Origin of the sequence: Pseudomonas sp. S30_BP2TU TE3576, from assembly GCF_050436025.1 — a bacterium.
In the GTDB taxonomy this organism is placed as follows: domain Bacteria; phylum Pseudomonadota; class Gammaproteobacteria; order Pseudomonadales; family Pseudomonadaceae; genus Aquipseudomonas.
In genome coordinates, this window is record NZ_JBNDLK010000001.1 from 3790338 (window position 1) to 3848008 (window position 57671).

Annotated in this window: 49 protein-coding genes and 1 tRNA gene (2 of these 50 cut by a window edge); 20 read left to right on the plus strand and 30 right to left on the minus strand. The window is 59.4% G+C overall.

The features are described from left to right. From bioC to ABIA48_RS17230, 7 genes are all read left to right on the plus strand, one after another. On the plus strand, positions 1-419 hold the 3' portion of the coding sequence (gene bioC, locus ABIA48_RS17200) for a malonyl-ACP O-methyltransferase BioC (RefSeq protein ID WP_429490179.1). The gene continues 394 nt to the left of window position 1, outside the view; the window shows 419 of its 813 coding nt (coding positions 395-813); its start codon lies beyond the left edge, outside the window; it ends in the stop codon at positions 417-419. After that, entirely contained in the window at positions 416-1096 is a 681-nt protein-coding gene (gene bioD / locus ABIA48_RS17205) for a dethiobiotin synthase (protein WP_008000737.1), read from the plus strand. The genes bioC and bioD overlap by 4 nt, the downstream gene beginning before the upstream one ends. Before the next feature lie 122 nt (positions 1097-1218). Continuing rightward, positions 1219-1515, plus strand: coding sequence for a pyrroloquinoline quinone biosynthesis protein PqqE (locus tag ABIA48_RS17210; RefSeq protein WP_310056390.1), 297 nt, complete (start codon positions 1219-1221; stop codon positions 1513-1515). Between the two features lie 277 nt (positions 1516-1792). Continuing rightward, positions 1793-3598, plus strand: coding sequence for a phenylacyl-CoA dehydrogenase (locus tag ABIA48_RS17215; RefSeq protein ID WP_429490181.1), 1806 nt, complete (start codon positions 1793-1795; stop codon positions 3596-3598). Positions 3599-3795: 197 nt separating this feature from the next. After that, a complete protein-coding gene (locus ABIA48_RS17220) occupies positions 3796-5088 on the plus strand; it encodes a GGDEF domain-containing protein (RefSeq protein ID WP_429490183.1) in 1293 nt (430 codons plus the stop codon). Positions 5089-5173: 85 nt separating this feature from the next. After that, positions 5174-6970, plus strand: coding sequence for an acyl-CoA dehydrogenase C-terminal domain-containing protein (locus tag ABIA48_RS17225; protein ID WP_429490185.1), 1797 nt, complete (start codon positions 5174-5176; stop codon positions 6968-6970). Between the two features lie 175 nt (positions 6971-7145). After that, positions 7146-8924 (plus strand): acyl-CoA dehydrogenase C-terminal domain-containing protein, encoded by a 1779-nt coding sequence (locus ABIA48_RS17230; protein WP_429490187.1) that lies wholly within the window; start codon positions 7146-7148, stop codon positions 8922-8924. A gap of 228 nt (positions 8925-9152) precedes the next feature. Here the strand turns inward: ABIA48_RS17230 and ABIA48_RS17235 are convergent, their stop codons facing one another. Then, the gene (locus tag ABIA48_RS17235; protein WP_429490189.1) at positions 9153-10082 is read right to left on the minus strand and encodes a LysR family transcriptional regulator; all 930 of its coding nucleotides are present in this window, start codon (positions 10080-10082) and stop codon (positions 9153-9155) included. 169 nt (positions 10083-10251) lie between these two features. On the opposite strand from ABIA48_RS17235, the gene ABIA48_RS17240 reads away from it, so the two are divergent. Next, positions 10252-11535, plus strand: coding sequence for an aspartate aminotransferase family protein (locus tag ABIA48_RS17240; protein ID WP_429490190.1), 1284 nt, complete (start codon positions 10252-10254; stop codon positions 11533-11535). A 205-nt stretch (positions 11536-11740) separates the two neighbouring features. Further along, positions 11741-11899, plus strand: a complete 159-nt coding sequence (locus tag ABIA48_RS17245) for a YqaE/Pmp3 family membrane protein (RefSeq protein ID WP_003228885.1) — start codon at positions 11741-11743, stop codon at positions 11897-11899. A gap of 141 nt (positions 11900-12040) precedes the next feature. Here ABIA48_RS17245 and ABIA48_RS17250 read toward each other — a convergent pair whose 3' ends face one another. The 10 genes from ABIA48_RS17250 to ABIA48_RS17295 all read right to left on the minus strand — a co-directional run bounded on the left by ABIA48_RS17250 (position 12041) and on the right by ABIA48_RS17295 (position 23014). Further along, on the minus strand, positions 12041-13867 hold the full coding sequence (locus tag ABIA48_RS17250; protein WP_429490192.1) for a S9 family peptidase: 1827 nt from the start codon (positions 13865-13867) through the stop codon (positions 12041-12043). Continuing rightward, positions 13833-15005 (minus strand): pyrroloquinoline quinone biosynthesis protein PqqE, encoded by a 1173-nt coding sequence (gene pqqE / locus ABIA48_RS17255; protein WP_429490193.1) that lies wholly within the window; start codon positions 15003-15005, stop codon positions 13833-13835. The genes ABIA48_RS17250 and pqqE overlap by 35 nt, the downstream gene beginning before the upstream one ends. After that, the gene (gene pqqD, locus ABIA48_RS17260) at positions 14977-15252 is read right to left on the minus strand and encodes a pyrroloquinoline quinone biosynthesis peptide chaperone PqqD (RefSeq protein WP_008051583.1); all 276 of its coding nucleotides are present in this window, start codon (positions 15250-15252) and stop codon (positions 14977-14979) included. The genes pqqE and pqqD overlap by 29 nt, the downstream gene beginning before the upstream one ends. After that, positions 15249-16001 (minus strand): pyrroloquinoline-quinone synthase PqqC, encoded by a 753-nt coding sequence (gene pqqC, locus ABIA48_RS17265; RefSeq protein WP_429488640.1) that lies wholly within the window; start codon positions 15999-16001, stop codon positions 15249-15251. The genes pqqD and pqqC overlap by 4 nt, the downstream gene beginning before the upstream one ends. A 136-nt stretch (positions 16002-16137) precedes the next feature. Next, on the minus strand, positions 16138-17049 hold the full coding sequence (gene pqqB, locus ABIA48_RS17270; protein ID WP_429490195.1) for a pyrroloquinoline quinone biosynthesis protein PqqB: 912 nt from the start codon (positions 17047-17049) through the stop codon (positions 16138-16140). Between the two features lie 81 nt (positions 17050-17130). Then, complete coding sequence (gene pqqA, locus ABIA48_RS17275; RefSeq protein ID WP_003444522.1) at positions 17131-17205, minus strand: pyrroloquinoline quinone precursor peptide PqqA; 75 nt, start codon at positions 17203-17205, stop codon at positions 17131-17133. 158 nt (positions 17206-17363) lie between these two features. Continuing rightward, on the minus strand, positions 17364-19793 hold the full coding sequence (gene pqqF / locus ABIA48_RS17280) for a pyrroloquinoline quinone biosynthesis protein PqqF (RefSeq protein ID WP_429490197.1): 2430 nt from the start codon (positions 19791-19793) through the stop codon (positions 17364-17366). A 38-nt stretch (positions 19794-19831) separates the two neighbouring features. After that, the gene (locus tag ABIA48_RS17285) at positions 19832-20626 is read right to left on the minus strand and encodes a carbon-nitrogen hydrolase family protein (protein ID WP_429490199.1); all 795 of its coding nucleotides are present in this window, start codon (positions 20624-20626) and stop codon (positions 19832-19834) included. 12 nt (positions 20627-20638) lie between these two features. Beyond that, positions 20639-22321 (minus strand): flavin monoamine oxidase family protein, encoded by a 1683-nt coding sequence (locus tag ABIA48_RS17290; RefSeq protein ID WP_429490201.1) that lies wholly within the window; start codon positions 22319-22321, stop codon positions 20639-20641. 231 nt (positions 22322-22552) lie between these two features. After that, positions 22553-23014: an Lrp/AsnC family transcriptional regulator gene (locus ABIA48_RS17295; RefSeq protein ID WP_007980298.1), complete on the minus strand. Its 462-nt coding sequence runs from the start codon at positions 23012-23014 to the stop codon at positions 22553-22555. Positions 23015-23187: 173 nt separating this feature from the next. Here ABIA48_RS17295 and ABIA48_RS17300 point away from each other — a divergent pair, with 173 nt between their 5' ends. Beyond that, a complete protein-coding gene (locus tag ABIA48_RS17300) occupies positions 23188-23868 on the plus strand; it encodes a peptidase M41 (RefSeq protein WP_429490203.1) in 681 nt (226 codons plus the stop codon). Positions 23869-23957: 89 nt separating this feature from the next. Here the strand turns inward: ABIA48_RS17300 and ABIA48_RS17305 are convergent, their stop codons facing one another. Then, a complete protein-coding gene (locus ABIA48_RS17305; protein WP_429490204.1) occupies positions 23958-24278 on the minus strand; it encodes a DUF3077 domain-containing protein in 321 nt (106 codons plus the stop codon). 527 nt (positions 24279-24805) lie between these two features. Between ABIA48_RS17305 and ABIA48_RS17310 the strand changes: the two genes are divergently transcribed. From ABIA48_RS17310 to ABIA48_RS17320, 3 genes are read left to right on the plus strand one after another with little or no spacing between them, the layout of a single operon-like run. Next, positions 24806-25600 (plus strand): MarR family transcriptional regulator, encoded by a 795-nt coding sequence (locus tag ABIA48_RS17310; protein WP_429492880.1) that lies wholly within the window; start codon positions 24806-24808, stop codon positions 25598-25600. A 1-nt stretch (position 25601) separates the two neighbouring features. Continuing rightward, the gene (locus ABIA48_RS17315) at positions 25602-26303 is read left to right on the plus strand and encodes a hypothetical protein (protein WP_429490206.1); all 702 of its coding nucleotides are present in this window, start codon (positions 25602-25604) and stop codon (positions 26301-26303) included. After that, on the plus strand, positions 26300-26971 hold the full coding sequence (locus ABIA48_RS17320) for a serine/threonine protein phosphatase (protein ID WP_429490208.1): 672 nt from the start codon (positions 26300-26302) through the stop codon (positions 26969-26971). Before ABIA48_RS17315 ends, ABIA48_RS17320 begins: the two co-directional genes overlap by 4 nt. Positions 26972-27131: 160 nt before the next feature. Here the strand turns inward: ABIA48_RS17320 and ABIA48_RS17325 are convergent. The 5 genes from ABIA48_RS17325 to rpsU form a co-directional block, all read right to left on the minus strand. Beyond that, positions 27132-27208 (minus strand) — tRNA-Ile (locus ABIA48_RS17325). Positions 27209-27223: 15 nt separating this feature from the next. Beyond that, the gene (locus tag ABIA48_RS17330) at positions 27224-30970 is read right to left on the minus strand and encodes a bifunctional diguanylate cyclase/phosphodiesterase (protein WP_429490210.1); all 3747 of its coding nucleotides are present in this window, start codon (positions 30968-30970) and stop codon (positions 27224-27226) included. A gap of 124 nt (positions 30971-31094) precedes the next feature. Next, entirely contained in the window at positions 31095-32942 is a 1848-nt protein-coding gene (gene rpoD, locus ABIA48_RS17335) for an RNA polymerase sigma factor RpoD (RefSeq protein ID WP_007982638.1), read from the minus strand. A gap of 67 nt (positions 32943-33009) precedes the next feature. After that, on the minus strand, positions 33010-34977 hold the full coding sequence (dnaG, locus tag ABIA48_RS17340; RefSeq protein WP_103396766.1) for a DNA primase: 1968 nt from the start codon (positions 34975-34977) through the stop codon (positions 33010-33012). A gap of 480 nt (positions 34978-35457) precedes the next feature. Beyond that, on the minus strand, positions 35458-35673 hold the full coding sequence (gene rpsU / locus ABIA48_RS17345; RefSeq protein WP_002551877.1) for a 30S ribosomal protein S21: 216 nt from the start codon (positions 35671-35673) through the stop codon (positions 35458-35460). 199 nt (positions 35674-35872) lie between these two features. On the opposite strand from rpsU, the gene tsaD reads away from it, so the two are divergent. Further along, positions 35873-36898 carry a tRNA (adenosine(37)-N6)-threonylcarbamoyltransferase complex transferase subunit TsaD gene (tsaD, locus tag ABIA48_RS17350; protein ID WP_429490213.1) on the plus strand — a complete coding sequence of 342 codons (1026 nt, stop codon included), beginning with the start codon at positions 35873-35875 and terminating at the stop codon, positions 36896-36898. Between the two features lie 23 nt (positions 36899-36921). Here the strand turns inward: tsaD and plsY are convergent, their stop codons facing one another. Then, on the minus strand, positions 36922-37491 hold the full coding sequence (plsY, locus tag ABIA48_RS17355; RefSeq protein ID WP_223548388.1) for a glycerol-3-phosphate 1-O-acyltransferase PlsY: 570 nt from the start codon (positions 37489-37491) through the stop codon (positions 36922-36924). Between the two features lie 74 nt (positions 37492-37565). Between plsY and folB the strand changes: the two genes are divergently transcribed. Both folB and folK read left to right on the plus strand, forming a co-directional pair. Next, positions 37566-37922, plus strand: coding sequence for a dihydroneopterin aldolase (folB, locus tag ABIA48_RS17360; protein WP_008017405.1), 357 nt, complete (start codon positions 37566-37568; stop codon positions 37920-37922). Then, complete coding sequence (gene folK, locus ABIA48_RS17365) at positions 37913-38431, plus strand: 2-amino-4-hydroxy-6-hydroxymethyldihydropteridine diphosphokinase (protein ID WP_429490214.1); 519 nt, start codon at positions 37913-37915, stop codon at positions 38429-38431. The genes folB and folK overlap by 10 nt, the downstream gene beginning before the upstream one ends. An 81-nt stretch (positions 38432-38512) precedes the next feature. Here the strand turns inward: folK and ABIA48_RS17370 are convergent, their stop codons facing one another. The 11 genes from ABIA48_RS17370 to ABIA48_RS17420 all read right to left on the minus strand — a co-directional run bounded on the left by ABIA48_RS17370 (position 38513) and on the right by ABIA48_RS17420 (position 52715). Continuing rightward, complete coding sequence (locus tag ABIA48_RS17370; RefSeq protein ID WP_429490216.1) at positions 38513-39742, minus strand: multifunctional CCA addition/repair protein; 1230 nt, start codon at positions 39740-39742, stop codon at positions 38513-38515. Between the two features lie 63 nt (positions 39743-39805). Then, on the minus strand, positions 39806-41368 hold the full coding sequence (locus ABIA48_RS17375) for a SpoVR family protein (RefSeq protein ID WP_007982651.1): 1563 nt from the start codon (positions 41366-41368) through the stop codon (positions 39806-39808). Continuing rightward, on the minus strand, positions 41365-42636 hold the full coding sequence (locus ABIA48_RS17380) for a YeaH/YhbH family protein (protein WP_429490218.1): 1272 nt from the start codon (positions 42634-42636) through the stop codon (positions 41365-41367). The genes ABIA48_RS17375 and ABIA48_RS17380 overlap by 4 nt, the downstream gene beginning before the upstream one ends. Positions 42637-42840: 204 nt before the next feature. Then, a complete protein-coding gene (locus tag ABIA48_RS17385; RefSeq protein WP_007982655.1) occupies positions 42841-44763 on the minus strand; it encodes a PrkA family serine protein kinase in 1923 nt (640 codons plus the stop codon). Between the two features lie 297 nt (positions 44764-45060). Then, the gene (glpE, locus tag ABIA48_RS17390) at positions 45061-45390 is read right to left on the minus strand and encodes a thiosulfate sulfurtransferase GlpE (protein WP_007982657.1); all 330 of its coding nucleotides are present in this window, start codon (positions 45388-45390) and stop codon (positions 45061-45063) included. Positions 45391-45423: 33 nt separating this feature from the next. After that, positions 45424-46308: a symmetrical bis(5'-nucleosyl)-tetraphosphatase gene (locus ABIA48_RS17395; protein ID WP_429490220.1), complete on the minus strand. Its 885-nt coding sequence runs from the start codon at positions 46306-46308 to the stop codon at positions 45424-45426. Next, positions 46308-46688, minus strand: a complete 381-nt coding sequence (gene apaG / locus ABIA48_RS17400) for a Co2+/Mg2+ efflux protein ApaG (protein WP_429490222.1) — start codon at positions 46686-46688, stop codon at positions 46308-46310. The genes ABIA48_RS17395 and apaG overlap by 1 nt, the downstream gene beginning before the upstream one ends. Positions 46689-46803: 115 nt before the next feature. Continuing rightward, positions 46804-47622, minus strand: coding sequence for a 16S rRNA (adenine(1518)-N(6)/adenine(1519)-N(6))-dimethyltransferase RsmA (gene rsmA / locus ABIA48_RS17405; protein ID WP_204934635.1), 819 nt, complete (start codon positions 47620-47622; stop codon positions 46804-46806). Further along, positions 47619-48608, minus strand: coding sequence for a 4-hydroxythreonine-4-phosphate dehydrogenase PdxA (pdxA, locus tag ABIA48_RS17410; protein ID WP_204934634.1), 990 nt, complete (start codon positions 48606-48608; stop codon positions 47619-47621). The genes rsmA and pdxA overlap by 4 nt, the downstream gene beginning before the upstream one ends. Beyond that, the gene (gene surA / locus ABIA48_RS17415) at positions 48605-49921 is read right to left on the minus strand and encodes a peptidylprolyl isomerase SurA (RefSeq protein WP_429490224.1); all 1317 of its coding nucleotides are present in this window, start codon (positions 49919-49921) and stop codon (positions 48605-48607) included. Before surA ends, pdxA begins: the two co-directional genes overlap by 4 nt. Next, positions 49902-52715, minus strand: a complete 2814-nt coding sequence (locus ABIA48_RS17420; protein ID WP_429490226.1) for an LPS-assembly protein LptD — start codon at positions 52713-52715, stop codon at positions 49902-49904. Before ABIA48_RS17420 ends, surA begins: the two co-directional genes overlap by 20 nt. Positions 52716-52845: 130 nt before the next feature. On the opposite strand from ABIA48_RS17420, the gene ABIA48_RS17425 reads away from it, so the two are divergent. Genes ABIA48_RS17425 through ABIA48_RS17435 form a run of 3 tightly spaced genes read left to right on the plus strand, consistent with a single transcriptional unit; the run spans position 52846 to position 55302 of the window. After that, the gene (locus ABIA48_RS17425) at positions 52846-53865 is read left to right on the plus strand and encodes an aminoglycoside phosphotransferase family protein (protein ID WP_429490228.1); all 1020 of its coding nucleotides are present in this window, start codon (positions 52846-52848) and stop codon (positions 53863-53865) included. After that, complete coding sequence (murU, locus tag ABIA48_RS17430; RefSeq protein WP_429490230.1) at positions 53862-54533, plus strand: N-acetylmuramate alpha-1-phosphate uridylyltransferase MurU; 672 nt, start codon at positions 53862-53864, stop codon at positions 54531-54533. Before ABIA48_RS17425 ends, murU begins: the two co-directional genes overlap by 4 nt. Position 54534: 1 nt before the next feature. Continuing rightward, positions 54535-55302, plus strand: coding sequence for a TerB family tellurite resistance protein (locus ABIA48_RS17435; protein ID WP_429490231.1), 768 nt, complete (start codon positions 54535-54537; stop codon positions 55300-55302). Positions 55303-55440: 138 nt separating this feature from the next. On the opposite strand, the gene ABIA48_RS17440 is transcribed toward ABIA48_RS17435, so the two are convergent. Then, positions 55441-56430, minus strand: coding sequence for an alpha/beta hydrolase family protein (locus ABIA48_RS17440; protein WP_429490233.1), 990 nt, complete (start codon positions 56428-56430; stop codon positions 55441-55443). A gap of 73 nt (positions 56431-56503) precedes the next feature. Here ABIA48_RS17440 and ABIA48_RS17445 point away from each other — a divergent pair, with 73 nt between their 5' ends. Beyond that, a protein-coding gene (locus tag ABIA48_RS17445) for a PAS domain-containing sensor histidine kinase (protein ID WP_429490235.1) crosses the window boundary here: on the plus strand, positions 56504-57671 show its 5' end (the start). 1229 nt of this gene lie beyond the right edge of the window; only the first 1168 of its 2397 coding nucleotides appear in the window; its start codon is at positions 56504-56506; its stop codon lies beyond the right edge, outside the window.

Here is a 57671-nt window from a genome sequence, read left to right on the forward strand (position 1 = left end):
TCGACTCGGTGCTCAGTGAAGCCTGTCGAGTACTGAAACCGGGTGGCATTTTTGCGTTTGCTAGTCTTTGTGCTGGGACGTTGTTTGAATTGCGCGACAGCTGGCGGCAGGTCGATGGCATGGTGCACGTCAACCGCTTCCGGGAGTTTGGTGTTTATCAGCAGTTGTGTGCGGCCAGCGGCTTGAGGATGGTCAGTCTGCAAAACCAGCCGCATGTGCTGCATTACCCGGATGTGCGCAGCCTGACCCATGAACTCAAGGCGTTGGGTGCGCACAATCTCAATCCCGGGCGGCCGGGTGGCTTGACCGGCCGGGCACGGATTCTGGGGCTGATCGAGGCTTATGAGCAGTTTCGTCAGGCCCAGGGACTGCCGGCGACTTATCAAGTGGTGTACGCCGTTTTGGAGAAGCCCTTATGAGCGCAGCCTATTTCATCGCCGGCACGGATACCGATGTCGGTAAAACCACAGTCGCCGCGGGGCTGTTGCATGCGGCGCGTTCGGCGGGTTTGAGCACGGCGGCGGGCAAGCCGGTCGCTTCCGGTTGCGATGTGACGCCCAAGGGCCTGCGCAACGCCGATGCGCTGGCGTTGCTGGCGGAGTGTTCGCTGCCGCTGACGTATGCTCAGGTCAACCCGGTGGCCTTCGAACCGGCCATTGCTCCGCATCTGGCGGCGCGAGAGGCTGGCGTGGCGCTGACGGTGCAATCGTTACTGGCGCCGATGCGGCAGATTCTGGGCCTGCAGGCGGACTTCACCCTGATCGAAGGCGCCGGCGGCTGGCGTGTACCGCTGGCGGACCAGGACAATCTCTCGGACCTCGCCATTGCGTTGCAGTTACCGGTGATCCTGGTGGTCGGCGTGCGGCTGGGGTGTATCAGCCATGCCTTGTTGACCGCCGAAGCGATTGCCCGGGATGGTTTGCAACTGGCGGGATGGGTGGCCAACATCATCGACCCGAAAACATCGCGGCTGGAAGAAAACCTCGCCACCCTTGCCGAGCGCCTCCCGGCGCCGTGCCTGGGGCGCGTGCCTAAACTCAAGGCCGTTACGGCCGAAGCAGTGGCAGAGCACTTGCAACTGGACCTGTTGGACTGACATTTTCGCAATGCGGGTTTTGCCTATGATAAGGCACTGTGCCATTAGTGTTTTTGTCGGGTGTTTTGCCGGCCACTCTGCTTCAATGGCCGCTGTCGATCCATTGAAAGGACGGGTTTCCCTTGGAAATCTCAGGAAACACCGCTTTTTATGCCGGTCTGAGCACTCTTCAGGCAGGGCAGAACCGCGTCGATCTAGCCGCCGGGCAGATCGCCAACACGACGATCGAACGTTCGGTCACCAGCCAGTCCTCCGAGGTGCAAGTCGATCGTCTGCGGTCGGTTGATCGCAGCCAGCAATCGGACCTGGCCAGCAACGTGGTCGAAATGGCCCAAGGCAAGATTCAGGCAGAACTGGGCGTGAAAGTCGCCAAGGCAGCCGATGAAGTGCTCGGAACATTGATCGATACCTACGCTTGATTCCTCGCTGATACCGCACCCTCAACGCCGCGCCTGTTCGCGGCGTCTTTCTGCGTAAGTCTTTCTTCCTCAACTAATCTTTTCTGTGCGGCGGGCTGCCTTGAAAGCGCAGCTGCGTTGTCGTGTGCCTGTGTGTCCGATCCTGCGATGACGAACGGCAAAAGATCGACGCTTGACAAGATTTCGGCGTAAACGTATGTTTCAAACAACTGTTTGATCGCAACAACAAATCAACGCGGTCGTTCATTCCCGGTTACATCAGCAGAGGTTTATCGCTATGCCTGACTACAAGGCCCCCTTGCGTGATATTCGCTTCGTTCGTGACGAACTGCTTGGCTACGAAGCGCACTATCAGAGCCTGCCGGCGTGTGCCGACGCAACTCCGGACATGGTTGACGCCATTCTTGAGGAAGGCGCCAAGTTTTGTGAGCAGGTGCTGGCTCCGCTGAACCGCGTGGGCGACATCGAGGGTTGCACCTGGAGCGAGTCCGGCGTCAAGACCCCGACTGGCTTCAAGGAAGCCTACAAGCAATTCGTCGAAGGCGGCTGGCCAAGCCTGGCCCACGACGTAGAGCACGGCGGTCAGGGCCTGCCGGAGTCTTTGGGGCTGGCGATCAGCGAAATGGTCGGTGAATCCAACTGGTCGTGGGGCATGTACCCAGGCCTGTCGCACGGTGCGATGAACACCATCTCCGAGCACGGTACCCCTGAGCAGCAAGAGGCTTACCTGACCAAGCTGGTTTCCGGCGAATGGACCGGCACCATGTGCCTGACCGAACCGCACTGCGGCACCGATCTGGGCATGTTGCGCACCAAGGCCGAGCCTCAGGCCGACGGCTCCTACAAGGTTTCTGGCACCAAGATCTTCATCTCGGCCGGTGAACACGACATGGCCGACAACATCGTCCACATCGTACTGGCCCGCCTGCCGGATGCACCGGCTGGCACCAAAGGCATCTCCCTGTTCATCGTGCCGAAGTTCCTGCCGAACGCCGATGGCTCGGTTGGCGCACGTAACGCCGTGTCCTGTGGTTCCCTGGAACACAAGATGGGCATCCACGGCAACGCCACCTGCGTGATGAACTTCGACGGCGCTACCGGTTTCCTGATCGGCCCGGCGAACAAAGGCCTGAACTGCATGTTCACCTTCATGAACACCGCACGTCTGGGTACCGCTCTGCAAGGTCTGGCCCACGCCGAAGTCGGTTTCCAGGGCGGCCTGAAATACGCTCGCGACCGTCTGCAAATGCGCTCGCTGACTGGCCCGAAAGCACCAGACAAAGCCGCTGACCCGATCATCGTGCACCCTGACGTGCGTCGCATGCTGTTGACCATGAAGGCCTTCGCCGAAGGCAACCGTGCGATGGTTTACTTCACTGCCAAGCAAGTCGACATCGTCAAGTACGGTGTGGACTCCGAGGCGAAGAAGAAAGCCGACGCATTGCTGGCTTTCATGACGCCAATCGCCAAGGCGTTCATGACCGAAGTCGGTTTTGAAGCGGCCAACCACGGCGTGCAGATCTACGGTGGTCACGGCTTCATCGCCGAGTGGGGCATGGAGCAGAACGTTCGCGACAGCCGTATTTCGATGCTGTACGAAGGCACCACCGGTATCCAGGCACTCGACCTGCTGGGGCGTAAAGTGCTGATGACCCAAGGCGAGGCTCTGAAAGGCTTCACCAAGATCGTCCACAAGTTCTGCCAGACCAACGAAGGCAACGAAGCGGTTCAAGAGTTCGTCGCTCCGCTGGCTGCACTGAACAAGGAATGGGGCGAACTGACCATGAAGGTCGGTATGGCCGCCATGAAAGATCGCGAAGAAGTCGGTGCGGCCTCCGTGGACTACCTGATGTACTCCGGTTATGCCTGCCTGGCCTACTTCTGGGCTGACATGGCGCGTCTGGCTGCCGAGAAACTGGCTGCCGGCACGTCCGAAGAGGCCTTCTACACCGCCAAGCTGCAGACTGCGCGCTTCTACTTCCAGCGCATCCTGCCGCGTACCCGCACTCACGTTGCAACCATGCTGTCGGGCGCCAACAACCTGATGGACATGAAAGAAGAGAACTTCGACCTGGGCTACTAAGCCTCAACGAAGTGCTTGAAAAAGCCGCTGTTCCTTCGGGACCAGCGGCTTTTTTGCTTTAAGGGTTGCCCGTGGAATTAATGTTTGTAACGCCCTTTGAAAAATACCTCAGTAATTCACTCAGCAACTCGGGCTTTCTGCCGTTACAGTAGTGGGCACATTGCCATCTATTGATCTGACGGGTCGGAGCTTTACCCTTGCCGCGCTCATCTGCTGTACGTTTCAGTCATTTCCTGCCGTCATTACTGCTGTTGCTGGCGGGGCTTGCGGCTGCGTACATCAAGGATCTGAACGTCTTCTTCACGTCACTGTTCAACGTGCTGCCCACCCTGGTGTTGTTGCTCGGCGGTGCCTATTGCGCGGTGTACCGACGCCAGCGTGAACTGTTTCTGATGGTCACGGTGTACATCGCCTACTTCCTGCTCGACACCCAGACCGACTATTACCGCGACAACGGCAAGGTGCGTGACGATGCCGCCGTGGTCTTTCATCTGTGTTGCCTGCTGCTGCCGCTGCTGTTTGGAGTGTTTGCGGCGTGGCAGGAACGCACCCATCTGTTCCAGGACATGGTGGCGCGTTTCGCCGTATTGCTGGCGGTCGGCAGCGTGGCACTGGGGCTTGAGCAAAGTTATCCACACGCGCTGCTCATCTGGCTGTCGGAGATTCGCTGGCCTGCCTTGCATGGCGCCTGGATGAGTCTGATCCAGTTGTCCTATCCGGTGTTCATTGCCGCGTTTGTGCTGCTGGCCTGGCAATACTGGCGCAACCCGCGACCGTTGCATGCCGCGCAATTGGTGGGGCTGCTCGGCCTGTTCTGGATGTTGCCAAAAACCTTCATCCTGCCCTTCACCCTCAACATCATGTGCAGCCAGGTGATGCTGATGATCGCCGCGGCCGTCGCCCACGAGGCTTATCAAATGGCCTTCCGCGACGAACTGACCGGGCTGCCGGGCCGTCGTGCGCTGAATGAACGCATGCAACGGCTGGGGCGCAATTACGTGTTGGCCATGAGCGACGTCGACCATTTCAAGAAATTCAACGATACCCACGGCCACGACGTCGGCGACCAGGTGTTGCGGTTGGTGGCCAGCAAACTGTCGAAAATCGGCGGTGGCGGTAAGGCGTATCGCTATGGCGGCGAGGAATTTGCCCTGGTGTTTGCAGGCAAGACCCTCGAAGAGTGCATGCCGCACCTGGAAGTCATCCGCGAGTCCATCGCCACTTACAACATTCAACTGCGTAATCAGGAAAACCGCCCGCAGGACGACAATCAGGGGCGCCAGCGGCGTGCCGGTTCCGGTGCGTCGAGTGTATCGGTGACGGTCAGTATCGGCGTTGCCGAACGGATCGATCAGCGTGCCCCCGAAGAGGTGCTCAAGTCCGCTGACCAGGCGCTTTATAGCGCCAAGGGCGCCGGGCGCAACTGTGTGATCGCGTTCGGGCAGAATCGCCGTGGTGCCGTGCGCATGGACGCCGCTACGGTTGAGTGATGATGGCGCATTCAGCGAGCGGAAAGTGATTGTGAGGTAGGGGCGACGGCAGTAGGTTGGAGAAATCTGCCGACGGAGAATGACCATGCCCGAGTACAAAGCTCCCTTGCGCGACATGCGCTTTCTGATCGATCACGTCTTCGACTTTCACAGTAGCTACGCCGCGTTGGGAGCCACGGATGCCAGCCCGGACATGGTCAATGCGATCCTCGAAGAAGGCGCGAAATTCTGCGAAAACGTGCTGTCGCCGCTCAACCGCAGCGGCGATGAAGAGGGTTGCCATTTCGACAATGGCGTGGTCACCACGCCGGCGGGCTTCAAGCAGGCATTCGCACAATATGTCGAGGGTGGCTGGCATGGCCTGGCGGCGGATCCGGTTTACGGCGGTCAAGGGCTGCCGAGCTCTCTGGGCCTGGTCATCGGCGAGATGGTGGGTTCCAGCAACACCTCGTGGGGCATGTACCCCGGCCTGACCCACGGTGCGATGTCGGCGATCCACGCCCATGGCACCGAGGAGCAAAAGCAGACCTATTTGAAGAAGCTCACCGCTGGCCAATGGACCGGCACCATGTGCCTGACCGAAGCCCATTGCGGCACTGACCTGGGCATCATCAAGACCCGCGCCGTGCCTGCGGCCGATGGCAGCTATGCGATCTCCGGCAGCAAGATCTTCATCTCGGCCGGCGAACACGACATGAGCGCCAACATCATTCATCTGGTGCTGGCGAAATTGCCGGACGCACCGGCCGGGACCAAGGGCATTTCGTTATTTATCGTGCCCAAGTTCCTGCCCGACGCGACGGGCGAAGCGGGTGAGCGCAATGGCGTGTCCTGCGGCTCGATCGAACACAAGATGGGCATCAAGGCCTCGGCCACCTGCGTGCTTAACTTCGACGCGGCCAAGGGTTTCTTGATCGGCGAGCCGAACAAGGGCCTGAACTGCATGTTCACCATGATGAACCACGCGCGGTTGGGCACCGGCATGCAGGGTCTGTGTCTGGGCGAGGCGAGCTTCCAGGGCGCGATCAAATACGCCAACGACCGTTTGCAGATGCGCGCGCTGACCGGCCCGAAAGCGCCGGAGAAAGCCGCCGACCCGATCATCGTGCACCCCGATGTGCGGCGAATGTTGCTGACCATGAAAGCCTTCAACGAGGGCAACCGCGCGCTGACCTACTTCACCGCGCAGTTACTGGACGTGGCGCACCTGAGTCCGGATGAAACGGCGCGTCAGGACGCCGAAGACTTGCTGGCGTTCCTCACGCCGATCTGCAAAGCCTTCATGACCGATACCGGCCTGGAAGTGACCAACCACGGCATGCAGGTATTTGGCGGCCACGGGTTCATTCGCGAATGGGGTATGGAGCAACTGGTGCGTGACTGCCGGATCGCGCCGATCTATGAGGGCACCAACGGCATTCAGGCGCTGGACTTGCTTGGGCGCAAGGTACTCGGCAGTCAGGGCAAGTTGCTGCGCGGCTTCACCAGAATCGTCCACAAGTTCTGCGTGGCGAACGCCGAGCATCCACAATTGGCCGGGTACGTGGCACAGCTCAATCAACTGAATCAGCAGTGGGGTGAGTTGACCGTCAAGGTCGGGATGGCGGCGATGAAAAACCCGGACGAAGTCGGTGCCGCGTCGGTGGATTACCTGATGTACAGCGGTTACATCATCCTCGGCTACCTGTGGCTGCGCATGGCGCTCGTGGCTCAGGCGCAGCTTGATGCCGGCAATGGCGATGGCGACTTCTGTCGGGGCAAACTGGCGACCAACGAGTTTTACTTCAAGCGCCTGTTGCCACGCACTGCCGCTCATCGGGCGGCCATCGAAGCGGGGAGCGATTGTCTGATGCAACTGCCGGCGGAGCTGTTCGCGCTTTAGTCATGTAAATCCGCTACAAAGAAGCTCGCCTTGTGCGGGCTTTTTTGTTGATGACTAAAAATTACAAAACGGTCATGAGCTGACCCTATGTGTCACAAAAGTTGTTGGGGTACACTCCGACCCAACGAAAACACTCTTCCTGTGAATCACCTGTATAGATCTTGCGAGGTTTGCCATGGCTGACTACAAAGCGCCCCTGCGCGATATGCGCTTCGTCCTCAATGAAGTTTTCGAGGTCGCCAAACTCTGGGCCGAACTGCCTGCACTGGCTGAAACCGTCGATGCAGAAACGGTCGAAGCCATCCTGGAAGAAGCCGGCAAAGTCACCAGCAAAAGCATCGCACCACTGAGCCGTGCCGCGGACGAAGAAGGTTGCCATTGGGCGGACGGTGCCGTCACCACGCCGGCAGGTTTCCCACAGGCCTATCAGACCTACGCTGAAGGCGGTTGGGTCGGTGTCGGCGGTGATCCTGCCTACGGCGGCATGGGCATGCCCAAAGCCGTTTCGGCCCAGGTCGAAGAAATGGTCAACTCCGCCAGCCTGTCGTTCGGTCTGTACCCGATGCTGACCGCCGGCGCTTGCCTGTCGATCAACGCCCACGCCAGCGAAGAGCTGAAAGCGGCGTACCTGCCGAACATGTACGCCGGTATCTGGGCCGGTTCCATGTGCCTGACCGAGCCACACGCCGGTACCGACCTGGGGATCATTCGGACCAAGGCCGAGCCTCAGGCCGACGGTTCCTACAAGGTCAGCGGCACCAAGATCTTCATCACCGGTGGCGAACACGACCTCACCGAAAACATCATCCACCTGGTGCTGGCCAAGCTGCCGGATGCACCGGCGGGGCCGAAAGGCATTTCGTTGTTCCTGGTACCCAAGTTCATGGTCAATGCCGATGGCAGCCTGGGTGCGCGCAACCCGGCCAACTGTGGTTCGATCGAACACAAAATGGGTATCCAGGCGTCCGCGACCTGTGTGATGAACTTCGATGAAGCCGTGGGTTACCTGGTCGGCGAGCCGAACAAAGGCCTGGCGGCCATGTTCACCATGATGAACTACGAGCGACTGGGCGTCGGTATTCAGGGCCTGGCCACTGGCGAGCGCTCGTACCAGAACGCCGTGGAATACGCCCGTGACCGTCTGCAAAGCCGTTCGCCGACTGGCGCGCAGAACAAGGACAAAGTGGCTGACCCAATCATCGTCCACCCGGACGTGCGTCGCATGCTGCTGACCATGAAAGCCTCGAACGAAGGGGGCCGTGCGTTTTCCACCTACGTGGCCATGCAACTGGACACCGCCAAGTTCAGCGAAGACGCCGCCACCCGCAAGCGTGCGGAAGATCTGGTGGCGTTGTTGACCCCGGTGGCCAAGGCGTTCCTGACCGACCTGGGCCTGGAAACCACCGTTCACGGCCAGCAGGTCTTCGGCGGCCACGGTTACATCCGTGAGTGGGGCCAGGAGCAATTGGTACGCGACGTACGCATCACCCAGATCTACGAAGGCACCAACGGCATTCAGGCGCTGGACCTGGTCGGGCGCAAGATCGTGGGTAGCGGCGGGGCGTTCTACAATCTCTTCGCTGACGAGATTCGTCACTTCACGGCCACAGCCAGTGCAGACCTCGCAGAGTTCACCAAGCCACTGAACGATGCAGTGACCACTCTGGATGAACTGACCGCGTGGTTGCTTGACCGAGCGAAGACCAATCCGAACGAAATCGGCGCGGCGTCGGTCGAGTATCTGCAGGTGTTCGGTTACACGGCTTACGCCTACATGTGGGCTCTGATGGCCAAGGCAGCTTTTGGCAAGGAAGCGCAAGACGATTTCTACGCCAGCAAACTGGGTACGGCACGGTTCTATTTTGCCCGTCTGTTGCCGCGCATTCACTCGTTGAGCGCGTCGGTGAAGGCCGGTAGCGAATCGTTGTTCCTGCTGGACGCAGGACAATTCTGAGGAAGTAATGTCTTGTAAGCATTCTCTTACATAACGTGCTGCTGTTCTCCCATAGATGCAAATTGGATCCACAGCTAATCTACTTCACATGGACGTAGCGCAGGAAGCGCAAAGCAACAACAGGGACACGTAGGATTCTGCCAGGACGGCGGAGTGAAATGGATGTCAGGGAAACAGTCTGCAAAAACCCCGCTTCGGCGGGGTTTTCTTTTGCCCGAAGAAAAGTTTTCAGCTCGGTCCATCCAGGGCCTGTGCACTGTTCAGGCGATCATCCGGGCCAGTCATCACTTCTTCCAGCAAGGTCCGCAGCAATGCCAGCGAAGCCTGCTGCCGTTGCACATCCCGACATACCAAACCGACTTTCAGCGGCACTCGTGGTTCGCTCAGGGGCTTCCATAGCAACTCGTAATTGCCATGAGTCTTTTGCGAGCGTCCGGGCAACACCGTCGCCAGGCGCGTGTGCGGCAGGCTGTCGAGAATCCCGGCCATGTTGTTCAGTTCGGCTTGCACCTGCGGGCGTCGTCCGAGGTTTGCCAGTTGTGCCTGCAAGATCTGCCTTATTTGAAATTCCTCGCCCAACAGCAACATCGGCAACTCGGCAGCCTGACTCATGGACACTTTCTTGAATTCACGCAGCGGATGTTTCGCCGGGATGACCAGGGTCAGTTCATCTTCGTACAGCATCACGCCATGCAAGCCAGGCTGACGAGGTGGCAGGTAGCTGATGCCAATATCCAGAGAGCCGTTGAGCAGTCGCCGCTCGATTTCCAGGCCGGTCAGTTCATAAATCTGCACCACCAGATGCGGCTGCGCCTTGCGCACCCGCTCGAGCATTTGCGGAACGAGGCTGGTATGCACGGTCTGCAACACACCAATGGCCAAGGTGCGCAACGCCTGACCCTTGAAGTTGCCGAGCGCTTCCCGCGCTCGTTGCAGACCATCGAGCAAAGGCTGGGCGTGGTTGTACAGCGTGTGGGCCGCGAGGGTCGGCAACAGGCGTTTGCTACTGCGTTCGAACAGGCTCACATCGAGGTTTTGCTCGAGGTGGCGGATTTGCTGGGACAGCGCCGGCTGAGAGATGGACAGGCGCTCGGCGGCCCGGCCCACGTGGCCTTCTTCATAGACCGCGACGAAATAACGCAGTTGCTTGAAATCCATAAGTATTACTTATCGAAAATGCTGGGAAATCGAAATGGCTGAATGCCTCGTCTGAGCCTAGTCTAACCGCATTCACAGGGCTTACAGGGCCACAGAGCGCGATGAATACCGTTTGCTTCGATGGTGTTTACATAGGTAAGGCAAAAAACCTCAAAAGAGGTTTTTTCAGTTGAATCTGTTCAGTCTGCGTCGCAGTCCTCCCAGCCTTGACGATCTGGTCATGGACGCCTCCCTGCCAACCCAAGGCAGTAACCTTTCCAGCGAGTACTTGATGCCCAGTGTCGAGCGGCCGAAACAGGTGTTTGTGCGTGGTCAGGGTTCATGGTTGTGGGACAGCGATGACCGTGCCTATCTGGATTTTTCCCAGGGAGGCGGGGCCAACAGCCTTGGTCACAGTCCTTCGGTACTGGTCAACGCAATCACCGCCCAGGCGCAATCGCTGATCAATCCGGGATTCGGCCTGCATAACCGCGGCATGCTCAGCCTCGCCGAGCAACTGTGTGCCAGCACTGGCAGTGATCAGGCTTACCTGCTCAATACCGGCAGCGAAGCCTGTGAGGCGGCGATCAAACTGGCGCGCAAATGGGGTCAGCAGCATCGCGGCGGTGCGTCGCGCATCATTGTCGCCAACAACGGTTGCCATGGTCGTAGCCTGGCGACGATTTCGGCGTCGGACAGTTCGGCATTGATCAACCGGTTCGAGCCGCAATTGCCGGGCTTCAGCCATGTTCCATTCAATGATCTGCCAGCGTTGCATGAGGCGGTCGATGAACGGACCGTAGCGATCATGCTCGAGCCGATCCAGAGCGAAGCCGGCGTGATCCCGGCCACCGCGCATTACCTCAAGGGCGTCGAACGCTTGTGTCGTGAACTCGGCATTTTGCTGATCTTCGACGAAGTGCAAACCGGCATCGGTCGTTGTGGCACCTTGCTCGCGGAGCAGTCTTACGGCGTAACGGCGGATATCGTCGTTCTCGGCAAAGGGCTGGGCGGCGGGGTGCCATTGGCCGCGTTGCTGGCGCGGGGCAAGGCTTGCTGTTTCGACACGGGCGAGATAACCGGCACTCATCACGGCAATGCGCTGATGACCGCTGCGGGACTTTCGGTGCTCGATACGGTGCGGGACAAGGGCTTCCTCAAACACGTCGCAGAAGCCGGTCAGCACCTGCGTGAAGGTTTGGGGCGTTTGGCCCATCGTTACGGTCACGGCGAGTTGCGCGGACAAGGGCTGCTCTGGGGACTGACGCTGTCGGACGATTCCGCCGGCGCGGTAGTCAAGGCCGCGCTCTACGAAGGCCTGCTGCTCAATGCCCCACAACCCGACTGCTTGCGTTTTACCCCTGCGCTTAATGTCAGCAACGCCAACATCGACGAAATGCTCCTGCGCCTGGCGCGCGCCTTCTCCCGAGTACGCACCGCGCAATTGCAGTGCCGCAAAGGGATCGCCGTCTGATCAGACGCGCCCTACACGTATTTCCGAACCGTCTCGCGGTAAAACGCACGCCTCACGCCTGATTCTTTTGGCGTGAGGCGTTTTTTTGTCTGCGAAATTCAATGAAGGGGCGGAGCTCTGGAGTAGAGGGACTGAACCCTGACAAACGGCACGGGTCGATTAGCTGTAGGGCTCGAACGAGTCGACCCCAATCAGGAGCTGCCCCATGGATTTTATTCGCATCATCATCGCCATCCTGTTGCCGCCACTGGGTGTGTTTCTGCAAGTAGGATTCGGTGGAGCGTTCTGGTTGAATATTCTGCTGACATTGTGCGGTTACATTCCGGGGATCGTGCATGCGGTGTACATCATCGCCAAGCGCTGAATTTCGCGGCGGTAGGTCGGCCCCCTTCGCGAGCAAGCCCGCTCCCACATTCAACCGAGTTCTCCCAAAGGAACGCGATTAATTGTGGGAGCGGGCTTGCCCGCGAAGGGGGCGCCATAATTTCAGCACTGTGCGCAGACCTCAGTCCACCTGCCCCATCACCCGCCGATAAAACAACCACTCCTGCTCCAGCGCATGGGCCTGATTACCGGCCTTGCGGAAACCGTGGCGTTCATCGGCGTAGTAATGCGCTTCGACCAGAATGTTGTTGTCCTGCAGCGCCGTGACCATATCGCGGGTCTGCTGCGGGACGACCACGGCATCCAGTTCTCCTTGAAAGAAGATCATCGGCACGCGGATGTTGTTTGCATGCAGCAGCGGTGTGCGAGCGGCGTAGCGTTCGGCATCCAGCAGCGGATCGCCGATCAACCAATCCAGATAGTCGCTTTCGAATTTGTGGGTCGCGCGCCCCAGCGCCACCGGGTCGCTGACCCCATACAGGCTGGCGCCGGCGCGGAACACGTTGTGAAAGGCCAAGGCGCAAAGGGTTGTGTAGCCGCCGGCGCTGCCCCCGCGGATGAAAGCCTTGTCGCCGTCGATCAAGCCGCGCTGGTTGAGGTAACTGACCACGGCGCAGGCGTCTTGCACATCAACATCGCCCCAACTCAGGTGCAGCGCCTGGCGATAGGCCCGGCCATAGCCGCTGCTGCCGCGATAGTTGAGGTCGGCCACGGCGAAGCCGCGCTGAGCCCAGAACTGGATGCGTGGATCGAGCATCGGGTAGCACGCCGACGTCGGGCCGCCATGGATGAACACCACCAATGGCGGTTTCTCCTCGCCGGTCATCGCCGGGTAGAAGAAGCCGTGTGCTTCGCCTGAACCACTCGGGTAGCGCAAGGTTTGCGGGCGGCTGATTTGTTCGGGAGGAAGGGGGGCAATGCCGCCGGCCAGTACTTTCACGTGCCGGCTCTGGCGGTCGATGGCGATGACTGCGGTTGAACTGACGGGCGACGCCGCGATGCAATAGATGAACTGCTCATCCACGGCAAGATGGCGGAAACGGCTGTAGTCGCCGGTAAAGTCTGCGCTGGAATCGCCGCATACGCCCAATCGGCCAAACCCATTTTCGGTCCAACTGGCCAGATAACTATTGTCGCCCAGCGGCAACCAGGTGCTGCCACCGAGTTGCCAGGGCGCGGGGCCATGGTCGGCGGCGGCACTCGGCAATGGCTCCAGGCCTTTGTCAGATTCCATCCAGGGCTGCCAGTACCCCGCGCGATCCGTCAGGCAATACAAGCGACCGCCGGCATCAAACCGCGGTTGTTGCACCGACTCTTGAGCGTCGTTACCCGCCACACAACGAGCCTTGGCAAAATCGCCATTGGCCTGGCGTTCGGCAACCATCAAACGAGTCGCTGTCCATGGCTGATCCGGGTGATCCCATTCGATCCAGGCCAGACGCCGGGCATCAGGACTCAGCGTCGGCGCGGCGTAAAAATCAGCACCTTCGGCCAGCAGGTGACGTGCGCCATCCAGCAGATCGATTGCCACCAGTCGGTGTTGATCGCGACGCTCCTCGACGGCCAGCACCTGCCCATTGGCGAACTGTAAATCGCCATAACGGCACACACCAAACGTCAGCCTTTCGGGCGATTCGCCTTGCAGTGCTTGCCGATACAGCTGCTGATCCGCCTCGTTGACGAAAACGATACCGTTGTCAGTCAGACAAAACGCTCCGCCGCCATATTCGTACACCCGGCTGCGCGCGCTGAACTCCGGCGGCGTCAGACATTTCGCTGCACCGTGGTGCCAATGCCAGATCCGGCACGCCGCGTCTTCAGGGCGGTACTCGTTCCAGAACAGGCCCTGTTGACCGACCTGCAATTCGGCAAAGTCGATACCGGCGGCTACGGCTTTGGCAGCGCTGAAAGGTTCAGCTTTTGGCGATGAGGCGTGAATTTCGTTCATTGCGAAAGGCCAGTTGGTCGATGGTCTGGGTTGCGTGTTCGGCTTCTTCGCGAGCCTTGAGGATCACGCCGTGTTGTGGCGACTTGCTGCACACCGGGTCGGCGTTGCTGGCATCACCGGTGAGCATGAACGCCTGGCAGCGGCAGCCGCCGAAGTCTTTTTTTTTCTCGTCGCAGGAGCGGCACGGTTCGGGCATCCAGTCGTAACCACGAAAGCGATTGAAGCCGAACGAGTCGTACCAGATGTGCTGCATGCTGTGCTCGCGCACGTTGGGAAACTGCACCGGCATCTGTCGGGCACCGTGACAGGGAAGGGCGGTTCCGTCTGGCGTGACCGTCAGAAAAATACTGCCCCAGCCATTCATGCAGGCTTTCGGGCGTTCTTCGTAATAGTCCGGGGTGACGAAAATCAGCTTGCATGGATGCCCTTGGGCTTCCAGTTTGGCGCGGTATTCATTGGTGATGCGTTCGGCGCGCACCAGTTGCTCCCGGGTCGGTAATAGCCCGACGCGATTGAGTTGCGCCCAGCCGTAGAACTGGCAAGTGGCGAGCTCGACGAAGTCCGCTTCCAGTGCGATGCACAGCTCGATGATGCGGTCGATCTGGTCGATGTTGTGCCGATGGGTCACGAAGTTCAGCACCATCGGATAACCGTGGGCCTTCACCGCCCGGGCCATTTCCAGTTTTTGCGCAAAGGCCTTTTTCGAACCGGCCAGCAGATTGTTCACCTGCTCGTCGCTGGCCTGGAAACTGATCTGGATATGATCGAGGCCGGCCTTCTTGAAGTCGCTGATTTTCTGCTCGGTCAGGCCGATGCCGGAGGTGATCAGGTTGGTGTAGAAACCCAGTTTGCGGGCTTCAGTAATCAACTCGGCGAGGTCCTGACGCACCAGCGGTTCACCACCGGAAAACCCCAGCTGCGCCGCACCCATTTCCCGCGCTTCGCGGAACACCTTGATCCACTGTTCGGTGCTCAGCTCTTTGCCTTGCTCGGCGAAATCCAGCGGATTGGAGCAGTACGGGCATTGCAGCGGACAGCGATAGGTCAGCTCGGCCAGCAGCCACAGTGGCAGACCGACTTCCGGTTTGGGCGGTACTTGCACTGAAGAATCAGGCAAGTTCGATCCAGTGCTGCGCACGGGCAACCTCCATGAATTGCTCAATGTCGTCACCGAGCTCGGGCACGCCGGGGAACTGTTGGTCGAGTTCGGCGATGATCGCCGCGACATCCCGTTCACCGTCAATCAAGCCACCGATCAGTGCGGCACTTTCGTTGAGTTTGATCATGCCTTCCGGGTACAGCAGCACGTGGCCTTTCTGCGCCGGTTCGTACTGGAAGCGGTAGCCGGGACGCCAGGTCGGGGTCTTGCTGCGATCGAAACTCATAAGGTGATTCCTTTGTGCCAGACTCGCTCCCCGGTCACGCTGTGATACGGCGGGCGATTCAGTTCGTAGGCCATGCTCATGGCATCGAGCATGCTCCAAAGAATGTCCAGTTTGAACTGGAGAATTTCCAGCATGCGCTCCTGGCCTTCCCGGGTCTTGTAGTGCTCAAGCGTGATCGCCAGACCATGCTCGACATCACGCCGTGCCTGGCGCAGGCGCGTGCGGAAATACTCGTATCCGGCCGGGTCGATCCACGGGTAATGCCGGGGCCAACTGTCCAGGCGCGATTGGTGGATTTGCGGGGCGAACAGCTCGGTCAGGGAGCTGCTGGCGGCCTCCTGCCAACTGGCGCGGCGGGCGAAGTTGACGTAGGCGTCCACGGCGAAGCGCACGCCGGGCAGCACCAGTTCCTGGGAGCGCAGCTGGTCCGGGTCGAGGCCTACGGCCTGGCCCAGACGCAGCCAGGCTTCGATGCCGCCGTCTTCACCGGGCGCGCCGTCGTGGTCCAGCAGGCGTTGAATCCACTCGCGGCGGATCTCGCGGTCAGGGCAGTTGGCGAGGATCGCGGCGTCCTTCAGCGGAATGTTCACCTGATAGTAAAAGCGGTTGGCGACCCAGCCCTGAATCTGTTCGCGGGTGGCGCGGCCTTCGTACATCGCCACGTGGTAGGGGTGATGGATGTGGTAGTAGGCGCCCTTGGCGCGCAGGGCCGCTTCGAATTCGGCGGGGGACATCGGGGTGTCGGTCATTGCGGTTCTCCGGTGCACAACCGTTGAAATCTTTGGTGTCTGGTCGGACGCCTTCGCGGGCAAGCCCGCTCCCACATTGGATTTGTGGCGTACACAATCCCTGTGGGAGCGGGCTTGCCCGCGAAGGGGCCCTCCGCTACAGCACAATACTCATGCCGTCATACGCCACTTCAACCTGGCGCCGATCCAGCTCCGCCCGTTCCGGCGAATCTTCATCGAGAATCGGGTTGGTGTTGTTGATGTGGATAAGCACCTTGCGCTGCGTGGGCAGTTGTTCCAGCACTTCGAGCATGCCGCCGGGGCCGTTTTGTGCCAGGTGGCCCATCTCGTGCCCGGTGCGGGTGCCGACGCCACGACGCTGCATTTCATCGTCGTCCCACAACGTGCCATCCACCAACAGGCAATCGCTACCGGCCATGATTTCCAGGAGCGGTGCATCAATCTTGCCCAACCCCGGTGCGTAGAACAGTTTGCCGCCAGTGTTGAGGTCTTCGACGATCAGGCCGATGTTGTCGCCCGGATGCGGGTCGAAGCGGTGCGGCGAGTACGGCGGCGCGGCACTGCGCAAAGGCAGCGGGGTGAAGCGCAGGTTCGGGCAGGCGGGGATGGTGAAGCCTTTATCGAGCTCGATCCGGTTCCAGTTCAGCCCGCCGTTCCAGTGGGTCAGCATGTTGAACAGCGGAAAGCCGCTGCTCAGGTCTTCGTGGACCATGTCGGTGCACCAGACCTGATGCGGGCAACCCTCGCGCAGCATGAGCAGGCCGGTGGTGTGATCGATCTGGCTGTCCATCAGGATGATCGCGCCGATCCCGGTATCGCGCAGGGCGCGGCCAGGCTGCATCGGGGCGAAGCTCTGGAGTTGGGCGCGAATGTCCGGGGAGGTGTTGCACAGCACCCAGTTCAAGCCGTCATCGGAAATCGCGATGGACGATTGCGTCCGCGCCTTGGCCCGCAGGCTGCCGTTGCGAAAGCCTGCGCAGTTCACGCAGTTGCAGTTCCACTGGGGGAAGCCGCCGCCGGCAGCGGAACCTAGAATCTGGACAAACATGGACGCTCCATCATTTCAACGCTGAAAATAAAACGCCTCGGATAACCGAGGCGTTGTGCTGCACATCTACCAAGGTAGAGATTAGCGGCTTGCGAAGTACATGGTGACTTCAAAGCCGATACGCAGGTCGGTGTAGGCAGGTTTGGTCCAAGCCATAAATTGAACTCCTTCAGGTAGGGTGGGACAGCGCTATCTATAGATATAGTCCACCTCAAGTCAGAGATGTTCCAGATAGTTAGGTGGCTATGTTACTCAAAATTTCAAAGAGATTGCCCGTGAAACTTTGAGAAAGCTCCTTACCGCCCCGGTAATGATCATTTTGTCGCTTGCCATGGCTCACCCGGGCTAACCGCGCTGGACAAGCAGCGCCAGCCACCCTCGGCCTGATTCAGGCGCCGGGTCGCAGCCAATAGCGCGGCCGGGTCGATCTGCAAAATGGCCTCGGGTAATTGCGCCAGATAATCCGACGAGCGGCCGGCCAGTTTGCCCTGCCAGAGCAATTCGGCCGCTTGGGCCATGGTGAGCGTGGCGCTGGAAAACTGATCCGCCAGGGCCTGGCGTTGAGCGGTGAAGGTGGTGTCGTCGAGCGCGTTGATCAGTTCCGGCAATCGATTCAGGAACTGCTCGATGTGTTGCAGCAGGTCCATCGGCGCAACGCTTGGCGATTGCACACCAAACAGCAACCCGGTTTGCCCGTGAATCTGCCGCAGGGCGCTGAACACCGCATAGCCGAGTTGCAGCTCCACCCGCAGGCGCTGGTAGAACGGCGTCTGACAGACGTGCGCGAGCAAACGCCACGCGGCTTCGTCGGCCATTTCCTGGGTGGCTGTCGGACAGAACAGCAGCAGCGCGTGCTCGCTGGAGGCGGTATCGACATTGCTCCACAGACGTTGTGAATGGATCGAAGCTGGCGCCGTCAGTTGATTGTCCGGCGTGCCGGGTATACGGCTCAAAGCCAATCCCATGGCCGCTTGAGTCTGAGCCGATAACCCGATGGCCAGCCCGTCCCAGCGCGCACTCGACCAGAGTTGCTGCACGTCATCCGAGTTCGCGGTGTGCCCAAGGCAGTGATCGGGCAATGCTTTGAGCAGTTGTCGAATCGGCATTAACGCAACGCTCGTCGATTCTGATGGTGAGACAGCGGCATCAGGTTTTGTCAGTTCTTTCAGCGCATGCTCCAGGACGGTGGGCATCGGCTCCTGTAGCCCGTTCAGTTTCAGCAGCCATTCGTTGCCCGACGCACTGAAGGAAAAGTCCACGCCGGCCTGATGCGCGTCTTCTCGTAACGCAAGCAGGTGATTTTCCAGCCGTGTTTGAAGGTTGCCGCCGGGAGTCGAGTCCAGGCGCCAGCGCAGATAAATCGCACCTTCGGCACCGTTGTCCGGGAATGCCTGGCTGAATTGCATTGGCGAACGTTCACGACGGCTGCGCGAGCGATCCTGGGCAAAAGTGCGCAGGCCTCGATGGGCGCTGGTCTGGCCGCGAATTAATCCGGCGTTGGGTGCCGGTGCTTCGCTGCGCAGGAAAGGATTGGGGGCGGGCAATTGCCATGGGCCACTGAAGTTATCCACAGCTCCGATTTGTTGGAGGATTTGCTTGAGGGCTGTAACGCCCTGCTCTGGCAACCCGGCTTCGCGCTGTTCGCTGTCCAGCCGGGCCAGTTGCAAGGCACTGCTGACTTGCTGCTGGCGCTGGAGCAGGGTTGCGTATTCTTCGCGCAATCGGTTCCAGTCTTGTTTGGCAAAAAAACCGAGCCAGTCCATCAGGCGTTCACGGATGCCTGTTGCCGAGGCCGCGGCGGGCAGGGTGAATTCGATATGCAGCAAGGCTTGCCCGGCGAACTGGTACAGCGGTTGAGCTTTCAGGTTATCGGCCAGCCCGCGCTCGCGCAGGTCTGCCAGCAGGCCGCCGGGCCTTGCCAGATTCAGCCAGTGGCACAGGAACGCCAGCGCTTGCGCAGAGAAATCGGGCAGTGCCTGGAGGGCAAACAGCAGGTCCAGTCTTCGCTCGCCAGCCTGTTGATAACGGTTGGCCGACGCATCCATCAGCGGCACCGGGGGGTGTTGAGTGATTGTTTGGCCTTTGGCAATGACGCTGCCAAAGGCTTCGGCCATCGCCTTCAATTCATCGAGGCTCTGCGGCCCGACCAGGCTCAGGGTCATTTGCCCGGTCTGGTAAAACCGCTGATAAAAATCCTGCAGCGCCTGCTGAAACTCGGGTTGCTGCAGCGGCAGGCTGTCGCGATTGCCGGCATGAAAACCCCGCAATGGATGAGCCTCACCAAGCCCGTTGAACAAAGAAAACTGCTGCTGCGCTGCAGCATCCTGCGACCAGGCGACAAATTCCGCCTGCAACACTTCGCGCTCCCGCTGCTGATCGTCCGGATTCATACGCGGATGGGCGAGCATGTCTGACAGACGCTCCAGCCCACCGGCAAACGCCTGGGGTGGCAGTTCGAAAAAGTAGTCCGTGGTGCGTTCGCTGGTTCGCGCGTTTATCTGGCCGCCATGACTCTGGACGTAGGCCATTAACCCTTGCCCGGCAGGAAAACGCTCAGTCCCCAGAAACAGCAGGTGCTCAAGAAAATGCGCCAGGCCGGGCCACGCCAGCGGCACATCATGGCTGCCTGCGGCGACCCGCAACGCTGCTGCGCAACGCTTCAAATTCGGGGCATGACGCAGCGTCACCCGCAAGCCGTTGGCCAGGGTTTCAGTGTGGGGGCGAGGGTGATTCAGCGCGGGCATGGGCACTTCCAGAACAGTGAAGTGCCAATGCTAGCGGATTAGGACTTGTTCAGCTCGCCGTAAAGCTCGGGACGACGATCGATCAGGTAGCGATTGGCGGCACGGGAATCGACCATCAACTGTCGATCCAGCTCACCGACAATCAGCGATTCATCCAGTCCCGCCTGAGCGATACGGCTGCCATCCGGCGCAGCAATGCTGCTCTGGCCGCAATAGTGGATGTCGCCTTCATCGCCACAGTAGTTGGCGTAAGCCACATAGCATTGGTTTTCGAAGGCGCGGGAACGCACGGTGACATCGGCGACGAAATCGAACGGAATCATGTTCGCGGTCGGCACCAGAATCAGCTCGGCACCGCCCAGGGCCAGGCGTCGGGCGTTTTCCGGAAATTCCAGGTCGTAGCAGATCAGGAAGCCGAGTTTCCAGCCGTTGAGCTCAACGATGGGAAACTCGTCCGCGCCAGCGCTGAACATCGAGTGATCGAGGTCGCCGAACAAGTGTGTCTTGCGGTAGTTGCACACGCGCTCGCCATTGGCGTCGATCAACTGCACGGCGTTGTAGATCTGCCCGTCGGCGGTGCGCTCGGGATAGCCATACAAAATAGCGATCCCGGCAGCCTTGGCAATGCGCGCGATCTGCTGCGCCGACTCACCGTTATGCACCTCTGCCAGCACGCTGACGGCATCGACGCCGATGTTGTAGCCGGTCAGGAACATCTCCGGCAGTACCAGCAAATCGGCGCCTTTTGCCTCCAGTGCCAGTTGTTGCAGGCGTTGCAGGTTGCCGGCGACATCCAGCGGCAACGGTGGACATTGGTAAAGGGCTACGCGCATCTCGGATTCCTCTTACTCGGGCAGGGCGATCGGTCCGATCTCGTTGAACACATCTCCTGGACCCGGATTCTCGGCATGAGTTGCACCGCCGAAGTGTTTCATGATCCCCCACACTGCGTTGAGCGAGGTCTGTACTGCGCCTTCAACCCAGGCTGGCGTCCACGAAACGTCGTCACCGGCAATGAAAATCCCGCGCTGCTCGGCTGGCATGTCGTCCTGCATGAAGTGCGCGTACATGCGCTGGTTGTAGCGGTAGTGGCCGGGCAGGGCGCCTTTGAACGCGCCGAGGAAATGCGGGTCGGCTTCCCAGGACACGGTGATCGGGTCGCCGATGATCCGTGCGGCAATGTCGACTTTCGGGTAGATCTTTTTCAGTGCATCCAGCGCCAGTTTCACGCGTTTTTCCACCGGCTGCGGGAGCATTTTCAGCGCGTCGCTCATCCACGAGTACGACAGGCAAATCACACCTGGCTTGTCGTCGCCGTTGTCGAATAGGTAGGTGCCACGGGTCAGGCGATCGGTGAGGGTCATGCTCATCAGGTCGCGGCCGGTTTCCGGATCCTTGTCCTTCCAGAACGGGCGGTCGACCATCACGAAGGTTTTCGACGATTGCATGTAGCGGGTGCGGTCCAGGGCCATCCACATCTTTTGCGAGAACAGGGTTTCGTCGCATTCGATCTGGGTGGTCAGCAACCAGCTCTGGCAGGTGGTCAGTACCGCGGCGTATTCGCGGGTGTCGCCCCAGTTGTCGGTGACGGCGAAACGGCCACCTGGTGCATGGGCAATCTTCTTCACGCCAGTGCGTGGTGCGCCGTTGTGCAGGGAGCTGAGGCTGGTGCCTTTGGGCCAGTGCGCGCAACGCTCCGGCACATGGCGCCAGATGCCTTGCGGCACCTGTTCCACGCCGCCGACCACCAGATGCTGGTGATCGTCGCAGTTGGTCATCACCACACGGAAGATTTCCAGCATTGAGTTAGGGAAGTCCGAGTCCCAGCCGCCGGTGCCGAAACCGACCTGGCCGAACACTTCGCGGTGATGGAACGAGAGCTTGGCGAACGCCTTGGAGGTGGCGACGAAGTCGTAGAAAGTGCGGTCGTCCCACAACGGCACCAGGGTGTTCCACAGTTCTTTGAGGCGCGGCACGTCGCGGTCGCGAATGGCTTGCTGGATATCCGAGAACTGCGAACCGGCTTCCAGGGCATCGGCCCACGCGTCAGCCACTTCCTGGAACAGTGCGGGAAGATCCGACAGCTTCTGTGCGTAATGAGTCTGGCCTTCGAGGTCGATCACCGTGCTGCCCGATGCGGGGGTCAGCGGGTTGGGGAACGGCTTGGTTTCCAGGCCGAGCTTGTCGACGTAGTGATAAAACGCGGTAGAGGACACCGGAAAACGCATGCCACCGAGCTCAGCCACAATGCCTTCGGCGCCGTTGAATGCCTGGGAGCGCAGACGGCCACCCATTTTCGAGGCTTCGTAGACGACCGGTTTCAGCCCCAGCTTCATCAACTCATACGCGGCCACCAGGCCGGCTATCCCGCCACCGACAATCGCCACTTCGGCACCATGATTGTGCTCGGGAATGCTGCCCAGGCCAGCCGGGTGCTCGATCCAGTCGTCGAAGGCGAAGGGAAAGTCCGGACCGAAAATGGTGATTGGTTTCTTACCGTCTGCGGGATGGCGATTGTTCTTGTTCATGGCTGACCTTGCTGGCGACCCGACGCGGAATGCGCATCTGAGTATAGGAAAAGATGCCAGCCATTCTAGAGAGCACAGAACACGTTAATAAGACGCAAAGTGTCGTCGTTTTGCCATTTTTTTGGTCAATATGACGTATTGTTGAATCAGAGTGACAATCAGATCCCCTGTAGGAGCGAGCCTGCTCGCGATGGCGTCAGCTCAGACACCCATGAAACCTGAACTGGAATGTCAAACCGGCTGCCCCCGATCAATCTTGCTGCTCAAGATGATCGAGGTCGTGGTCTTCTCCACCCCGTCCACACTGCCAATCTGATCCAGCAACTGATCCAGCTGCTCCGGCGAATCGGTGCGCAACCACGCCACATAATCAAATTCGCCACTCACCGCACACAACTGCTGCACCTGCGCCATCGCGCTCAGCCGTCGCAGCACCTCCTTGCCGGAACGCGGTTGCACAGTGATCCCGACATACGCCTGCAACCCGCCATCCACCACTCGCTGACCGAGGCGCACGCCGTAACCGGTGATCACTTTGGCTTTTTCCAGCCGCGCCAGGCGTGAAGTAACGGTGGTGCGGGCGATGCCCAGTTGCCGGGCCAGCATGGCCACGCTCTCGCGGGCGTTGATTTGCAGGGCGGCAATCAACTGGCGGTCGATTTCATCGAGGACAGGTGGGCGAGTGTCAGGCAAAGGGTTATCTCCATTGGCGCGAATCAATGGTGCAGCATGTTACAGGCTCGTTCGATGGGGCGCTTGTGGTCGTCGAGCGGACGGATTGCGCGGCTTTTTTGCTGTTGAATGGCCGAAAGAGGGTGTGCGCAATTCGGCTAGGATTAATGCAGTCGAGGGTGCGAGGGAAGGACATGACGACGAAACTGCCTGCCGCTGTACGGGACCGTGCATTGCAGATCGCCCATCACGAAATGGGCCACTACGTTGTGGCCAGAGCCCTGGGGTTCGAAACGGGGGGTGTGCACCTGACGGTGACCATGGATTTGAGGCATCAAGGTGGGGCGTCCATCAGCTTGGCGCGTTCGATTTTTTCGATAGAAGCCATGAAGGAACATCTGGAAGCCCGGATGATGGTCCTTTTGGCGGGTGCGATGGCGCAGACACTCCCTTCAAAACATACCGCCGTGAAACGCGTCGATAAATCGAAAGCCACAGCCATCCTCAAAGGTGAACAGGGGGCGGAACAGGATTACGCAAAAATCAGGGAGCTTCAGCATCTGCTGCGCAACCTCGCCTACCCGGATACCGATCCCACGTCGTCTGAACGAATAGCGGCGCAGCTTAAAGCGATGATGGAACGGGTGTGGGACCGGACTCAAAAAATCATAGAGGATCAGGCCGAAACGATTGCCGAATTGGCTGCGGCGCTAGTGGACAGCATGGCTCTCGTGGAGCAGTGGGGGCGGGCGGCGGATACGTATGAGGTCGTGTTGACGGGGCAAATGCTGGAGCGGCTGCGGGCAGTGCAGGCCATACCTTCGCTGGGTGTTTGGGCTGAAAGCCGCAGTGATGCCGTTCAGCACTGGAAATAACGTAGGGAGAAGAGTCGAAGAGGCTGGCTCTATCGGTCCCAAAAAGGGAACGCTCGGTTCCTTTTTGGGAATTTTCAACTCTGCCGTGATTATGCGTTTTTCGATGGGGCTGCTTCCTTTCTCGATTGAACAGGCCGCCGCGTCAGCACCTTCACCACATCATCAATCACCGCTTTGCTCATCGTCGTCAGGTAATGCGCGGCCCAGGCGTGGCGGTCGGAGTCTTGGGCGTAGGCGGCGTCGACGGTCAGGGACTTGGCGAGGTATAGCAGGTCGGAGGCTTGGGTGAGGGCGTCGGCGATGGGGACGTCGCGGCAGACGTGGAATAGCGGTTGATTCGAGAGATACAGGAAGGGGGTGAATCCGACGGTTTTTAGTTCTGAAGGATCGGACGAGATGGGTTTGGTCATGATGTAACTCCTTAATCCAAGGAGCCGCCACGTTCGTTTCCAAGCGAATGGGTTGCAGCTGTACGCAGGTTGGAAAACCGGGGATCAAGGAAACCGGCACGCCCGAAAGCGTCCCACGCACAGCTGCCATAACACATATTTCGAAGTCGTAAAAACGACTGGAATTGTGGCAGGGATACTGTTGCGATTTGATCCGACGGGTTTCCAAGCCCGATCGCTGAATGGTCAGCGACAGCCGGAGACTATCCCGTCAAAGAAAAGCGCAACAAGGCGGCAAAGTGCCCAAAAGCAAGATTCGGAGTTTGCCTACAAGGTCCTAAGGCGTCATCCGATATTTCGACACCTTAAGTAAACAAAACTAAATAATCAGGCGAAAAAGCCGCATCTGAACGCGGATTTTTAGTTTGACGTGTAAGCCCAGGTCGGTCGCACAGCCTTCATTGAGTACCAGCACGATAATCAGGGTGGTCGTAAAATGGCTTGACTGTAAACTTTTCCTTATGCGACAAGTGTCCACGTTTTATGGAATGTGGACAGTGGGGCTTTTTGAGTTCATGAAGAGTCAAGATATTTTGCTTCTTTTTAAAATGGCTAGCCTGCACGCGCAGGAGGAGAAGCTATTTGGAAGAATGGAATCGGAGTCAATGGCGGATTTATTTGAAACGCTACTGGAACCCAGTGTGAGCCCATCAATGGTGGCTGGCGATCCGGTGGCGCGCGCATTGGCTGCTCACAATCCTGATCCTGAAGACACGGTTTATCGCGTGCAGGAGCTCGATACCCCCATGGGTGATGCAGACAAGTGGGAGGGGTGGTCGGACGCGGTTCCGTCCCCCCAAGTGTCAAGCTGGATTGAAAGTTACTCCTTGCGTGCACTCTCGGCATCTCTTGGCCTGAGTAAAAGTGAGGTTTCGAACTCAATGGCACGGTGTCGTGAGGCGGGGTTGCTCACCAACGACTACGACACCTCTCTCCCGAAGGTGAATCGCCGAGAGCTCGTGAAAATCACGGAGCATGCCCTCAAATACTTTTACCCGGTAAAACTAGGTGCAATTGTTCGAGGCATTCCCACCGGCTTTGCAGCGCCAGCGCTGTCCAAGAACCTCAAAAGCGCTGGTGGGCTCATTCCAGTTTGGCCTGATGCTTTTGGGAGTGAGCGCGGTCAGGCGATTGAGCCGCTCTACAAAACCGTTCCAGACGCGGTGAAGAAGGACAGGACGCTTTATCATTACTTGGCGCTCGTTGATGCGATCCGCGTTGGTGGACCGAGAGAGTGCGCAGTAGCAGTCAACATACTCAAGGCAGGGATGGGGCTGAAATAAGATGGCATCAAATGCTGACCACAATTACGAGCTGATCGAGTATGTGGCTGAAGGTCTGGGCAAAGATTTATTGGCTGAAGTTGCCTTTGTTGGTGGATGCACGACGGCAATGCTGGTGACCGACACCGCTGTCATGGATGACATCCGGTTTACTGATGATGTTGACTTGGTAATCGAGTTGGCTGGTGTCAGTGCCTGGCAACGCCTCACAGAACGCTTGGCTGCCAAAAAATTCAAAATCACAGGGGAGGACGAGGTCAACTGTCGATTTCGTTTCAACGATGTCATCGTCGACGTGATGCCTTCAGATCCGGCTGTTCTCGGCTATGCGAACCGCTGGTTCGTGGAAGGGCTCGCTCAAGCTGTGAAGTTCGCGCTACCAAGTGGTCTAGAGATACAGATCTTCAAGTCGACTTACTTTCTTGCTACGAAGCTGGAAGCCTTCAGCGGTCGCGGAGAAGGCGATCCTTATCACAAGGATGTCGAGGACATCGTTATCCTGATTGATGGGCGTCCGGAGCTGTTGGAGGAGGTCAGAGGGGCGGAGACTGAATTGTTGCAGTTCATCGCCAAGGGAGTTGGCGACCTGTTTAGGCTCAGTGGCATCGACTATGCGATTCAAAGCTCAGGCTCGGTTCGGGCAAACCCCGCTCGTGGCATGCTCATCCATCAGCGTATGAAGGATCTGAGCCTGCTCGCATGAGATACGAAATCAGATCGGTAAAAGGGCAAGCCCGGGAAGCCAACCATGATTACGCTGGCGCGGTAGTCGATGGCGTCAGAGGGCTGTTTGTTGTCGTGGATGGCACCTCGCATCCAGGTAGTGGCCAATTGGCCCATGGATTTGTGCAAGCAGTGATGGATGCCTACCAGGCCCTTATCAATCAAGGTGTTGAAGATTCTACTCATAGTGCCGTCGAGCAGCTGCTAAGGTCTGTACTTACAGATTTACACACCCCCCTTTTTACCAGGCAGACCGGTACAACAAGCTACCTGGTCGGTGTTGTTTCTCATGGGCAGCTCACCCTTGCATATGAGGGTGACTGCTCATGTGGCTTTGCCAGCGCGGAGGCTGGAATCGAGTGGTTCACACCGCCGCATTGCAAGGCGAACTGGAAGCGTGACCGATCACATCGGGAGCTGGCGCTTGATCCGGCCCGCAATCTGATTACCCGTTGCTATAAGGCCAACCGTTCCCCGGATCCAGATTTTGTTTTCCGTTCAGTGGCTGCAGGCGAACGCCTGGTGTTCGCAACGGATGGCTTTTGGGCGGAGCTGACCGATGCTCGGCAGGATGACGTGCTTGCAGTTCCTGCCATTGAAATCACCGATGTAGACGATGATGTGACTTGGATTGATGTGAAGCTGTAGAACATTGCGAGTTGGCCGGTTTTTTCATTGGTGCGCGCCAGCTGCGTATGAAGTGGCCGAAGGGCTTGAAATGGGGCTGAAGTTATTCCAACTGAAGAGTTCCAGTCGCTCCCCCCCGACCAGACACGAAAAAGCCGCGTATAAACGCGGCTTTCTTGTTTGGTGGGCCCACACGGACTTGAACCGTGGACCAAAGGATTATGAGTCCTCTGCTCTAACCAACTGAGCTATAGGCCCTCAGTAGGCCGCGGATTATAACGACGGTTTCGCTACTGTGCCATCCGAAAAAGCCATTACGGTTGTACGAAGAAACGTCGCGGCAAATTCGTCCGCGGGGAGGGGCAGGCTGACGATGTAGCCCTGGATTTGCTCGCAACCCTCGGCGGCGAGGAATTGCTGTTGCGCCAGGGTCTCGACCCCTTCGGCAATCACGGTGAATTGCATGCTGCGTCCGAGCGCGATGATGGCGCGTACGATCGCCGCATCGTGGGGGTCGTCCGGCAGGCCACGGACGAAGGACTGGTCGATCTTGAGGATGTCCAGCGGCAGACGCTTGAGGTAACTCAAGGACGAGTAACCGGTGCCGAAGTCGTCGATGGCTAATTGCACACCCAGTTGTTTGAGTTGATGCAGCACCGCCAGCGCTTCTTCGGCCTGGCTCATGATGAAGTTTTCGGTGATCTCCAGTTGCAGGAAACCGGGGTTGAGGCCGTTGTCCTTGAGCAACTGTTCGATACGGCCCAGCAGGTTGGGTTGGCGCAATTGGGCGCCGGCCAGGTTGACCGACAGCGGGCCGAGACCCTCGTACAACTGGTGCCATTCGGACATCTGCCGGCAGGCGGTTTCCAGAACCCAGTCACCGATTTGCAGGATCATGCCGTTTTCTTCAGCCAGCGGGATGAAGTGTTCCCTGGGCACGTCGCCAAAGGTCGGATGGCGCCAGCGGATCAGGGCTTCGGCGCCGACCAGGCTGTAGTCGTCGAGGCTGATTTTCGGTTGGTAACACAGGTGCAACTCGTTGCGTTCGATGGCGCGGCGCAGTTCGTGTTCCAGCGCCACGCGTTCACTGGCCTGGGCGGTGAGGTCGCGGGTGTAGCTTTCGACCCGGTTGCGGCCCTTGGCCTTGGAGCAGTACATCGCAGCGTCGGCGTTCTTGATCAGTGTGGCAACGTCGCAGCCATCCCTCGGATAGAGGCTGGTGCCGATACTGGCGCTGATGAAAAACTCGTGTTCGCCGGCCTGGAAGGGGGCGGTGAAACAGTTGAGCAGTTTAGTGGCGATGTGGTCGGCATCGCTGGGTTGCTGCAGGCCCGGCAACAGAATGATGAATTCGTCACCACCCAGGCGCGCCACGGTGTCGATGTCACGCAGCTGCTCCTTGAGGCGTACGGCAATGCCCTTGAGCAGCAAGTCGCCGACCGGGTGGCCGAGGCTGTCGTTGATGTGCTTGAAGCGGTCAAGGTCGAGGAACAACACCGCGCCCTGCTTGCCGTTTTCCTGCTGGTTGTTGAGCGCAGTCAGCAAGCGGCTTTCGAACAGCGTGCGGTTCGGCAAGCCAGTCAGCGGGTCGTGGTGCGCCTGGTAGTCGAGTTTGGCCTGTGCATGCTTGAGGCTGGAAATGTCGGCGAACACCGCGACAAAGTGGGTGATGAACTTGTCGCGGTTGCGCACGGCACTGATGGTCAGCCAGCTCGGATACAGCTCGCCATTCTTGCGTCGATTGGAAATCTCGCCTTGCCAATGACCTTCGGCGGTCAATTGGTGCCACATGGCTGCGTAGAACGCGCTGTCATGCAGGCCCGAAGCGAGCAGGCGCGGCGTATGGCCCAGCGCTTCGTTTTCGCTGTAACCGGTGATTTCGGTGAATGCACGGTTCACCGCACTGATGTGTTGTTGGGTATCGGTGATCAACACGCCTTCGGCGGTGCTTTCGAACACGGTGGCGGCTTGTTGCAGTTTTTCCTGCATCAGGTGCCGCTCGGTGATGTCCCGTGCGATGGTCAGCATGCAGTCCTCATCGCCAATCGGCAGTGGGCGGCTGGACACTTCGCAGAGGCGGATCTGCCCGTCGCTGCGGCGGATATGGCAACTGAAGTCGCGGACAAAACCGTCCCGGTGCAGCAGGTCGAGCATTTGCTTGCGTTCATTGAGGTTGACCCAAATCCCCAGGTCCAGCACCGAACGATCCACCGACATTGCGCTGTTGAACCCGGTGATGCGGCTGAAGCCCTCATTGACCTCCAACAGCAAGCCATCACTTTGCCGCGACAGCAGCAAACCGTCGGGAGAGGCATGGAAGGCCTTGGCGAATTTTTCTTCGGATGTTTGCAGCTGTTGCTGGGTTTCCTTGAGCTGGGTGATGTCCCGCACGACGACCACCAGCGCCGGCGTCATGTCGAGGTTGAACGGTTCGGCGGAGATCAGGCCGGTAAACACCTGGCCGTTGCTGCGACGAAAGGGCATTTCCAGGTTGCGGATGCTGCCGGCCTGCAAACGTTGCAAAAGGCCCGGTCCAACGCCAGGAATGCCCCAGATGTTCAGGTCGGTGGCGGTCTGGCCAATGACGTCCCCGGCCTTGAGGCCAATCTGTTCTTCGAACGCTTCGTTGACTTCCAGCAGGCAACCGTCGCTCAGGCGCGCGATCACTAGAATGTCCGGGCATTGCTGGAACACCGAAGCGAATTTCTGTTCCGACAGGCGTAGCGCTTCTTCGGTGCGCTTGGCGTCGGTGATATCGATCATCAAACCGCGCAACACCGGTTCATGCCCGTGTTCGATCAAACTGACGATATCGCGCACCCAGAGGCAGCGGCCGTCGGCGGTGATCACCCGGTAGTCGAGGCGGTGATCGCGCCCGGCCAGCACTTCGTGATCGCAGAAGGTTTGGGCGCGGGTCAGGTCGGCGGGGTGAATGATGTTGCGCCAGAAGCCCGGAATCAGCCAATGGGACAGGGGATAACCGAGAAGGTCTTCGGCGTGGGGCGATACATAGCTGTAGGTGAAATCGGTGACTTTTGCTTCCCAGGCGATGGCTGACAGGCTCTCCACCAGACCACGGTAGTGGTACTCGCTGCTGCGCAGTTCCTGTTCAAGGTCGACCCGGCGGGCGATTTCCGAACTCAAGCGGCGGTTGATGCGGATAACCACCGCCAGCACGATGGTCAGCAGCAGCAATCCGGGCAGTCCATACACCAACAGGTCATTCCAGAAAGTTCGATGATCGAGGACGTTGCCAACCCAATGCTGCTGAATGGCGCTGATTTCAGCGGGGCTCATGTCCGCCAGGACTTTGTCGAGAATGCCGACCAGCATCTTGTTGTCGCGGGGTACAGCCATGGCCAGTTGATAGCGATAGGGGGTTTCACCGCTGACATACAACCCGTCGAGCTTGAGTTGGCGCAGGCTCCAGACGCTGGAAGCCAGATCGCCCACCACGGCGTCCACTGCGTCGGTGGCCAGCGCCTGTAGCGTCGAGCTGACGTTGGGCATCGCCACCAGGTTCAAGTCGGGATGGTGGCTGCGCAGCAGCTCGTGGGGCGCGTAGTTTTCCACCACGGCGATTTTCAGGCCGTACAGCTCTTGCAGGTTATGTGGCTGGGGGCCCCCGACATGGGCCAGGATGACAATCGGAAAGTCCAGATAGGGGCGGGTGAACGACAGGTATTTCTGGCGTTCAGGGGTCGACATGATGCCCGGCAGCAGGTCCAGTTTGCCCTTTTTGGCTTGTTCCAGGACGGCGGTCCAGCTCGCTGGCTCGATGGGGGTGAGCCGGGTTGCCAGCCTTTTGCGAATAACCTCGATGTAATCCGCAGCAAGGCCCTGGTAGCGGCCCTCATCGTCGCGAAACTCGAAGGGCGGCCACGACGCATCTACACCCAGGCGCAGGTCCGGGTGAGCCGCCAGCCAGCTACGTTCATCGTCAGTGAGAGTCAGAGCGCCAGCCGTTGCGGTCCAGGTCATCAGCGACAGTAAAAAAATCACGGTCGGCAGTCTGGGCATAACGGTCTCGTTATGGCTCGGGGGAATGTTTCGAGTGTAGACGGGCTATAGAGCGTAAGGGGCGTTGCGGGGGGATTTAATCTGCACAAAACAAAACCCCCGGCCTGGGCCGGGGGTTTTGTGATCACTCGTCGAGGAAGGAGCGCAGATGCTCGCTTCTCGTCGGGTGGCGCAGCTTGCGCAGCGCCTTGGCTTCGATCTGACGAATCCGCTCACGGGTCACGTCGAACTGCTTACCAACCTCTTCGAGGGTGTGGTCGGTATTCATGTCGATACCGAAGCGCATGCGCAGTACCTTGGCTTCACGGGCAGTGAGGCCGGACAGCACTTCGCGAGTCGCTTCTTTCAGGCTCTCAACGGTTGCAACATCGATTGGCGACTGCATGGTCGAGTCTTCGATGAAGTCACCCAGATGGGAGTCTTCGTCATCACCGATCGGGGTTTCCATGGAGATCGGCTCTTTAGCGATCTTCAATACCTTGCGGATCTTGTCCTCAGGCATTTCCATGCGTTCGCCCAGCTCTTCCGGGGTCGGTTCGCGACCCATTTCCTGCAGCATCTGCCGGGAAATGCGGTTGAGCTTGTTGATCGTCTCGATCATGTGCACCGGAATACGGATGGTGCGGGCCTGGTCGGCGATCGAGCGAGTGATCGCCTGACGGATCCACCAGGTGGCATAAGTCGAGAACTTGTAGCCGCGACGATATTCGAACTTGTCTACCGCTTTCATCAAGCCGATGTTGCCTTCCTGGATCAGATCGAGGAATTGCAGGCCACGGTTGGTGTACTTCTTGGCGATCGAGATCACCAGACGCAAGTTGGCTTCAACCATCTCTTTCTTCGCGCGGCGGGCCTTGGCCTCACCGATCGACATGCGACGGTTGATGTCCTTGATCTCGGCGATGGTCAAACCGGTTTCGGTTTCCAGCGCGGTCAGCTTCTGCTGGCAACGGACGATGTCCGGCTGCAGACGACCAATGGCTTCAGCGTATTTGCTTTTGCCTTTGGCCAGGGCATCACTCCAGCTTTCGTCGACTTCGTTGCCCGGGAACTGGCGCAGGAAGTCTGCACGCGGCATGCGTGCATCACGAACGCAGAGCTGCATGATTGCGCGCTCTTGCTGACGCAGGCGATCCAGGGCGCTGCGAACACGCTCGACCAGGGCTTCGAATTGCTTCGGCACCAGTTTGATCGGCATGAACAGTTCGGCCAGGGCCAGCAACTCGGCAATCGCTGCCTTGTTGTGACGACCGTGCTTTTTCAGCGCCTTGCGGGTGATCTCCATCTGATCGGCAACAGCGCCAAAACGCTGTGCGGCGATGATCGGATCCGGACCGCTTTCGGCTTCTTCCTCGTCATCCGAGGCTTCACCGTCTTCGTCGTCGGAGTCGTCATCCGCTTTGACGGCTTTCGCGTCAATTGGAGGCGGCACTTCTGCCGCAGGCGGCGCGATGCCGTCGTCCGGGTCGATATAACCGCTCAGGACGTCGGACAGGCGGCCACCTTCGGTGGTGACGCGGGTGTACTCGGAGAGAATATGATCAACCGTGCCAGGGAAGTGCGCGATTGCGCTCATCACTTCACGGATGCCCTCTTCAATACGCTTGGCGATTTCGATTTCGCCTTCACGTGTGAGGAGCTCGACCGTACCCATTTCGCGCATATACATGCGCACCGGGTCGGTAGTGCGACCAATGTCGGTCTCGACCGCAGCCAACGCTGCAGCGGCCTCTTCGGCTGCGGCTTCGTCGGTATCGGCGTCGGCCAGCATAAGGGAATCCTTATCTGGCGCAACCTCGAATACGTTGATCCCCATGTCATTGATCATGCGGATGATGTCTTCCACCTGTTCCGGATCTGAAATATCCTCCGGCAGGTGGTCGTTGACCTCCGCGTAAGTCAGGTAGCCCTGCTCACGACCAAGTGTGATCAACTCTTTGATACGAGACTGCTGTTGCGCTTTTCCGGACATAACACCCTATCCACTGAAGGTCTTGGCGGGCAAAAAACAAGCCGAGGATTATACCTGAGCTATGACCTCACGCGCCAGTTGAGGTCGGGTTTGATGCGGAAACATTGCGACTCAAGAGGTCGCGCAGTTGATTTTTCTCTTCGCTGGTCAATTCACTTTGACGTGCTTTTCTAAGAAGTTGTTCCAGGTTTCGCTCGCGTTGGCGGGCTGACAAGCTAGTAATGGTGTCGAAAAACTGTTGTTCAAGGTTGTCTCCGTCAATCAGCCATTCCTTTTCCGCCAGGGCCTTGAGCAAGCGGCCCTGCTCTGTGCCGTGCCAGCGGGCAATCAGCTGAATTGAGTTTAGCTTGGGATTCTTCTGCACGGCTTCGAGCAGCGCCACCAGCAATTGTGTGTTGGTGTGGTCCTCGGCGGCGAAGTGTCCGGCATCCTCGACTTTTTCGGCCAGTTGCGGGTGATGCAGCAGCGTGCGCAAGGCGGCGAGGGTCGGCGGTTCTACGGCGGCGGGCACCCGTGGCGCGCGGGGTTGATCGCGATCACCGCCCCGTTTGCCATTCTTGTCCCACGGTTTCTTGTCCCATTTCTTGCCTCCTGCACCGGGTTTCTTCGGCGTCCATTCCTGCTGTGGCACATACATTTCCTGTGCCTGCGGCTGATGATAGTCGCTGTAATCGGGCATCGCGTCGTAATCGATGCCCGGGTCGTAAGCCGGTGGTGCTTCTGGCGGGGCGCTTTGTGCCAGCTGGCTCACCGCTTCGCCGCTCAGGCCGGTGATTTCGCTCAGGCGCTGGCGCATCAGGGTGCGCAGGTTGGCGCCCGGGACTTTGTCGATCAACGGCGCGGCGAGGGTGGCCATATGCGCCTTGCCCTCAAGCGAGCGCGGGTCGGCTTCTTCCGTCAATTGCTGGAAGAAATAATCGGCCAGTGGCTGCGCGTGCTGGTTGATGCGTGCGCGGAAGGCATCGGTGCCTTCGGAGCGGACCAGTGTGTCCGGGTCCTCGCCTTCAGGCAGGAACAGAAAGCGCGCGCGGCGACCGTCCTGCAGGCTCGAAAGTGTCGCCTCCAGCGCCCGCCATGCCGCATTGCGGCCGGCCTGGTCGCCGTCGAAGCAGAACAATACGCTGGGCACGACGCGAAACAGCCGCTTGAGGTGTTCCTCGCTGGTGGCGGTGCCCAGGGTCGCGACGGCATTGCGCAGGCCTTGCTGGGCCAGGGCAATGACGTCCATGTAACCCTCGACGACGATGATCTCGTCAAGGTTGCGGTTGGTCTTGCGCGCTTCGTACAGGCCGTAGAGTTCCTGGCCCTTATGGAAAACCGGGGTTTCCGGGGAGTTCAGGTATTTCGGCTTGTCGTCGCCCAATACCCGGCCGCCAAATGCGATCACGCGCCCGCGACTGTCGCGGATCGGGAACATCACGCGGTCGCGGAAGCGGTCGTAACGTTTACCGCTTTCGGCGTTCTCGATCAGCAGGCCAGCATCGATCATGGCTTTTTGTTGCAGGGTATCGCTGCTCAAGTGCTTGAACAGGTTGTCCCAGCCGGGTGGGGCAAAGCCGAGGCCGAAGTCCCGGGCGATTTCGCCGGTCAGCCCGCGACCTTTCAGGTAATCCACGGCCGCCTTGCGCGATGGATGGCTTTTCAGGGCCTGGCGATAAAAGTCGGCGGCAGCGCTGAGCAGCGGATACAGCGGCGAATCGGTCGGCTGCCGCGGTTTGTGCGGGCGGCCGCTTTCTTCGCGGGGGATTTCCATGCCGGCGGCTTTGGCCAGTTCTTCGACAGCCTGGACGAAATCCAGGTTGTCGTGGTCCATGATGAAGCCGAGGGCGTTACCGCCAGCGCCGCAGCCGAAGCAGTAATAGAACTGCTTGTCGGGGCTGACGCTGAACGACGGAGTCTTTTCTTTGTGGAACGGGCAGCAGGCGGTGTGGTTCTTGCCGGCTTTTTTCAGTTGCAGGCGCGAGCTGACCACATCGACGATGTCGGTGCGGTTCAGAAGGTCGTCAATGAAGCTCTGGGGAATTAGCCCGGCCATGGCGTTCTCGTCATCTGCGCTGAAAGGAACCCGAAACGTACGGCGACCGAACGCGGTCATTGTTGGAGGCGCGCAAAGTAAGCGGCTCGACCAGTGTCGTCTGCGTAATCGCTGTCGGGAAGTGTATCTGCCGAAAATCCACTGACGTTAATGCCAATCAGCATTCGACTGTTTGAAAGTATTGCGCTGAATCCGCTGCGGCCAATCATCGGCCCCGGATAGCTCATCATTTGGCACGCAAGCAGGTGCCTTGGGCTGATCGTCGTAAGAGGAATCAGTGGGTGTGCTCGTCAGTAGCCTTGGAAGGCTCGTCAGAAAAGACGTGCACCGCTGGCAAAAGAGCCAGGTCTGACGTGGTGAAGCAGATTTGTCTCGGTCGCGTCTGCGGCTTTGACAGTGAAGCATCAAGCGTTTTCCGCAAATGCCATAAGCCCGGCTGAGGGCCGGGCTTGGCAGAAGCTTGCTACGATCGTCTGTGTATTAGTACAGACGAACGGCGCGGCGCTGTTCGCGCTGAACTTTCTTAGCGTGACGCTTAACAGCGGCTGCTGCTTTGCGCTTACGCTCAGAAGTTGGCTTCTCGTAAAATTCGCGGCTACGAACTTCAGCCAGTACACCGGCTTTTTCGCAGGAGCGCTTGAAACGACGCAGAGCTACGTCGAAGGGTTCGTTCTCTTTTACTTTGACGGCTGGCATCCAGAGCTACCTTCATTCATTACCGGGGTCAACATCCTCGCGGCAAAAGAGCACTTGAAGACGTCGGTTTTTAAGGGTTGCGGATGTTAACCCCTCAACGCTCGGAATGCAAAGCCTCTGATCGAAAACCGCTGGTCGGGGCATCACGCGGCGACTATTATGCGCGCCTTCGAATTCAGCCTAAACAAGGCGCAAACCCATGCTAGTACTGGGATTAGAAACTTCCTGCGACGAAACCGGCGTCGCACTTTACGACAGTGAGCGCGGGCTGCTGGCCGACGCGCTGTTCAGTCAGATCGACCTGCACCGCGCCTATGGCGGCGTGGTGCCGGAGCTGGCCTCGCGCGATCACGTCAAACGCATGCTGCCCTTGATTCGTCAGGTGTTGGCCGAAGGCGGCTGCGTGCCGACCGAGATCGATGCGATCGCCTACACCGCAGGCCCTGGCCTGGTGGGCGCGTTGCTGGTGGGGGCTTCCTGCGCTCAGGCACTGGCCTTTGCCTGGGGCATTCCGGCCCTTGGCGTGCACCACATGGAAGGCCACTTGCTGGCACCGATGCTGGAGTCGCAGCCGCCGGAATTTCCGTTCGTCGCTTTGTTGGTGTCGGGTGGTCATACGCAGCTGGTTCAGGTCGACGGAATTGGTCAATACACGCTCTTGGGCGAGACCCTGGATGACGCTGCCGGCGAAGCCTTCGACAAGACGGCCAAGATGATGGGCCTCAATTATCCGGGCGGACCGGAGATCGCTCGCCTTGCAGAGCAGGGCGTTGCAGGGCGTTTCGTCTTTCCGCGTCCGATGTGTGACCGCCCGGGCCTGGATTTCAGCTTCAGTGGCTTGAAAACCTTTGCGCTGAACACCTGGCAGCAGTGCGTCAGCGCCGGGGACGACGGCGAGCAAGCCCGTTGCGACATCGCGCTGGCGTTCCAGCAGGCCGTGGTGGAGACTTTGACCATCAAGTGCAAGCGTGCCCTGAAAGCCGCCGGCATGAAGCGCCTGGTGATCGCCGGGGGCGTCAGTGCCAACAAGGCGTTGCGCACTTCTCTGGAGAAAATGCTCGGCGATATGAGGGGCGATGTGTTTTATGCCCGTCCGCAGTTCTGCACCGATAACGGCGCGATGATCGCGTTCGCCGGCTGCCAGCGCTTGCAGGCCGGTCAGCAGGAAAGCCTGGCGATCAGCGTGCAGGCGCGCTGGCCGATGGAGCAATTGTCGGCGTTGTGATGAGCGGCGCTCATGTCCGGCAACTAGAAATGCCGTTCGCGCCCGGCAAACAGGTCGCGTAGATTGCCGCGATGACGCCAGACGATCAGCCCGGTGAGCGTGCTCATGGGCAGCAGGGCGACCGGTTCTTGCCAGGCCAGCAAAGGCAGGGTCAGCGGTGTGGCGATGAGGGCGGCCAGAGAGCTGGTGCGGGTCAGGTAGAACGTCAAGAGCCAGGCGCAGACCGCCAGAAGCGCAGCGGGCGGGTACAGTCCCAGCAGCATGCCCGCAGCGGTGGCGACACCCTTGCCGCCGCGAAAGCGGAAGTACAGTGGAAACAGATGGCCAATGACGGCATAGACGCCGATCCAGGCCTGTTCCTGCTGCGAAAGGCCCGCAAGACGAGCAATCAGTACCGGCAGCAGGCCTTTGCAAAGGTCGCCGAGCAAGGTCAGGATGGCGAGTTTCTTGCCGGCCAGGCGCAACATGTTGGTGGCGCCGGCATTGCCCGAGCCACTCATTCGCGGATCGGGGTTACCGGTCAGGCGGCTGAGCAAAATGGCGAAGGACAGAGAGCCGAGCAGGTAGGCGAGGATCGCCAATAACCAAAACATGCTAACTATTCCGGGCGAGGAAGCCCTGATTCTAACGGCGCATTGCGCCCTTGTCGTGTAGCGGAGAGAAGTGCTTGGACAGAGTGTTTATCGAGGGCCTGGAAGTCGACACGGTGATTGGTGCCTACGACTGGGAACGAGGCATCCGACAGTGCTTGCGTCTTGATCTGAGCTTCGCCTGGGACAATCGCCCGGCTGCAGCCGGTGATGACCTGACCCTGGCGCTCGATTACGCCAGCGTTTCCTCGCGCATCCAGGCGTTTGCCGAGCAGGCGCAATTCCAGCTGGTTGAAACCTTTGCCGAGCGCCTGGTTGAAGTGCTGATGAGCGAATTCAAAATCACCTGGATGCGCCTGAAGCTGACCAAGCCCGGTGCCATCCCGGCTGCCACCGGCGGTGTGGGCGTGGAGATCGAGCGCGGATGTCGCTGACTCAGGTGTACCTCGGGCTCGGTAGCAATATCGAGCGTGAAACCCATTTGCAGGCAGGGCTCGATGCTTTGGCGGCGTTCCTTGTCGATATCCGCTGTTCGGCGGTATTCGAAAGCCAGCCAGTGGGCATCAAGAGCGGGCCGTTCTTCAATTTCGTGGTGTCGGCGTATACCGATCTGCCGCTGATGGAGCTCGATCGTCGGTTGAAGTTCATCGAGGCGGATAACGGTCGTTACGCGCCGGATCGACGAGGTTTGCCGCTGGATATCGATGTGTTGTTGTTCGGCGATCTGGTGGGCAACTTCGATGGCCTGATCTTGCCGCGCGCAGAAATTCTGAAGAATGCGTTCGTTCTGTGGCCGTTGTCGTTGATAGCGCCGGATCGAGTACATCCGGGTGCGGGTAAAAGTTTCGCTACATTGTGGGCCGAATCGCAGATCGATCAGACACTGGCGCCGGTGGCGTTTGAGTGGCGTGGCAAGCAATTGACGCCTTCAGATTTGCTGTGATCTGACCGACGCCTTCGCGAGCAAGCCCGCTCCCACAGGTTTGCGCTAACCCTGTGGGAGCGGGCTTGCTCGCGAAGCTTTTCAGGCAGACGCTGCTTCCTTGTAAGCCTTCAGCGCCTTTAGCCGCTCGCGCTTGATCGCCTCTCCCAGCTCCGGTCCCTTGAATCCCTTTTCCAGCAACGGCTGAACCGCCACGCTGCGAGCCGCGGTTGCCGCACCGCGCAGATAATCCGCCTGTGGATAACTTCTTTCTTCCAGCCCTTTGCGCCCACGCGCATCCATCTCGCAGGCCGCAATGAACTCCTCGAACCGCTGTGGCCGGCGGTATACGTCGAAGCTTTGCAGCAATTCCAGCAGCGTCGATGGCTTCAGCTCAAAGGCGCGATGGCCGTGGGTGTGATATTCGCCCACCAGCACTGCCAGTTCCTGGCAGTCTCTCGGTACCTTGAAGCGTTCATTGACCGCTTTGATCAGTTTCAGGCCTTTGAACTCGTGGGCAATGTGTCGTGGCCACTCTTCCTCTGGCGTCAGACCCTTGCCCAGGTCGTGCAGCAGGCACGCCCAGCGCACGGTCAGTGGCTGTTTGTGTATGGCGGTCTGCTGCAACACGCCCAGGGTATGTGCGCCAGTATCGATTTCCGGGTGATGGGCTGGTGGTTGCGGTACACCGAACAGCGCGTCGACCTCCGGCATCAACACCTTGAGTGCGCCGCATGCACGCAATACCTCAACGAACACCTGTGGCTGATCTTCCATCAGGGCGCGGGAAATTTCCTTCCAGCTGCGCTCTGGGGTCAGTGCCTCAAGTTCGCCTGACTCGCTGAGTTGGTGCATCAGCTCCAGGGTTTCCGGGGCAACGGTAAAACCCAGCGCCGCGTAGCGCGCCGCGAAGCGGGCAACACGCAAGACCCTGAGCGGATCTTCGGCAAATGCCGGGGAAACGTGGCGAAGCAGGCGCGCTTCGAGATCGCGCTGGCCGTGGTACGGATCGGTCAGGTTCTGCTGATCGTCTTCGGCCATGGCATTGATGGTCAGGTCGCGACGGATCAGGTCTTCTTCGAGGGTGACTTCAGGGCTGGCGTGAAACGTGAACCCGCCGTAACCGCGTCCGCTTTTGCGCTCGGTTCGGGCGAGGGCGTACTCCTCACCGCTTTTTGGATGAAGGAACACCGGGAAATCCGCGCCCACCGGGCGAAAGCCCTTGGCGAGCATTTCTTCGGTGGTGGCGCCGACCACAACCCAATCGATATCGGTGACCGGTTTGCCCAGCAAGCGATCACGTACCGCACCGCCGACTTTATAAATCCGCATAAAAAACCTCCGTTAGCTCGACAGGATAACCGTTGCGTCGAGCTTTCGGAGGCACAAACCGGATCAAAGATGGATGACGGCCAGGTCCAGCCGACCGTATTCGCCTTCGCTGTGTTCGCTTCTGGGCGGCACATGGTGGGTTTTCATCACTTGATCCCCTTGCAGGGTTTCCAGGTGGATATCGAAGCCCCAGAGGCGGTGCAGGTGTTTGAGCACTTCTTCGGTGGAGTCCCCCAGTGGTTTGCGGTCGTGTTGCTGGTGACGCAGGGTCAGGGAGCGGTCGCCACGCCGGTCGATGCTGTAGATCTGCACGTTGGGTTCGCGGTTGCCGAGGTTGTACTGCGCCGCCAGGGTTTCACGGATGATGCGGTAGCCGCCTTCGTCGTGAATGGCAGGTACCAGCAGGTCGTCCTTCTGGTCGTCATCGAGAATGCTGAACAGCTTCAGGTCGCGGATCACCTTGGGCGACAGGTACTGCAGGATGAAACTCTCATCCTTGAAGCTGCTCATGGCGAACTTGATGGCCGCCAACCAGTCGGTGCCCGCAATGTCCGGGAACCAGCGTCGGTCTTCTTCCGTCGGCTCTTCGCACATGCGCCGGATGTCGCGGTACATGGCAAAACCCAACGTATAAGGGTTGATGCCGCTGTAGTAAGGGCTATCGAAGCCAGGCTGGAATACCACGCTGGTGTGGGATGTCAGGAACTCCATCATGAAGCCGTCGGTGACCAGGCCTTCGTCGTACAGGTCGTTCATCAGGGTGTAGTGCCAGAACGTCGCCCAGCCCTCGTTCATCACTTGGGTCTGGCGCTGTGGATAAAAATACTGGGCGATCTTGCGCACGATGCGCACGATTTCCCGCTGCCATGGCTCCAGCAGCGGTGCATGTTTTTCGATGAAGTAGAGGATGTTTTCCTGAGGTTCGGCGGGGAAGCGTGCATTGTCCTTGTCGCTGAACTTGTCCGCGCCCTTGGGAATGGTTCGCCACAGATCGTTGATCTGTTTCTGCAAATGCTCCTCCCGGTCCTTTTGCCGGCGACGTTCTTCTTCCGCGGAGATCGGATAGGGGCGTTTGTAGCGATCGACACCGTAGTTCATCAACGCATGGCAGGAGTCGAGCAGGTCCTCGACCGCGTCGATACCGTGGCGCTCTTCGCATTGCATGATGTACTGCTTGGCAAACACCAGGTAATCGATGATCGAACTGGCGTCGGTCCAGGTGCGGAACAGGTAGTTGCCTTTGAAAAAGCTGTTGTGCCCGTAGCAGGCATGGGCTACCACCAGCGCCTGCATGCAGATGGTGTTTTCTTCCATCAGGTAGGCGATGCATGGGTCGGAGTTGATCACGATCTCGTACGCCAGACCCATCTGGCCGCGAGTGTAGGATTTTTCAGTGCTGAGAAAATGCTTGCCGTAGGACCAGTGGTGATAACCCAGCGGCATACCGACCGAGGCGTAGGCGTCCATCATCTGCTCGGCGGTGATCACCTCGATCTGGTTGGGGTACGTGTCGAGTGCGTATCGAGCCGCCAGACGACTGATTTCTTTGTCGTACGCCTGGATCAGCTCGAACGTCCATTCGGAGCCGGTGGAAATGGGTTGGCGCTTCTGCTCTTTGGCGGTCATGTCACTAACCTGCGCTGGAAGAGTTCACGGAAGACCGGATAGATATCTCCGGCCGAGACCAGTTGTTGCTGGGCAAACGTGTCGGAAAAGGCTTCGGCGATGCGCTCGTACTCGAACCACAGGGCCTGGTGCTCGCGCGGGGTGATCTCAACGTAAGTGTAGTACTGGACGAATGGCATGATCTGGTTGATCAGGATGTCGCGGCAGATCGGAGAGTCGTCGTTCCAGTTGTCACCGTCGGATGCCTGGGCGGCGTAGATGTTCCACTCATTGCTCGGATAACGCTCGGCCATGATCTCCTGCATCAGTTTCAAGGCGCTGGAGACGATGGTGCCGCCGGTTTCCCGGGAGTAGAAAAACTCCTCTTCATCCACTTCGCGGGCGCTGGTGTGATGTCGGATGAACACGACGTCGATCTTTTCGTAGTTCCGCTTGAGAAACAGGTACAGCAGGATAAAGAAGCGTTTGGCGATGTCTTTGGTCGCCTGGGTCATCGAACCGGACACGTCCATCAGGCAGAACATCACGGCCTTGGAGCTGGGGTTGGGTTGCTTGATGAGCAGGTTGTACTTGAGGTCGAACGTGTCGAGAAACGGCACGCGGTGAATGCGCGCGCTGAGTTTTTCGATTTCTGCCTCGATTTCCTGAATATCGCCGAAGTTGTCTGGTTCTTCCTGCTTGAGTCGCAGAAGTTCTTCTTTGGCCTCGCGCAGTTTTGCCCGGCTGCTGCCGGACAGGGCGATTCGCCGGGCGTGGGCTGAACGCAGGGTCCGGATGATGTTGATCCGCGACGGGTTGCCCTCGTTGCTGATCCCGGCTCGAACAGTCTTGAAGGTGTCTGTGCCGGTCAGGTTGCGCTTGACCAGGTTTGGCAGTTCGAGGTCCTCGAACATGAATTCGAGGAATTCTTCCTGGGTGATCTGGAAGACGAATTCGTCCATCCCTTCGCCGGAATTGCTGGCCTTGCCGGGGCCCCGACCGCCACCACCTCCCGGTGGACGGGCGATATGTTCGCCGCTGGTGAATTCCTTGTTGCCCGGGTGCACGACCGTCTGCTTGCCGCCGCGGCCGTGATGAAGCACCGGCTCGTCGATGTCGCGGCCGGGAATGCTGATTTGTTCGCCGTGTTCCATATCGGTAATGGAGCGCCGGCTGACCGCCTCTTCGACAGCCTTTTTGATGTGATCACGGTAGCGCCGCAGAAACCGCTGGCGGTTCACCGTGCTCTTGTTCTTGCCATTGAGACGTCGGTCGATCACATAGCTCATGACTGCTCCTTAGAAGCTGTCCTGAAAGGGGCGAGCGGTGATACAGCATCGAACCGAGAGCCGAGGGGTATTGAACGCTCCCCCAAGCGCTTTGGATGCTGCCTGAACTCGCTACCGACTTTCGAACACCTTCCAGAGGCCTGTGTAACAGAAAAAGCGCACACAGGTCTCTGGCTGACGACAACCGGTCTGACCGGCAGCGGGTTATTGTGATTTTCTGACCCGCAGGTACCACTCGGACAGCAGTCGTACCTGTTTGTCGGTGTAGCCCCGCTCGACCATCCGTGTGACGAAGTCGTTGTGTTTTTGCTGGTCCTCCTTGCTGGCCTTGGCGTTGAAGCTGATGACCGGTAGCAGGTCCTCGGTGTTGGAGAACATTTTCTTCTCGATGACCACCCGCAATTTTTCGTAACTGAGCCAGGTCGGGTTCTTGCCGTTGTTGTTGGCCCGGGCGCGCAGGACGAAGTTGACGATTTCGTTGCGGAAATCCTTCGGATTGCTGATACCGGCCGGTTTTTCGATTTTCTCCAGCTCTTCGTTCAGGGCTACGCGATTGAGGATCTCGCCGGTTTCCGGGTCGCGGTATTCCTGATCCTGGATCCAGAAATCGGCGTACAGCACGTAACGATCGAAGATGTTCTGGCCGTATTCGCTGTAGGACTCGAGGTAGGCGGTCTGGATCTCCTTGCCGATGAATTCGATGTAGCGCGGTGCTAGGTATTCCTTGAGGAAGCGCAGATAGCGTTCGCGTGTCTCGGCCTGGAACTGTTCCTGTTCGATCTGTTGTTCCAGCACGTAGAGCAGATGCACCGGGTTGGCGGCAATTTCGTGCGGATCGAAGTTGAACACCTTCGACAGGATCTTGAACGCAAACCGGGTGGAAAGGCCGTTCATGCCTTCATCGACACCGGCGTTGTCGCGGTATTCCTGGATCGACTTGGCTTTCGGATCGGTGTCCTTGAGGTTTTCGCCGTCGTACACGCGCATCTTCGAGTAGATGTTGGAGTTTTCCGGCTCTTTGAGGCGCGAGAGCACGGTGAACTGGGCCAGCATCTTCAGGGTGTCCGGTGCGCAATGCGCCTTGGCCAGCGAGCTGTTGAACAGCAGCTTGTCGTAGATCTTCACTTCGTCACTGACCCGCAGGCAGTACGGCACTTTGACGATGTAGATCCGGTCGATGAAGGCTTCGTTGTTCTTGTTGTTGCGGAAGGTGTGCCACTCCGATTCGTTGGAGTGTGCCAGCAGGATCCCGGTGAACGGAATCGCGCCGAGGCCTTCGGTACTGTTGTAGTTGCCTTCCTGGGTGGCGGTCAGCAGTGGGTGCAGCACCTTGATCGGTGCCTTGAACATTTCGACGAACTCCATCAGGCCCTGGTTGGACCGGCACAGTGCGCCCGAGTAGCTGTAGGCATCGGCGTCGTTCTGTGGGAATTCCTCCAGTTTGCGGATATCGACCTTGCCCACCAGCGCCGAGATGTCCTGGTTGTTTTCGTCGCCAGGTTCAGTCTTGGCCACGGCGATCTGGTTGAGGATCGACGGGTAGAGTTTGACCACACGGAACTGACTGATGTCGCCACCGAACTCGGCCAGGCGCTTGGTCGCCCATGGCGACATGATGGTGTTGAGGTAGCGCCGTGGAATGCCGAAGTCTTCCTCGAGGATCGCTCCATCTTCAGTGGAGTTGAACAGACCCAGGGGCGACTCGAAAACCGGCGAGCCCTTGATTGCATAGAAGGGCACTTTTTCCATCAGTTGCTTGAGCTTCTCGGCCAGGGACGACTTACCGCCACCGACAGGGCCGAGCAGGTAAAGGATCTGTTTCTTCTCTTCCAGGCCCTGAGCGGCATGGCGGAAATACGACACGATCTGGTCGATGCATTCTTCCATCCCGTGGAAGTCTTCAAAGGCCGGATAGCGACGGATTACCTTGTTGGAGAAGATGCGCGACAGTCTCGAGTTGGTCGAGGTGTCGAGCAGTTCCGGCTCACCGATGGCCAGCAGTAGACGCTCGGCAGCGGAAGCGTAGGCGCTGCGGTCTTTTTTGCACAGTTCCAGATACTCTTGCAGAGAGAGTTCTTCCTGGCGTGTGGACTCGAAGCGTTGTTGGAAGTGGCTAAAGATACTCATGACGTCACCTCGCTCGATACGTGGAGCCGACGCCGGATCACTCAGTCGATGCTGGCAGCAACCGAACAGGCGGTTGCTGTTTACCCCCCAGAACTCCCTCAAGGCTTACCGCCCCGAAAGCTACTCCCGATGATCCGTGCGCCGGTGTACCGGCTCTCCCCTGTTTTGGATGGCCTGCGCTTAAGGATAGTTGGGAATTTGGCAGGGAAAGGCAAGATGCGTAATTGTTTGTGGCAGACCGTTCGTCTGCCACCGCGCCAGCCCGCGGGAGTCGGGGCCTGCAACGTTACAAAAAAATTATTCGGAGGTGCCTTGCGCCGTTTCCGCAGGGTACGTCGTACGCCACAACTCAAATCCGCCATCCATGCTGTAGACGTCGGAGAAGCCCTGGCTGATCAGGTAGGCGGCCGCGCCCTGGCTGGAATTGCCGTGATAGCAGACCACTACGGTGGGGGCATCGAGGTCGGCACCCTGGATGAAGGCGTGCAGGGAATGATTGTCCAGATGCTTCGAGCCTGCGATGTGCAGGGCGGCAAAAGTGGCCGGGTCGCGGACGTCGACCACCACGGCGCCTTGTTCGCGCAGGGCTTGGGCCTGTTCCGGGGGGATACGTTTGAATTCGCTCATGGCGGGCTCCTGTGGCTCGGCTGAATGGGCAGTCTAGCGCGGGGCGCTGGCTGGCGATGTTTGGGGAATGGATGAGGCGACTGACGGCACGGCAACATGGCCATGTTCGTCGCATTTGCAGGACAGGCGCTCAAAGCTGTCGACGTTCATCAGGGTCAGGGCGCCGCCCCACACGCACCCGGTGTCGAGGGCCGATATGCCCGGCTCGTCGCACTTGCCTTCCAGTGCTGCCCAATGACCGAAGAGTATTTTCAGATCCTTGGTCTTGCGTTCCTTGTGCTGGAACCAGGGCTTGTAGCCAGGTGGGGCGGTACCGAGACCTTCCTTGCTCTTGAGGTCGAGTTTGCCTTCGGCGGTGCAAAAACGCATGCGGGTGAAATAGTTGGTGATCACCCGCAGACGCGTCACGCCTTTGAGGTCGTTGTCCCATTTCGCCGGATCGTTGCCGTACATGCCATCGAGGTAGGGCGGCAACAGGTTGTCGTCACGCAAGACAGTCTCGACTTCGGCTGCACATTTCAAGGCTTTGCGCAGCGACCACTGGGGTGGAATGCCGGCATGGACCAGTGCAATGTTGCGCTGTTCGTCGTAGTGCATGAGCTTTTGCTGGCGCAGCCATTCCAGCAGCTCGGCGCAGTCCGGCGCGTCAATGATCTCGTGCAGGGTGTCGGCCTTTTTCAGGCGTTCGATGTTGCGTCCGGCCGCCAACAGGTGCAGGTCGTGGTTGCCGAGCACGCACACCAGCGACTCGCGGATGCTATAGAGGAAGCGCAGGGTTTCCAGCGACTGCGGGCCGCGGTTGACCAGGTCGCCCACCAGCCACAGACGATCCCGTTGTGGGTCGAACGCCACTTGTTTGAGCAGGCATTGCAGGGCTTGAAGGCAGCCTTGCAGGTCGCCGACAGCGTACGTTGCCATCAGTGCAAGGCTCCGGGCACCGCCAGGCGAAAGGGCGCGATGATGGCGTCGAAATGTTTGCCGTCTTCGGAAAGCATCTGATAGGTGCCTTGCATGGTGCCGACCTTGGTGGTCATGACCGTACCACTGCTGTAGGTGTGGCTCTCGCCGGGGGCGATCAACGGTTGCTCGCCGACTACGCCTGCGCCGCGCACTTCTTCGACATGCCCGTCACCATCGGTGATGACCCAGTGCCGAGACAGCAATCTGGCGGGCTCCAGGCCATTGTTTTTCACGGTGATGGTATAGGCGAAGGCAAAGCGGTCGTACTCGGGTTGCGATTGTTCTGCCAGATAGCGGGTGACGACGCTGACGTCGACCTGATAACGAGGATCGGACATGCAAGGGGCCTTAAAAACGAAGCGGGACGCGGGGCGTAGCTGATGGAGTTCAGTCTAGGCCAAGTATCGGGTAGTAGACCAGAGTGCCGTCCTACCCGATAGCGCTCATCACCTGTCAGTCAGCGGCAGGCTTTTGTGCTGCTTGCTCGCTGAGCTTGTCGGCCAGGCGCACGAAGGCGGCCAGGTCGAGTTGCTCGGGACGCAGACTGCCATCGACGCCGGCGGCTTCGATTTCGGCGTTGCTCAGCAACAGCTTGAGGGTGTTGCGCAGGGTTTTGCGGCGCTGGTTGAAAGCTTCCCGCACGACGCGCTCCAGCAAGCGGTGATCCTTGGCCGGGTGCGGCAGTACGGCGTGGGGCACCAGGCGCACGATGGCCGAGTCGACTTTCGGCGGCGGGTTGAACGCGCCCGGGCCGACGTTGAACAGGTGCTCGACCCGGCAGTGGTACTGAACCATGATCGACAAGCGACCCCAGTCACCACCGCCCGGACCGGCAGCCAGGCGCTCGACCACTTCCTTTTGCAGCATGAAGTGCATGTCGCGGATCAGGTGCGAGTTGTGCAAGAGGTGGAAAATCAGTGGCGTGGAGATGTTGTACGGCAGGTTGCCGACCACTCGCAGGCTGCCTGGTGCGGCATTCAGGCTGTTGAAGTCGAACTTCAGTGCATCGCCCTGATGCAGGTTGAAGTTGCTCTTGCCGGCAAACTGCTGGTTGAGGATCGGGATCAGGTCCTTGTCCAGTTCCACCACGTCGAGTTGGGCGCCGCTGCTGAGCAGGCCTTGGGTCAGTGCGCCCTGTCCCGGGCCGATTTCCAGCAGGCGGTCTTCTGTCCTGGCATGAATGGAACGCAGGATGCGGTCGATAACACCAGCGTCGTGCAGGAAGTTCTGGCCAAAGCGTTTGCGCGCCTTGTGTTGGTAATGCTCGGTCATAAACGGGTCTCGGCCATCTGGTAGGCGGTTTCCAGGGCGACTTGCAGGCTGCCGGTGTCGATCTTGCCGCTGCCGGCCAGGTCCAGGGCTGTGCCGTGGTCGACCGAGGTGCGGATGATCGGCAAGCCGAGGGTCACGTTGACTGCTGCGCCGAAGCCTTTGTACTTCAGCACCGGCAGGCCCTGGTCGTGGTACATCGCCAGCACTGCATCGCAGTGCTCCAGATATTTGGGGGTAAACAGAGTGTCGGCGGGCAGGGGGCCGCGAAGGTCCATGCCCTCGCCGCGCAAGCGCTCCAATGTGGGTTCGATGATATCGATTTCTTCATGGCCCAGATGTCCGCCTTCACCGGCATGCGGGTTGAGCCCGCAGACCAGGATGCGTGGCCGGGCGATGCCGAATTTGTTCTGCAGATCGGCGTGCAGGATTCGCGTGACGCGTTCCAGACGCTCCGGCGTGATTGCATCGGCAATCTCGCGCAGGGGCAGGTGAGTGGTCACCAGGGCTACGCGCAGGCCGCGTGTGGCCAGCATCATCACCACTTGCGCGGTATGAGTCAGGTCAGCGAGGAATTCCGTGTGTCCGGAAAAGGCGATGCCGGACTCGTTGATGACGCCTTTGTGCACCGGCGCGGTAATCATGCCGGCAAAGTCCCCGTTCAGGCAGCCCTGGCCGGCCCGGGTCAGGGTTTCCAGGACAAACGCAGCGTTGGCCTTGTCCAGTTGTCCGGCGGTGACCGTGGCGTTGAGCGGTGTATCCCACACATACAGGCTGTTGGCTGGCGCGGGCGCATCCGGCCAGTTGTCCGGTGTAACCGGCAGCAAGTCGACCGCCACGCCCAGTTGCGCGGCCCGCTCAATGAGCAGGTCGCGGCTGGTGATGGCAATCAGGGGGTGGGGCTGGGCTTGCGAGGCGAGCAGCAGGCACAGGTCGGGACCTATGCCGGCTGGTTCGCCGGGTGTCAGCGCGAAACGTTGAGGTTTCACTGTGCTGCCTGGTCGGCGCCAGGGAGTTTGATTTCAACGTACGCTTCGTCACGGATCTGACGCAGCCAGGTTTGCAGCTCTTCGTCGTATTTGCGGTTACGCAATACGGTCATTGCTTGCTGCTCGCGAGCCTGGGTGGTGCTGTCTGTGGCGCGACGGCCAAGGACTTCCAGGACGTGCCAGCCGTATTGTGTCTGGAACGGCTTGGACAGCTGGCCTTGTGGGGTCTTGGCCATCACTTCGCGGAACTCGGGCACCAGCGCGCTCGGGTCGATCCAGTTCAGGTCGCCGCCGTTGAGGGCGGAACCCGGGTCTTCCGAGTAGCTTTTCGCCAGCTCACCGAAGTCTTCGCCAGCCTCGATACGGCTGTAGAGTGAATCGGCCAGGGCTTTGGTTTTCGCTGCGTCGCGGATCGGGCTCGGCTTGACCAGGATGTGACGCACATGCACTTCATCGCGCATCTGGGTCTCGCCGCCACGCTTGGCGAGGATCTTCAGGATGATGAAGCCGCCTGGCGTGCGCATTGGCTGGGTGACATCCCCCACTGGCATGGTGCTCAGCAGGCGATCGAATGGAGGTGGCAATTGAGCGGCTTTACGCCAGCCCATGTCACCACCTTCCAGTGCGGTTTCGCTGGCGGACTTGGCGATTGCCAACTGACCGAAGTCAGCGCCTTGCTTGAGTTGCTGGTAAATCGCATCGGCCTGTTTGGCTGCATTCTGAATCGCGTCGGAGTTGGCGCTTTCCGGCGTAGGAATCAGGATGTTGGCCAGGTGGAACTCTTCGGACAGCTGCATTTTGCCCAGGTCGGAAGCCAGGAAGTTCTTCACTTCCTGCTCGGAGACCTGAATGCGTTCGGCAACCCGGCGCTGGCGTACACGGCTGATGACCATTTCGCGACGAATCTGCTCACGCGCGTCGTCGTAAGACAGGCCGTCGCGAGTCAGGGCGGCGCGGAACTGCTCGACCGACATGTTGTTGCGCTGGGCAATGGTGCCGACAGCCTGGTTCAACTCTTCATCTGTAATGCGAATGCCGGAGCGTTCGCCGATCTGCAATTGCAGGTTTTCGACGATCAGGCGCTCCAGTACCTGCTGCTGCAGCACGCTGGCCGGCGGCACGGCAGAACCACGCTTGGCAATGGTTTGCTGAACTTCATGAACGCGTTGGTCCAGTTGGCTCTGCATAACCACGTCGTTGTCGACGATGGCCACCACTTTATCGATGGACTGTACGGCGGCACTGGCCGCCGTACTCAGGAACAGCGCGCCCAGCATCAGCGGGCGCAGACAATCAGAAAGCTTGGTCTTCACGTTCACGATAACCTTGAATGCCTTTGTCGAGGAAGCTCTCTGCCTTGGCGCCGGTGAGGCCGCCGAGTCCCTTCAGAACAATTTGGAGGAAGACGCCATGGTCGCCTTTTTCGTTTTGCGGTGCTTGCTGGCTGAACTCGTCGTAATCAACGAAGTAACGGTTGATCAGGCGCAGTTTCCAGCAGCAGTTGTCGTACTCGAAACCACCAAAGGCTTCCAGGGTACGGCTGCGGTTGTAGTCATACTGCCAGCGGCTGATAGCGCTCCATTGCGGCACGATCGGCCAGATCACCGAGAAGTCGTGCTGTTTGATCTTGTAGTAATCCTTCACGTAGCCAGGCTGGCCAGGGGTGCCGTAGTCACCACCGCCCACGGTCCACTGACCGGTGTTCTGGTCGTAACGGATCTGGTCATTGCGATAGCGATAGCCGACGTTGACCACCTTGTTCGGGTTGTCTTCAGGCTGGTAGTGGAACATCGCGCTGCCCGAGCGAGGGCTGTGGCTGTCCGGGTCCCAGTTGTAGTCGGCCGTGGTACGCCAGTCACGGTTCCAGCGATATTCGTATTCCAGGGCGTAAGGCGAAACGTTGGCTTGTGTATCTTTGCGGGTTTTTGGATCGATGCCCGGCAGCTGAACTTCGCGGTCCTTGAAGTACAAGGCCTGGCCGACGCTGATGCGTTGACGCTCGAAACCGTTGTCTTCGATCCAGCGGCTGGTCACGCCCAGGGACAGTTTGTTCTCGTCGCCGACACGGTCGGAGCCAGAGAAGCGGTTGTCACGGAACAGCGACGCATAGTTGAAGGTGTATTCGCTGGTATCGAATACCGGGATGTCTACCTGGTCGACCTCCGGCACGTACAGGTAGAACAGGCGCGGCTCGAGGGTCTGGCGGTAGTTCTTGCCGAAATACTGGGTATTGCGATCGAAGTACAGGCCGCTGTCGATGCTGGCGATCGGTACGCCGCGGTTCTGGTTGCTGTCAAAATCACCATTGAGATTTTTAGTCCCGGTTGCCGCTGCGGCTTGATCTTGCTGCGCGATTTGACTTTTGCCGAGACCGTCCAGATCCAGTTGGTACTGCGTGTACTGGTACTTGAGTGTTGGCTTCAGGAATCCGTAGGTCCAGTTCAGTGGCAGGCTGACAGCCGGTGCCAGGTTGAGCCGGTCGCCATTGGCGCGTGCCAGGCCGACAACGTTGTTATCAAGACGTGGTGACACGTTACCATCTTCGTCGGAGTAGCTGCCGTTCTGCAGATCCCGATCAAACCGTACCAGTTCGGTGCTGTAGGTGAGATCCAGGCCTTCCGGATGATAAGGCAGCATGCCGTCGAGGGTGAGCTGCGGCAGGCGGTCGTACGGCGTAATGTTCGAGACGCTCGCCAGTTGGTATGCCTGGGCGTTCACCCGAGCGTTATAGCTGTCGCCGCGATAGGTGACGGAGCCCTGCTGGTTCACGTAGTCGTTGCTTTTCACGCCGATCTGGTCGGTCTGCAGATCCTGGAAGTAATACGGATCGCTGATCTTGGTGTAGTCGACTTGCGTGAGCACTCGCGAGTCGAGACCACCCTTGTGCTGCCAGTTGTACATGTAGCGGGTTTTTTCGGCGTCGGACTGCTTGTCGCGTTCGTCGCTTTCGTCGTTGAGGTACGCCGCACCGAACTGGCCTTCGCTGGACTTGGTCAGGTAGCGGAATTCGCCTTCCATCAACAAGCCGTGCTTTTCCATGTAGCGCGGGTACAACGTGGCATCGTAGTTCGGCGCCAGGTTGAAGTAGTACGGGGTGACCAGCATGAAGCCGGTATCGCTGCCGGTGCCGATGGACGGCGGCAGGAAGCCGGACTGGCGACGGTCGTCGATCGGGAAGTAGATGTATGGCGTGTACAGGACCGGAATGTCCTTGACCCGCAACGTCACGTTGGTTGCCGTACCGAAACCGGTGGCCGGGTTCAGGGTGATGTTGTTGCCCTTGAGCTGCCAGGCGTTGCTGTTCGGTTCGCACGTGGTGTACGTACCATCCTTGAGGCGGATGATCGCGTTCTCGGCACGTTTGGCGTACAGGGCATTACCGCGGACGCGGGATTTGTGCATCACGTATTCGGCGTTGTCGACCTTGGCTTCACCGGTGTCGAGCTGCACATCGGCGTGGTCGCCGACGATCAATGCGCCGTTGTCGCGAATGCGCACGTTGCCGTTCAGGTCGCCACGGCTCTCGGCCTGGTACAGGTTGGCTTCGTCGGCTTCGACCTGCATGCTGCCCTGACGCATGACAACGTCGCCGGCCAGGGTCGCGACCTGCTCATCCTGTTTATAGCGGGAAGCTTTTGCACCGATAAAGGTAGGAGCGTCACTTTTATTCGTCTTGTCGTTCATGCCAGGACGAATCGGTTCGATATAGGAACCAGAGCAATAAGGACCGGTTTCGGCCAATTGTGCGGCGGTGAGCTGTTCGCGCGGAACCCAGTCGAGGTGGCTGTAGTCTGCGCTTCGCGACTTCAGGCCACGGCCTTTGGATTCGGTGACCAGTGCCGGCTTGGCACCAGTGTCTTCGCCGGAGCCGTTCTCGGCCGGGGCTTCGCCAGTAGCGGAAACTGCGCTGCCGTCATGGACGGGACGCGGTGGCAATGCAGCCGCCGGCGTCTTTGGCGCACAGTCCCAGGAACCCGAAGCAGAGACTGAGCAGTCAAACTGTTCTGCGGCGACCACGTAGGAAGTGGCAAGGGGTTGCAGCGCCAGCAAACTGCCGGTAACCAACAACGGAAATTTTTTACGAAACGCGGGGGATTTCAATGCCATCTTATTAGTCCGGGCTTCCTGCGTGCCATCTGCCCGCGGTGTGGGCCGCACGCCTCTCGATGGTCTGAAAAAGATGCTGGATAATAAAGCATGACCCGCTTGACGGCTAGCGCCGTCGGAGACCCTTGTAATGCCTGATCAAGATGTACGTTTGCAACACCTGAAAGTTTGGCTCGATGAACAATTGGCGACTCTTTTTGCCGAGCAGGGTTGGGGTGTCGTCCCCCCAGCCACGTTGACTGCGGCCAGCAGCGACGCGAGTTTCCGGCGGTATTTCCGTTGGGAAGGCGATGGCAAAAGTTTCATCGTGATGGACGCCCCGCCGCCCCAGGAAAACTGTAAACCCTTCGTGGATATCGCCTTTTTGCTGGCGAAATCCGGAATAAACGTGCCGAAAATTTATGCCGAAGACCTCGAGCGCGGTTTTCTTTTGCTCAATGACCTGGGCAACAAGACCTATCTGGACGTCATCGACAGCGAAAATGCCGACAATTTGTTCAGAGATGCCCTGCAAGCGTTGCTGGCTTTCCAGCAGTTGCCGATGGTTGCGCCTCTGCCGAGCTATGACGTGGCATTACTGCGTCGCGAGCTGGAACTGTTTCCCGAGTGGTACGTGAAGCGTGAATTGGGCATCGAATTCGACGCGGCGCAGCAAGTGCTCTGGCAGCAGGTCAGCGAACTGTTGATCGACAGCGCCCTGGCACAGCCAAAAGTCCTGGTGCATCGCGACTACATGCCGCGCAACCTGATGCTCAGCGAGCCCAACCCCGGTGTGCTGGATTTCCAGGACGCGGTGTATGGCCCGGTGACCTACGACGTGACCTGCCTGTTCAAGGATGCATTCCTCAGCTGGCCGCAAGAGCGCGTGCACGGCTGGCTCGAAAGCTACTGGCAGCAAGCGGGCGCCCTCGGTATTCCGGTTCAGCCCGACTTCGAGGATTTCCTGCGTGCCAGCGACTTGATGGGTGTGCAACGTCACCTGAAAGTCATCGGTATTTTCGCCCGTATCTGCCATCGTGATGGCAAGCCGCGTTATCTGGGTGATGTGCCGCGTTTCTTTGCCTATATAGATGCCGTGATCGAGCGCCGTCCTGAACTGGCCGGGCTGGATGTGTTGCTGGCCAGTCTGCGTGCCGGAGTGACAGCATGAAGGCAATGATTCTGGCCGCGGGTAAAGGCGAGCGCATGCGCCCGCTGACCCTGACCACGCCAAAGCCGCTGGTTCGTGCAGGCGGAGTCCCACTGATCGAATATCACCTGCGAGCGCTGGCCGCTGCCGGGTTCACCGACATCGTGATCAATCACGCCTGGCTCGGTCAGCAGATCGAAGACTATCTGGGCGATGGTGCGCGCTATGGCGTGAGCATTCAGTACTCGGCGGAAGGCGAGCCCCTGGAAACCGGCGGCGGGATTTTCCGCGCGTTGCCGTTGCTGGGGGATGAAGCGTTTGTCGTGGTCAACGGCGACATCTGGACCGATTACGACTTCAGCGTGCTGCATCAGCCTATCAGCGGCCTGGCGCACCTGGTGTTGGCGAGCAACCCGTCCCACCATCCGGCCGGGGACTTCAGCCTGATCGGAACCCAGGTGCACGACGGTCAGCCGCAGGCTTCTACCCTGACCTACAGCGGCATTGCCGTGTTGCATCCGCAGTTGTTCGACGGTTGCACCGCGGGGGCTTTCAAGCTCGCGCCGCTGTTGCGCAAAGCCATGGCTGACGGTCAAGTGACCGGCGAGCAGTTGAAGGGGCATTGGGTCGATGTCGGCACTCACGAGCGCCTGGCCGAAGTTGAATCATTAATAGAAGCGAGCCGCTGACATGCTGTGGCCAGGGACTCTGATTGGAGCCGGAGCAGGCTTTGCCATAGCCAGTCTTCCGGGGGCCATGCTCGGCGCGTTGTTGGGGCAGGCGCTGGACCGGCGTTTGCACTTGCAGAGCTGGGGGCACTTGCGGGAAAAGCTGGGCGGTCGCCCGGTGCTGCGTAACGATGAGTTGCTGTTTGTCTTGTTGGGGCGTCTGGCCAAGTGCGACGGCCGGGTGATGGCCGGGCACATCGAACAGGCCCGGGCGGAAATGCGTTCGCTGGAAATGTCCGAGTCGGCGCAGCGTCGTGCGATTGCCGCGTTCAATCGCGGCAAGTCGGGCCGCGACCGGCTGCACGGTTATCTGCGCCGCCTGAGTGCTCAGCCCCATGCGGCAGAAGGCGTGTTGCGCGCCTGCTGGCGAATGGTGTGGGCCGATGGCCGTGCCGGCCGCAGTGAACGTGAATTGATCGGCCAATGGGGCAAGTGGCTGGGCTGGACGCCGCATCAGGTGCAAGCGCTGGCCCATGACTACGAGCCGCAGAAAAGGCCATTGAGCAACAGCGTGCCAAGTTATCAGGAGGCCTTGCGGTTGCTGGGTGTGTCGGCCACCACTGAGCCGGCGCAGATCAAACGTGCTTACCGGCGCCTGCTCAGTCGCCATCATCCGGACAAGGTTGCCGGCAGTGGCGCGACAGCGATGCAGGTTCGTGAGGCCACCGAGCGAACGCGCGAACTGCACAATGCCTATACGCTGATTCGGGAGCGGCGGGATTTTCGCTAGTCGAACAGCTTTGTGTTGCCTGTAATGACCCCTTCGCGAGCAAGCCCGCTCCCACAGGTTTTATGTCGATTACAAAAGTTGTGTGCGACGTTAATCCTGTGGGAGCGGGCTTGCTCGCGAAGAGGGCGACGCGGTCTGTCAGTCTGTCGCAGGCTGCGGATTCAACCAGCCCCGCACCCGCCGGAACAATTGCTCCTGTTCGGCCTTGCTATCCGGCAACGCCTTGAGCGCGACCTGGCTGAATGCCGATGACTTCAGGCGTTTGCTGGCCTGCAGGCGTTCCAGTGCAGCGTTGCGATCCGGCGCTTTGTCTTTGTAGAAAATATCCGCGGTCGGCAGTTTCAGGGTCGGGGTCAGCTCTGCCAGCCCGGGTTTCGCCGCCACAGGTGTCTGCGCTGCGACCATCACCAGTCTCTCGACTTGCGATGGCTGCTTCTCGCTCAGGTAGCGCGCGGCCCAATAGGCGCCGGAACCATGCCCCAACACCACGATACTGCGAGCGCTTTGCTGTTCGGCGAACGCGATAGCGGCGTCGATCCGGGCGAAGATGCGCTCGGCATCGGCCTTGGATTGTTCTTCAGGGGTTTCGGCGATGGCCTTGTCGGCAACATCGGCCTCGCCACCGGCCACTTGTTCGATGGGGGCTGCGGTGGTCGAATCTTTACTGCCGGTTTCGGGGGCCTTGGGGGCTGGCGGCGCTTCCACGATTCGCGGCGCAATGGCATCGCTTTGCAGATCCGGCAAGGTGATACTCAGGCTGCTCCATTCGGCATCCGGCAATTTGCGCCGCAAAGGGCCGACCGCTTGCGGCCAGTCAACGCTTTCGCCGGCGCCCGGGATGATAATCACCGCGCCTTTGGGTTCGGCGGTGTTGGCCGGTTTCCACAAGGCCAGAAACGTGTCGGTGCCCGCTTGCAGTTGTTGCTGTTCCTGAGCCGGGATCTTTCGCTCAAGTGCAGTCGCTTCTTCCTGACTACGCTCAGGCAGCGGCTGACGTTCGAGTGGTTTTTCTTCGGCGGTTTTTTCTTCGGCGACTGGCGCCGGGTTGGCCGCTTCGACGGAAAAGGCGCAAGGCAGGATCAACGACAGGCACAATGCTGGCAGTGCCAGGCGGTAGACAGGGGGCATCGGATATTCCAGGCCAGAAGTTGTTCCGGCAGCCTAATGGGTTGGTCAGTATTTGTCAGTGTGTGAGAGTTCAATGATGCGTTTTCGCTGCCTGTGGGTTATCGGCTGTTTGTGGTTTCCCTTGATGGGCTGGGCGGCAGTCGTGCCACCGGCGCACGTTGCCCAACTGTCACCGAAACAACAGCACTGGCTGGCGCAGCAGAGTGAGTTGCGGGTCGGCGTGGTGTTGCAGGCGCCCTATGCGCAATACGATCGCCGCTTGCAGCGCCTGTCCGGGGTGAACGTCGAGCTGATGAAATGGCTCGCAAACAACCTCAATGTCGAACTGAGCTGGCGCAATTTCCCCGACCTTGAACAATTGGAAGCCGCGGCCCGGGAGGGCGAAATCGATATCGCCCCGGGACTGACCCAGACGCCTGGCGGGCTGCGCCTCTGGCAGTTTTCCGACCCCTACATGCGGGTGCCGCAGCTGGTGGTCAGCGACCAGAAAAGCGCCGGCACGGTCGAGCTGGAAAAGCTCGACAGCCAGACCCGCGTCGCCGTGCGCATGCCCAGTGCCATTGCCGATTACCTGCGCGGCAACTATCCGCACCTGAATCTGCAAGGCGTACCGATGGAACGCCAGGCATTGCAATTACTGACTGGCCAGCAGGCGGCTTATGCGGTGATCGATGAGGCGCAACTGGGGCGCCTGTCCGTCGAACCGGAGTTCGCCGGATTGGTGGTGGTGGGGGATGTCGGCCTGCCGCAGTTGCTGCGGGTGGCCACGCGCCGCGACAAACCGGAACTGGCAGGCATTGTCGAAAGTGCATTGCGGGCGATCCCGGCCAAGGATCTGGAGCAACTGCACAATCAATGGCTGCAACCCAAGTATCCGCGCCTCACCGAGTCTCCGGGGTTTTGGCAAAACCTCTGTCTGTTGCTGGTCGTGCTGGCGTTGAGTTGCGTGGCCATCGTGTTCTGGCAGCGCCGCCAGCAGCACAACCTGGAGCAACGTTTGTTGGCCGCGCAGGAAGACATTGCCTTGCGCGCCGCCAGCGAAGAGGCCTTGCGGCTCACTCAGTTTTCCATCGACCAGAGCACCGTCGGTATCCTCTGGGTCAACTGGGACAGCCATGTGCGCTACGCCAACCGTGCGGCGGAAAACATGCTTGGCTATCCGGCCGGGGGGATCATCGATCGGCCCCTGATCGATTTCGAGCCCGGCCTGCACATGGACCGCTGGCTGAACCTGTGGAAGC

Bases quoted from the DNA above. Each gene is read 5' to 3' on its own strand.
- bioD (WP_008000737.1), top strand. From the start codon at position 416: ATGAGCGCAGCCTATTTCATCGCCGGCACGGATACCGATGTCGGTAAA.
- ABIA48_RS17215 (WP_429490181.1), top strand. From the start codon at position 1,793: ATGCCTGACTACAAGGCCCCCTTGCGTGATATTCGCTTCGTTCGTGAC.
- ABIA48_RS17225 (WP_429490185.1), top strand. From the start codon at position 5,174: ATGCCCGAGTACAAAGCTCCCTTGCGCGACATGCGCTTTCTGATCGAT.
- ABIA48_RS17230 (WP_429490187.1), top strand. From the start codon at position 7,146: ATGGCTGACTACAAAGCGCCCCTGCGCGATATGCGCTTCGTCCTCAAT.
- ABIA48_RS17235 (WP_429490189.1), bottom strand. From the start codon at position 10,082: ATGGATTTCAAGCAACTGCGTTATTTCGTCGCGGTCTATGAAGAAGGC.
- ABIA48_RS17245 (WP_003228885.1), top strand. From the start codon at position 11,741: ATGGATTTTATTCGCATCATCATCGCCATCCTGTTGCCGCCACTGGGT.
- ABIA48_RS17250 (WP_429490192.1), bottom strand. From the start codon at position 13,867: ATGAACGAAATTCACGCCTCATCGCCAAAAGCTGAACCTTTCAGCGCT.
- pqqD (WP_008051583.1), bottom strand. From the start codon at position 15,252: ATGAGTTTCGATCGCAGCAAGACCCCGACCTGGCGTCCCGGCTACCGC.
- pqqC (WP_429488640.1), bottom strand. From the start codon at position 16,001: ATGACCGACACCCCGATGTCCCCCGCCGAATTCGAAGCGGCCCTGCGC.
- pqqB (WP_429490195.1), bottom strand. From the start codon at position 17,049: ATGTTTGTCCAGATTCTAGGTTCCGCTGCCGGCGGCGGCTTCCCCCAG.
- pqqF (WP_429490197.1), bottom strand. From the start codon at position 19,793: ATGCCCGCGCTGAATCACCCTCGCCCCCACACTGAAACCCTGGCCAAC.
- ABIA48_RS17285 (WP_429490199.1), bottom strand. From the start codon at position 20,626: ATGCGCGTAGCCCTTTACCAATGTCCACCGTTGCCGCTGGATGTCGCC.
- ABIA48_RS17290 (WP_429490201.1), bottom strand. From the start codon at position 22,321: ATGAACAAGAACAATCGCCATCCCGCAGACGGTAAGAAACCAATCACC.
- ABIA48_RS17300 (WP_429490203.1), top strand. From the start codon at position 23,188: ATGACGACGAAACTGCCTGCCGCTGTACGGGACCGTGCATTGCAGATC.
- ABIA48_RS17305 (WP_429490204.1), bottom strand. From the start codon at position 24,278: ATGACCAAACCCATCTCGTCCGATCCTTCAGAACTAAAAACCGTCGGA.
- ABIA48_RS17310 (WP_429492880.1), top strand. From the start codon at position 24,806: ATGTGGACAGTGGGGCTTTTTGAGTTCATGAAGAGTCAAGATATTTTG.
- ABIA48_RS17315 (WP_429490206.1), top strand. From the start codon at position 25,602: ATGGCATCAAATGCTGACCACAATTACGAGCTGATCGAGTATGTGGCT.
- ABIA48_RS17320 (WP_429490208.1), top strand. From the start codon at position 26,300: ATGAGATACGAAATCAGATCGGTAAAAGGGCAAGCCCGGGAAGCCAAC.
- ABIA48_RS17330 (WP_429490210.1), bottom strand. From the start codon at position 30,970: ATGCCCAGACTGCCGACCGTGATTTTTTTACTGTCGCTGATGACCTGG.
- rpoD (WP_007982638.1), bottom strand. From the start codon at position 32,942: ATGTCCGGAAAAGCGCAACAGCAGTCTCGTATCAAAGAGTTGATCACA.
- dnaG (WP_103396766.1), bottom strand. From the start codon at position 34,977: ATGGCCGGGCTAATTCCCCAGAGCTTCATTGACGACCTTCTGAACCGC.
- rpsU (WP_002551877.1), bottom strand. From the start codon at position 35,673: ATGCCAGCCGTCAAAGTAAAAGAGAACGAACCCTTCGACGTAGCTCTG.
- tsaD (WP_429490213.1), top strand. From the start codon at position 35,873: ATGCTAGTACTGGGATTAGAAACTTCCTGCGACGAAACCGGCGTCGCA.
- plsY (WP_223548388.1), bottom strand. From the start codon at position 37,491: ATGTTTTGGTTATTGGCGATCCTCGCCTACCTGCTCGGCTCTCTGTCC.
- folK (WP_429490214.1), top strand. From the start codon at position 37,913: ATGTCGCTGACTCAGGTGTACCTCGGGCTCGGTAGCAATATCGAGCGT.
- ABIA48_RS17370 (WP_429490216.1), bottom strand. From the start codon at position 39,742: ATGCGGATTTATAAAGTCGGCGGTGCGGTACGTGATCGCTTGCTGGGC.
- ABIA48_RS17375 (WP_007982651.1), bottom strand. From the start codon at position 41,368: ATGACCGCCAAAGAGCAGAAGCGCCAACCCATTTCCACCGGCTCCGAA.
- ABIA48_RS17380 (WP_429490218.1), bottom strand. From the start codon at position 42,636: ATGAGCTATGTGATCGACCGACGTCTCAATGGCAAGAACAAGAGCACG.
- ABIA48_RS17385 (WP_007982655.1), bottom strand. From the start codon at position 44,763: ATGAGTATCTTTAGCCACTTCCAACAACGCTTCGAGTCCACACGCCAG.
- glpE (WP_007982657.1), bottom strand. From the start codon at position 45,390: ATGAGCGAATTCAAACGTATCCCCCCGGAACAGGCCCAAGCCCTGCGC.
- ABIA48_RS17395 (WP_429490220.1), bottom strand. From the start codon at position 46,308: ATGGCAACGTACGCTGTCGGCGACCTGCAAGGCTGCCTTCAAGCCCTG.
- apaG (WP_429490222.1), bottom strand. From the start codon at position 46,688: ATGTCCGATCCTCGTTATCAGGTCGACGTCAGCGTCGTCACCCGCTAT.
- rsmA (WP_204934635.1), bottom strand. From the start codon at position 47,622: ATGACCGAGCATTACCAACACAAGGCGCGCAAACGCTTTGGCCAGAAC.
- ABIA48_RS17420 (WP_429490226.1), bottom strand. From the start codon at position 52,715: ATGGCATTGAAATCCCCCGCGTTTCGTAAAAAATTTCCGTTGTTGGTT.
- ABIA48_RS17425 (WP_429490228.1), top strand. From the start codon at position 52,846: ATGCCTGATCAAGATGTACGTTTGCAACACCTGAAAGTTTGGCTCGAT.
- murU (WP_429490230.1), top strand. From the start codon at position 53,862: ATGAAGGCAATGATTCTGGCCGCGGGTAAAGGCGAGCGCATGCGCCCG.
- ABIA48_RS17435 (WP_429490231.1), top strand. From the start codon at position 54,535: ATGCTGTGGCCAGGGACTCTGATTGGAGCCGGAGCAGGCTTTGCCATA.
- ABIA48_RS17440 (WP_429490233.1), bottom strand. From the start codon at position 56,430: ATGCCCCCTGTCTACCGCCTGGCACTGCCAGCATTGTGCCTGTCGTTG.